This window comes from Streptomyces sp. NPDC051684 (genome assembly GCF_044453445.1).
Lineage (GTDB): Bacteria > Actinomycetota > Actinomycetes > Streptomycetales > Streptomycetaceae > Streptomyces.
In genome coordinates this window covers 112,571-168,978 of record NZ_JBITCS010000015.1, presented here as the reverse complement: position 1 = coordinate 168,978, position 56,408 = coordinate 112,571, and the positions used below count along the sequence as shown (strand labels likewise).

The following is a 56,408-nucleotide window of genomic DNA, read 5'->3' as shown; positions in this document are numbered from 1 at the left end:
GTTGCTGGGATCGCCCTTGCCGCCCTCGACGGACGGGAAGTTCATGAAGCCCAGGCCGCCGCTGGAGACGAAGTCACCGCCGTCGTTCTTCAGGATGCCGTACGACCAGGAGCCGTGCAGCATCATCGCGGCCTTCCCGGTGTACAGGAGTGCCTGGTCGGCGTTGGAGTCCGCGGTGATCGACGAGAAGCCCTTGACGAACCCCTTGGCCTTGACCAGATCCTGCACCATACCCAGAGCCTTGATGGCGGCGGGGTTGGACCAGGCGTTCTTCTCGCCGTCGAAGACGGCCTGGAACACCTCGGGACCGCCGATGCGGTCGAAGAGGAACTCCAGCCACATCATGTTCGTCCACCGGGACTGGCCGCCCAGGGAGAACGGGGCGATGCCCTTGGCGTTGAACTTGGGCACCAGATCCATGATGTCGTCCCACGACTGCGGCGGCTTCACGCCGACCTTGTCGAAGACCTTTTTGTTGTAGTAGAGGAAGATGGGCTGCACCCGCTCGACGGGCATCGCGTAGATCTTGCCCTTGACGGTCGCCGCGGGGAACGCGGTGGGGAAGATCTTGTCCTTGATCTCGGGGTGCTGCTCGAACCACGGGGTCAGATCCTCGACCTGGCCCGCCTCCACGTAGCTGCGCAGCGTCCCGCCGCCCCAGCTCTTGATGATGGTGGGCGCCTTCCCGGCACCGATCGCGGTCTTGATCTTGGTCTTGAACGCGTCGTTCTGGAAGGAGGTTCCGGCGATCTGGCCCTTGGGGTGGGCCTTGTTGAAGGCCTTCACCGTATCGGCCCTGACGCCCTCGTCGGGCTGGCCGCTCAGGTACCAGTACGAGGCGCCCTTGCCGCCCGAACCGTTCTTGCTGGGGCCCGACGAGCCGCAGGCCGCGAGCGCCGCGGAGAGCGGAACACCGGCGGCGATACCGAGGACGGCCCGTCTTGAGACGGGGCGTCGTGAGAGGGGGATTTCCATGTCTGTGTCTCCGCACTCGAGAGCCGCCGGCGACCCGTGGGCCGACGTGAAAAGTTTTCGAAATACAGCCAAGGTTCAGCTCTGTGCATGCAAATTAGGTAGCGGCCAAAGGGCTGTCAAGACATCTGCAATAACGTTGTGGGACAAGGGACTTGTGCGTAGCGTCCCGCAGACACGAGACTCGTGAAAGCCGCGACAGATATCGAAACTGTTTCGACGTTCTGCGGCTGAGGACAGAGGAGGATGTGGATGGCCGCGGCTGATTCACGTGCCGGGACGGAGCGGGTCGCGCCACGCTGGCAGGACCCGGAACTGCCCGTGTCCGACCGGGTCGAGGCGCTGCTCGCCGAGATGACGGTGGCGGAGAAGGTTGCGCAGCTCGGCAGCCGCTGGCTCGGCAACTTCATGGGGCACGAAGCGGGCGACGACGCAGCGGCCGACGCCGGGGAGACCGGCGAGGAGCAGGTCGAGAAGCCCCAAGTAGCCCCGCTGGAGGACCTGTTCGAGGAGGCCGGGCGCGTTCCGCTCGAAGAGGCGGCGCGGGACGGGCTCGGCCACCTCACTCGGGTGTACGGCAGCCGTCCGGTGAGCGCGCGGGAGGGCGCGGACCTCCTGGTCGCGCAGCAGCACACCGTCGTCAAGAGCTCCCGGCTCGGCATCCCGGCCCTGGCCCACGAGGAGTGCCTCACCGGGGTCAACACCTACGGCGCCACCGTCCACCCGGCTCCGCTCGCGTGGGCGGCGGCCTTCGACCCGGAGCTGGTGCGCCGCCTCGGCGGGGCGATCGGGCGGGACATGCGGGCGCTCGGCGTGCACCAGGGGCTCGCTCCGGTCCTGGACGTCGTGCGGGACTACCGATGGGGCCGGGTCGAGGAGACCATGGGCGAGGACCCCTATCTGGTGTCGATGCTCGGGGCCGCGTACGTCGGCGGACTCGAGGGCGCGGGCGTCATCGCCACCCTGAAGCACTTCGCCGGGTACTCGGCCGCCCGCGGCGCCCGCAACCACGGTCCCGTGCCGATGGGCCGCCGCGAACTGATGGATGTCATCCTGCCGCCGTTCGAGACGGCGATCGCGGTGGGCGGCGCCCGGTCCGTGATGAACTCCTACTCCGACATCGACGGCGTCCCGGCCGGCGCCGACCCGTGGCTGCTGACCCAACTGCTGCGTGAGGAGTGGGGGTTCACCGGTACGGTCGTCTCCGACTACGGGGCGCTCGCGTTCCTCGCCGGGATGCACGGGATCGCGGCCGACTTCGACGAGGCGGGCGTGCTGGCGCTCGGTGCGGGCATCGACGTGGAACTGCCGGACACGCTCACCTTCGGCCGGCACCTGGAGGACCGGGTCCGGCGGGGCGAGCTTCCGGAGTCCCTGCTCGACCGGGCGGTGCGCCGGCTGCTGACCCAGAAGGTCGAACTCGGCCTCCTCGATCCCGGCTGGACGCCCGAGGGTTCGGCCGCCTCCGCCGCGTCGCGGGACCTGGACTCGCCGGGGAACCGGGAACTGGCCCGCGAGTTGGCCGAGCGGTCCGTCGTACTGCTCGACGCGGGCAGCGCGCTGCCGCTCGTCGACACGGACGCGGGGCGCAGGGCGCCGGGCCGCATCGCCGTGGTGGGGCCGTGCGCGGCCGACTCGCGCACCCTCATGGGCTGTTACGCCTTCCCGAACCACGTGCTGCCGCGCCATCCCGGCCTGCCGCTCGGCATCTCGGCGCCGACCGTCGTGGAGGCGCTGCGCGGCGAACTCCCGGACACCGAGATCGTCTTCGAGCCGGGCTGCGATGTGCGCGAGGAGGACCGCTCCGGCTTCGCCGCGGCGGCGGCAGCGGCGCGCGGGGCGGAGCTGTGCGTCGCGGTGGTGGGCGATCGTGCCGGCCTGTTCGGCAACGGCACGTCGGGCGAGGGCTGCGACGTGGACGACCTGCGACTGCCGGGCGTACAGGCGGAGTTGCTCACGGAGCTGTTCGCCACCGGGACGCCCGTGGTCGTGGTCGTGCTCTCCGGCCGCCCCTACGCCCTCGGCGAGGTGCATCCGCGCGCCGCCGGCCTCGTCCAGGCGTTCATGCCGGGTCAGGAGGGCGCGGCGGCCATCACGGGTGTGCTGACCGGACGCGTCCAGCCGGCGGGCAGGCTGCCGGTACAGATTCCGCGCCGCCCCGGCGGCCAGCCCGGCACCTATCTGCAGCCGCCGCTCGGCGCGCACACACAGGGCATCAGCAGCGTCGACCCGACTCCGCTGTTCCCGTTCGGACACGGCAGGTCGTACACGACGTTCGAGATCGGGGAGCTGCGCGTGAGCGCGGGAGACGTGCCCACCGACGGCGAGTTCACGGTGTCGGCGCGGGTGCGCAACACCGGTGCCAGGCCGGGGCGCGAGACCGTCCAGCTGTATCTGCGCGACCCCGTCGCACAAGTCACACGTCCGGTACGGCAGTTGACCGGCTTCCAGCAGGTCGAACTCGCTCCCGGGGCGAGCGCACGGGTGAGCTTCCGGGTGCACGCCGACCGGACCGCTTTCACCGGCCGCGATCTCACCCGGATCGTCGAACCCGGCGACGTCGAGGTGCAGGTCGGCGCCTCGTCGCAGGAGTTGCCGTGCCGGGCTGTCGTACGATTGACGGGCCCCACGCGGGTGGTCGGCCACGACCGGCGGCTCACCACACCGGTGGACGTGACCCTGGAAGAAGCAGATGCCACCGCACGCTAGACGCACCACCCTGTCGACCATCGCCCGCGAGGCGGGGGTCTCCGTGGCCACCGTGTCGAAGGTGGTCAACGACCGCAGTGACGTGGCACCACGGACCCGCGCCCGGGTACAGGAGCTGCTGCTGGAGCACGACTACCTGGCCCCTGTGTTCCGGCACACCGAGGCCGTGAAGAACCTTACGATCGAGGTGCAGTTCAACGGCGACCTGAAGACGTATTCGGCCGAGGCGCTGGAGGGCATCATCGACGCCGCGGCCGAACTGGGCGCCTCCGTCGTGATCAGCAAGTCCTCGCCCGCCCCGCACTGGGCGCGGGACCTCGCGTCCGCCGGGCGGCGCGCCCTCATCGCGGTCACCAGCATGTACACGGCCGCGCATGTGAAGGAGCTGACCCGGGCCGGGCTTCCGCTCGTCGTCCTCGACCCGCTGCATCTGCCGCACAACCGGGTGCACAGCGTCGGGGCGACGAACTTCGCCGGCGGACTGGCCGCGACCGAGCATCTGCTCGGCCTCGGCCACCGCCGGGTCGGCTACCTCGGCGGACCGACCATGGCCGTGTGCAACCAGGCCCGTATGCACGGCTACCGCGCCGCCCTGGAGGCGGCGGGCGCCTCCACGCCTGCCGACTACGTCCGGCACGGAGCGTTCACGCACGAGGCCGGCCGACTCGGCGCCGCCGCACTGCTCGACCTGGACGAACCACCGACGGCGATCTTCGCCGGCAACGACGAGATCGCCCTCGGCGTCATCGAGGCCGCCCGCGCCCGCGGCCTGCGCATCCCCGAGGATCTGAGCGTGGTCGGCTTCGACGACACGCTCCTGGCCAGGATGGCGGCACCACCCCTGACCACCGTGCGCCAGCCACTGCGCGAGATGGGCGGCATCGCCCTGCGCACCGCGCTGCGCCTCGCGGGCGGCGAACGGGTCGAGTCCCACCACATCGAACTCGCCACGGAACTGGTCGTACGGGCATCCACGGCCCCACCGCAGGAAGCGCCCGCGGCGCAGTAGGGAGTGCGGGATCCACTCGCCCCCCCGGTCACGCGTCGTGTTCCCGCGCCTCCGCCGCGAGCCGGGGCGGCCACTCCCCCGCCACCAGCACTCCCTCCGCGTACGCCCGCGCGACCAGTTCCGTGCGGTTCGACGCACCCCAGCGGCGCGAGAGTTGGCGCAGGTGGTACGTGACACCGTCGGTCGTCAGGCCGGTCTCGCGGGCCGCGCGGGCCGTCGTGGCGCCCGCCGCCAGCAGGGCCAGGATGCGCGCCTCCTGCGGGTGCGGCTGCGAGGCCGTGGACGCGGTTCGCTCGGGCGCGGCCGCCGCGTCCAGCACTCGCACCGTCACCAGCAGGTCGGGCACCCGGTGCGCGGTCTCGCTCACCGTGTCGACGATCAACTCGCCGCGCCGCCCCGTGCCTTCGCCGCCGCGCCAGGCCACCGCGACCGTGTAGCGCGAGCGGCGTCGCGCCCTCAGCGCCTGCGCGATCCGGTCGACCTGCGCGGCGTCGACCGGCACGAACAGGTCGAGGATCGCGCGCCCTTTCAGGCGGCCCGCGGTGGTGCCCCACTCCAGGGCGAACGCGGCGTTGACCAGCCGTACGTTTCCGTACGGGTCGCACACCGCGACCGGCATCGGGATCCGGTCGAACAGCACCATCGCGCGATTGCGCCACAGCACCGCGTCCCCGGTGTCCATTCGCTGATCGCCTCCATGAGGGTCGTCCGTGCCACGGACGGCGCCAGGGCACAAGTCCGATACACCGTCAGCCACTACACAATCATGTAGTGGCGAGGGGCTGACCAGCAGGGGAAGCGGATCAAGCTGGAAGCCGCAGTTCCCCACTCCGCGACAGCAGGTCCCCCTCCGCGAAAGGCACCGCCCCACCATGCCGGACTCCGCGCCCGCCCCTTCCCCCACGCCCGACGACAGCGCCTACGCCGCCGCCGGGGTCCCCGTCGTCGACGTCACAGCCTCCGGTCTCGGCCCCGGACCGCTGCAGCAGATCATGGGCCTGATGCGCGAGCACGGTCCGCAGTTGGTGCGGCGGGTGCACGGGCGGGACGCCCTGTTCGTCTCCGACCTCGACCTCGTCACCGAGCTCGCCGACGAGTCCCGCTTCGCCAAGAGCATCGGGCCCGCGCTGCGCAACGTCCGCGAGTTCGCCGCCGACGGCCTGTTCACCGCCTACAACGACGAGCCGAACTGGGCGCGCGCCCACGACATCCTGATGCCCGCCTTCGCGCTCGGCTCCATGCGCACGTACCACCCGGTGATGTACCGGGTCGCGCGCCGCCTCGTCGACTCCTGGGACCAATCCGCCGCCGACGGCAGCCCGGTCGACGTGCCCGGTGACATGACCCGGATGACGCTCGACACCATCGGACTGGCCGGGTTCGGCTACGACTTCGCCTCCTTCGACAGCAGCGAGCCGCACCCGTTCGTCGAGGCGATGGTGCGCTGCCTGGAGTGGAGCATGAAGCGCCTGGCGCGGGTGCCCGGTGGCGACTACGAGGCGGCCGACGCGGCGTTCCGTGCCGACGCCGACTATCTCGCCCAGGTCGTCGACGACGTGATCAGCGCGCGCGTCGAGAGCGGCGAGCGGCACACCGACGACCTGCTCGGCCTGATGCTGACGGCCGAGCACCCGCAGGACGGCTCCACGCTCGACACCGCCAACATCCGCAACCAGGTCATCACATTCCTGATCGCCGGGCACGAGACGACGTCGGGCGCGATGTCCTTCGCCCTGTACTACCTCGCCAAGAACCCGCCGTCCTCGATCTCGCACGCCGCGAAGTGGATGCCCTATGGGGTGACACCACGGACCCGGAGCCGGACTTCGACGAGGTCGGCCGGCTCACGTACACCCGCCAGGTCCTCAACGAGGCGCTGCGCCTGTGGCCGACGGCCGCCGCGTTCAGCCGGGAGGCGCGCGAGGACACGCTGCTCGGCGGCCGCATTCCGCTGCGCGCGGGGCAGGGTGTGACGGTGCTGGCGCCGATGCTGCACCGGGAACCGGTGTGGGGCGACAACCCGGAGCGCTTCGACCCCAACCGGTTCACGCCCGAGGCGGAGGCGGAGCGGTCCCCGCACGCGTTCAAACCCTTCGGCACCGGCGAACGGGCCTGCATCGGGCGGCAGTTCGCGCTGCACGAGGCGACGATGCTGCTCGCGATGCTCGTGCACCGCTACCGCCTGGTCGACCACGCCGACTACCAACTGACGGTGAAGGAGACCCTCACCCTCAAGCCGGACGGCTTCACCCTCACGCTCGCGCCGCGCACCCCGGCCGACCGCCGGCACACTCCCCTGCCGGGCGCCGCCAAGGCCGAGGCGGACCTGGTGAGCGACACACTTCCGGCCCGCGTACTGCCCGGCACCCGCGCCCTGTTCCTGCACGGCAGCAACTACGGCACCTGCACCGGACTCGCCGCCCAGCTCGCCGACGAGGCCGCCACGCTCGGCTGCGAGGCGGAGGTCGCGCCGCTCGACGCGTACGCGGAGGGCCTTCCGACCGACCGTCCCGTGGTGATCGTCGCCGCGTCCTACAACGGCCGGCCGACGGACGACGCCGGTCGGTTCGCCGCCGAGCTGCTCGACGCCTCCGCATCGACGGAGGGTGTCACGTACGCCGTGCTCGGCGTCGGCGACCGCAACTGGGCCGCCACCTACCAGCACTTCCCCACCCGCATCGACGCGCGCCTGGCCGCGCTCGGCGCCGAGCGGCTGTGCGCGCGGGCCGCCGCCGACGCCTCCGGCGACCTGGGCGGCACCGTCCGCACCTTCACCGCCGACCTGCGCGCCGCCCTCCTGGAGCGGTACGGGGACCCGGAGGCCACCGCAGCGAACACCCCCGCCGGGCCCACCGCCCCGTACGAGGTCCGCGAGATCACCGGCGGTCCGCTGGACACGGCGGCGGCCCTGCACGGGCTCGTGCCGTTCACGGTCACCGAGGCACGCGATCTGACGGCGCCCGGCCACCCCCGCGTGAAGCGGTTCGTGCGGCTCGCGCTGCCCGAGGGTGTGTCGTACCGGACCGGCGACCACCTTGCGGTCCTGCCCGCACACGAGGACGGGCTGGTCGACCGCGCACTGAAGGTCCTCGACCTCGACCCGGACACAGTGCTCGACATCCGTGACGCCCGCCCGCGCCGCGACGCCCTGCCCCTCGACAGGCCCGTGACCGTCCGCGAACTCCTCACATACCACGTCGAGTTGCAGCATCGCCCGAGCCCCGACGAGGTGGCAGCGCTCGCCGCCGCCAACCCCTGCCCGCCGGAGGCCGCCGCGCTGCGGGAGCTGTCCGCCGACGACCCGCGCACCTTCCTGGAGCTCGTCGAGGACCACCCGGCGCTGCGCGACGTCCTGACCTGGAGCGTGCTGCTCGGGCTGCTGCCGCCGCTGCGCCCGCGCCACTACTCCGTCTCGTCCAGTCCGGCCGAACTCCCGGGCCACGTCGACCTGATGGTGTCCGTGCTCGACGCGCCCGCCGCCTCCGGCACCGGCCGCTACCGGGGCACGGGCTCCCACCACCTGGCCTCGCTGCGTCCCGGCAACACCGTCCTGGGCCGCGTCCAGCCCTGCCGCGACGTCTTCCGCATCGCGCCCGACACCACCGAGCCGGTCATCATGATCGCCGCGGGGACGGGCCTCGCCCCTTTCCGCGGAGTGGTCGCCGAGCGCACGGCGCGGAACGCCCAACTGCCGCCCGCGCTTCTCTACTTCGGCTGCGACCACCCCGAGCGCGACTTCATGCACGCCGACGAGCTGCGCGCCGCCGACGCGGCGGGTACGGTCTCGCTGCGGCCCGTCTTCAGCGACGCCCCGGTCGAAGGACACGCCTTCGTCCAGCACCGCATCGCCGCCGAGAGCACCGAGCTCGGCCGTCTCCTCGACGCGGGGGCACGGGTGTACGTGTGCGGGGACGGCGCCCGGATGGCGCCCGGGGTGCGCGCCGCGTTCCGTGCGCTGCACCGCGAGCGCACCCCCGGCGCCGACGAGGCCGCAGCCGAGCAGTGGCTCACCGGGCTGATGGCGGAGGGGCGTTACGTGGAGGACGTGTACGGCGGCTGATCGCATACATCCGCGCAGGGCGGCCGGTGAGCTGGCCTCGTCGGTGAATTCGGTCGTGTACGACCCTCGCCGCCCTGCGCGTAGTCGCTCGGCATCTTGGCCGCGATCTCCTTGGCGCTGTGCGAGGACATCAACTTGGGGGTGCGCACGAACACCGCTTGACGGCCCAGCGCTATCTCCGTTACCTCCAGGACAAGGGGGTCGTCCAACTGTCGCTGCGCTACGGGGACGCGGGCCGGCCGGAGCACCGGTACACGTGCGCGCCCAGCGCACGCTGACGCTCCGCCGCCCGGCGCCGCGGGGCCCGGACAGGGTGACCACGTGTTCTCACGAATAGGCCCCCTCGAACTCCTGATCATGGCGATCCTGGCGCTGCTCCTCCTCTGCGTGCCGTCGTTCATCGCCCACCGCCGGAGGGTCCGGCGCATGGGTTGGGTCGTCGCGGCCAGCGTGCTCGGCGTCTTCACCGGGGTGTTCTGGTTCGTCGCCCTGTTCATGGCCTTGTCGATGACCACCCACGAACCCGGGTCCGGGCAGCTGCCGGGCGACCGGCCCGCCGACTGACGACCGACGGCTCCTGGGCGTGGGACGGCCCGTGGGTGCTGCTCGCGCTCGACTTCTGCGGCCGTCTCGTACGGGACCGGGCCCGCTGGGAACACGAGGCGGACAGCCCGCCCGCGCTGACGGCCGTCGCCGCGACGACGGTGCTCGGCACCCGGTACGCGCTCGCGGGCCTGGAAGGGCTCGCCGCCGCATTGCTGGTGGTCGCCGTGACGGTGTGGCGATCCTGCTGTACGCCGTCGTACGTCACTGGAAGCGGCGGATGCCGGGCGTGGTCTTCCTGAGCTGTGTGGCGACGCAGGGCCTGGCCGTGCTCGCGGCGACGCTCTGCGCCGAACTGACGGTGGCATGGCTCGGCTACGCGGCGATGGTGGCGTTCTGGGGCGGCCTCGTCGCCTACGTCGCCGCCCTGCGCCACTTCGACCTCCCGCAGGTCGTGACGAGCGCCGGGGACCACTGGGTGGCCGGCGGGGCGCTGGCCATCTCCGCACTCGCCGCGGCGAAGCTGGTGCTCGCGGGGGCCCTCAGAAGCGGAAGCGCGCGCTGAGGACGGCGCCCTCTGCACCCACGGTGGGAGTCAATCGCCCGCCGGCACCAGCGCCGCCGCCGCATCGCGCGCCGCCGCCAGCGCCCGGGGCCGTTCGGCGCCCGGCTGCCCCAGGACGACCCGGGTACTCAACCCGTCCAGCAGCGCGAGGAGTTGGGCCGCGCGGCCGGGGATGTCGGTGATGGTGAAGGCGCCTCGGTCCACACCCTTGGCGAGGATCGCCTCCAGGTCGCGCTGCCAGCCGTCGTCCAACTCCTGTTGCGCGGCACGCAGTTCGTCGTCGGAGCCGGAGCGGGCCCACAGTTCGACCCAGAGCATCCAGCGCGGGTCACGGGGACCGGCCGGCAGGTACAGGTCCAGGTAGAGGTCGAGCCTGCGGGCCGGGGTCACCCGGCGGGCAAGGAGCGCCGCCCGCTCCTCGGTGAGCGCGGCCTCGCTGTAGCGCAGGGCCTCGACGAGCAGCAGGTTCTTGGAGCCGAAGTAGTAGAGCAGGTGCCCGCCGCTGGTGCCGAGCCGCTTGGCGAGCGAGGCCATGGTCAGCGACGCGAGGCCCTGCTCGGCGACGACGGCCGTCGCCTCCTGGAGCGTACGGGTCCGCAGGTCGCCGCCCGACGACCGCCCCGGTCGTGCCGCTGTCGCCCCGGCCATGCGCACCGCCCCTCACCACTGTTCGTGCCGATCGCAGCCTACCTCTTGACGTGGGGCGGCACCGCGCCGCATCTTGAATGCCATTCAAGTTTCTTGAATGGCATTCAAGCCGTTCCCTCTGAGACGAACGACAGACGAGAGACGAGAGGCGACGCCATGACGGCAGACCAGGTCGCGCGGGACGCGCCCCCGCAGCCGGCCAGGGACGAGGTGTTCCAGGTCGAGGAGCACGGCATCGACCCGATCCCGGAGTCCGAGCGGCACGGCGGGGCCCGGGACCTGTTCTGGCTCTGGTTCGGCTCGAACCTGACGTTCACCTACGTCATCAACGGCGCCCTTGCCGTCTCCTTCGGCCTGTCCTTCTGGGAGGCGGTGCTCGCGGTCGTCCTCGGGGGCCTGACGTTCTTCGCCATCAGCGCGGCCGGCATGAGCGGCGTCCGCACGGGCACGGCGACACTGGTGATCTCCCGCGCCGCGTTCGGCGTGCGCGGCAACTGGCCCGCGGGCCTGCTGAACTGGATCGTCAGCATCGGCTACACCATCGTGAACACGGTCGTCGGCGTCCTCGCGCTCCAGGCGATTTGCGCCGAACTCGGCTGGCACGGCACCACCGCCCGCGCCGCGAGCCTCGCCGCGACCCTGGCCCTGACGTTCGCCATCGCCCTGTGGGGCCACGCCACCGTGCAGTGGGCCGAGCGCTGGATGGCGTACGCGCTGACCATCGGGTTCGCGGCGATGCTGCTGTTCCTGCTGCCGGGCACGGACACCGGCGCCGCGCCCGCGCCGGGCGGCGCCGCCGCCTGGTCCCTCGCGTTCGTCGTGGTGCTCGCCGGGCCGATCAGCTACGTGCCGATGCCGGCCGACTACACCCGCTACCTCCCGGCGACCACCACGATGCGCGCGCTCACCTGGAACGGGGCGCTCGGCGGCCTCATCTCCTCCGTAGCCCTCGGGATCGCCGGCGCGGCCGCCGCGACACAGGCCGATCTCACGGACGCGGTGGCGGGGACGCAGGGGCTGCTGCCGGGCTGGTTCCAGCCGCTGTTCCTCGCCCTGGTGCTCGGCGGCTCGGTCACCAACTCGATCATCACGCTGTACTCGTCGAGCCTCAACCTCCAGGTCCTCGGCATCCCGTGGAGCCGCGCGAAGGCGATCCTCATCAGCGCGGCGGTGACGGCCGCCGGTTCGCTCGCCGCGCTGTTCCTGGTCGACTTCACGGAGTCGCTGCTGTCGTTCCTGTCGCTGCTCGTCATCGTGTTCGCGCCGTGGGGCGGCGTCTTCCTCACCGACATGGTGCTGCGCCGCTGCCGCTACGACGCCGAGTCCCTGCACACCGGACGTGCGGGCCGCTACTGGTTCCGCGCCGGATACAGCCCCGCCGGCCTCACCGCCCTGCTCGCCGGCATGGTGTTCGCCGCGCTCACCTGCGACAGCGCGCTGTGGCGCGGCCCGCTCGTGGCCCCGCTCGGCGGCATGGACCTCAGCGCGCTCGGCGCCGTCGTCGCGGCCGTCGTGTACGCGGCGCTGGCCCGCGGCAGCGCCCGCCCCCACACCCCATAGCCACCCATCCCCTTCCCCGAGCACCCCTCGTACGAGAAAGAGCCCCACCCCATGGCACCCGCACAGCACCACTCCTCCCCCGCAGATCTCGTGCTCCGCCGCGCCCGCATCCACACCGTCGACCCCGAACTGCCCGAGGCCGAGGCGCTCGCCGTGCGCGACGGGCGGATCGTGTGGCTCGGCGCCGACGCGGACGCCGACCGCTGGACGGGCCCGGACACCCGGGTCATCGACGCGGGCGGGCGGCTCGTGCTGCCCGGGTTCATCGACGCCCACAACCACGTGCGGCTCGGCTCGGACGACGCCTGCGTCCAACTCGCGGGCGCCGTGAGCCTGTCGGAGATCCACGACCGCATCGCCGCCTGGCGCGAGCGCAACCCCGAGGCCGCCTGGATCGAGGCCGAGGCGTTCGACTACTCGGCGCTGCCGGACGGCCGAATGCCCACGGCCGCCGACCTCGACCCGGTCACCGGCGACACCCCGGCCATGGTCCTGAGCTACGACGTGCACACGGCCTGGCTCAACACGGCGGCCATGGACCGGCTCGGGGTGCGCGCCGACCGCACGGAACTCCCCTTCGGCACCGCGCAGATCGACCCGACGACGGGCGAACCCACCGGATTCGTACGGGACTTCGCCGTACGCGGACTGTCCCGCGACGGCCACCGGGCACTGCGCGAACTTGGTGTGCCGTGGGCGTCCCCCGAGCGGCAGTACGGGCGGCTCGTGAAGTCCCTCGACGACGCGATCCGGTTCGGCATCACCACGGTGGTGGAGCCGCAGAACTCCCTGGACGACCTGACCCTGTTCGAGCGGGCCAGGACCGAGGGGCGGCTTCGCTCGCGCCTCGTCGCCGCCCTGTTCCACCCGCGCGGCACCTCGGACGCGGACCTCGACGAATTCGAGGCCGCCACGCACGCGTACCGCGACGAGCACATGCGGCTCGGCCCGCTCAAGCTCTACATCGACGACGTCGTGGAGCCCCGCACGGCCGCGCTCCTGGAGCCGTACTCGACGGGCTGCGGGGGCCACCGGGGCGAGACGTTCTACCCGGCCGAGGAGTTCGCCGACCTGCTCACGAAGCTGGACGCGCGCGGCTTCCAGTGCTTCGTGCACGCCACGGGCGACCGGGGCATCCGCACGGTCCTGGACGCGGTCGAGGCGGCTCGCACCGTCAACGGGCCGCGCGACGCCCGCCACCAGGTCGTGCACGTCGAGTGCCTGGACCCGGCGGACGCGCCGCGCTTCGCCGAACTCGGCGTCGTGGCCTGCATGCAGCCGCGGCACTGCGCACCGGAGATCGCGGGCCCCGGCCAGGACTGGGCGGCGAACGTCGGCGCGGACCGCTGGCACAAGGCGTGGCCGATGCGCACCCTCGACGCGGCCGGTGCGACGCTCGCGTTCTCCAGCGACTGGAACGTCGCGGAGATGGACCCGATGATCGGCATCTACACCGCCCTCACGCGCAAGCCACTGACCGGCGGCCCGGCCTGGATGCCCGAGGAAACGGTCGACGTGACGACGGCAGTGCACGCGTACACGATGGGTTCTGCGTACGCCAACTTCCTTGAGAACGAACGGGGTTCACTGTCCGTCGGCAAGGTCGCGGACTTCTCCATCCTCTCCCGCGACATCCTCCGTGCCGCCCCGGAGGACATCCCCGGCACCGTCGCGGAGGTCGTGGTGGTGGCAGGGAACGTGGTTCACGAGGCGAGGGCCTGAGACACCGTCAGCCAGTCGCCCGGAACCGCCACCCATGGTCGACCGGCCCGATCCCGGACCCCAGCGCGAACCCCGCCGCGATGGCACCGGTGACGTACTCCTTCGCCCGTCGCACCGCCTCCGGCACCTCGTGCCCCTGGGCAAGGCCCGCCGCGACGGCCGATGCGAGGGTGCAGCCGGTGCCGTGGGTGTGGGCGTTGTCGTGGCGCGGTGAGCGCAGCCAGTGCTCGTCCGTGCCGTCGGTGAGCAGGTCGACGGCCTCGCCGGGCAGGTGGCCGCCCTTGATGAGCGCCCAACGGGGTCCGTAGGCGAGCAGGCGCTCGGCGGCGCGCCGCATGTCGGTCTCCGCGGTGTCGGCCTCTACCGCGACGCCGGTGATCTCGGCGACCTCGTCGAGATTCGGTGTCACCACCGTCGCCACCGGCAGCAACCGGTCCCGCACGGCGTCGATGGCGTCGTTCGCGAGCAGCCGGTCGCCGTGCTTGGAGACGCTGACGGGGTCGACGACGACGGGGGCCGGCGCCTCGGACAGCAGCTCTGCGACCGTGACGACCATGTCGGGGTCGGCGAGCATCCCGGTCTTGAGCGCCTGCACACCGATGTCGTCGACGACGCTGCGGTACTGGGCGCGCACCGCCTCCAGCGGCAGGCTCCAGGCGCCTTGCACACCAAGGGAGTTCTGGGCCGTCACCGCGGTGAGGACACTCATGCCGTGCGCGCCGAGGGCCAGCATGGTCTTGAGGTCGGCCTGGATCCCGGCGCCTCCGCCGGAGTCGGATCCGGCGATGGTGAGCACGCGGGGCGGCGCGACCGCGGGCGGTGTCCCAGTCATGCGGAGACGTCCTTTCGGATACGAGTGTGAGGGCTGCTCGACCACGCTTCGGTGTACGAGCGGGCCGCGGCACGCGGGTCCTCTGCGGCGCAGATGCCGGAGACGATCGCGCCGCCCGCCGCGCCCACGGCCCGCAGGTGCGGCAGGTCGTCGGGGACGACACCGCCGATGGCCACGGTGGGCAGCTCGCTCAGTGCGACCAGTGCGGCGAAGCCCTCGTGGCCGAGCGGCTCGGGGGCATCGGCCTTGGTGCGTGTGGTGTGCAGCGCTCCGATGCCGACGTGGTCTACGTGTGCCGTCGATGTCGCGGCGGCGTGCAGTTCGCCGGGCGTGGCCGCGCTCAGCCCCAACACGGCTTCGTCGCCGATGAGTTGGCGTACGGAGGCAGCTGGCAGGTCCGACTGGCCGACGTGGACTCCGGTGACGCGCGCGCCGTGCGCCCGCGCCGCCAGGAACACGTCGACCCGGTCGTTGACGATCAGCGCGACCCGCTCGGGGAGGATCGCGGCGACGTCCAGGACGGTCCGCAGAAACTCCCGGCCGCTCGCGTGCTTCTCCCGGATCTGTACGGCGGTGACACCTCCGGCCGCGGCCTGCGCGACGGTTTCGGCCACGGTGCGGCCGCGGGCCGCGCACTGGTCCGGGTCGGTGACCAGGTACACCGACAGGTCGACACCCGCGTGCACGGGTCGCGTACGTGCCGTCATGACACCTCCGCCCGCTTCGCCAGATCCTCCGGGGTGAGCGCGGCGAGCGCGTCCAGGAAGCCGGCGGCGAAGCTGCCGGGACCGGCCGCGGTCCGCGCCGCGGACTCGGCGGCAACGGTGTACGCGGTGGCGGCCCCCACCGTCGTCGCGAACCGGTCCTCGTCCACCGAGGCGAACGCGGCCATCACCGCGCCCAGCGCACAGCCACCGCCGGTCACCCGGGTCAGCAGCGCGTCCCCGTTCGCGATCCGGGCGGTGCGCGTGCCGTCGGTGACGTGGTCCACGGGGCCGGACACCGCGACGACGCTGCCCGCCGTGCGCGCGAGTTCGGCGGCCGCGTCCTCGGCGGCCTCGACGCCGTGCGAGGCGTCCACGCCCCGGCCGCCACCGCCCGCGCCCGCGAGCGCGATGATCTCGGAGGCGTTGCCGCGGATCACGGTCGGCCGCAGTGCGAGCAGCTCGGCCGCGAGCGCCGTGCGCACCGGCAGCGCGCCGATGGCCACCGGGTCGAGCACCCAGGGCGTCCCGGCTTCATTCGCGGCGCGCGCGGCCTCGGGCATCGCGGCGCGCTGTTCGGCGCGCGGGGTGCCGAGGTTGACCAGCACGCCCGAGGCCACCCGGGCGAAGGGCCCAGCCTCGTCCGGGATGTCGACCATGGCGGGCGCCGCGCCCACCGCGAGCAGCACGTTGGCGGTGAACCCGGTGACCACCGCGTTGGTCAGGCACTGCACCAGCGGTGACTCGCGCTGTACGCGCCCGAGCGCCTGCGCCGCGAAGGCGGCGAGGTCGGGTCCTGCGGTGGGTGTCGTGGGCATGAGGTCGCTCCAAACAGACGAGGTGCCGTGGTTGGTACGTACGGAAGAGGGCAGGTCAGCCGCGTCGCCGCAGCCGCAGCGGTGCGTACACGATCGCCGCCACGAGGAACGCCACGTAGTACGACACATCCGCACCGTGCAACGCTTCGGCCACCGGCCCCACGTACAGGCTGGTGTCCATGAACGGGACCGCCGCGGCGAAGGCCGCCGCGAAGGCCAGCAGCGCCGGCCACGCGGGCTGCCGTCGCCCGCGCTCGACGGCGAGGTCGAGCGGCGCCCCGGCACGTTCCCTGGCCCGGGCGCCCCAGTCGACGAGGACGATCGCGACGAAGCCGGGGATCCAGTACCCGACGAACAGCAGCACATTCTGGAAGCGCGCCGTGGTGTCCGCGGCGTGCATCCACAGCACGAGCGGGAAGCCGAGGACGGCGGCGAGGGCGGCGGCCACCGGCCTCGGTATGCGCACGCCGATGGTCTGGAGGGCGAGGGAGCCGCTGTAGTCGTTCATGGCGTTGCTGCACAGCGCGGCCAGCGCCACGGCGAGCAGTCCGAACCCGCCGAGCACTCCCCCGCCGAGTATCTCGTCGACCCCGGCCGCCGTCTGGTCGGTGAGCACGGAGGCGCCCCACAGGCCGAGCGCCTGCACGGCCACGAAGGACACCAGCAGGCCGAGCAGGGTGTACCAGAACATGCGGGTACGGGAGGTGGCGGCGGGCAGGTAGCGGCTGAAGTCGCTGGCGTACGGCGCCCAGGACAGGCTGAGGCTCAGCGCGATGGTGCTGGTCAGGACGAACGCGCCGACGCGGTCGGCGCCGTGCACGGAGCCGTGGGCCGCCGGGTGCACGCCGTCGAGCATCCGCCAGGCGATGAGCGCGAAGGCGGCGCCGAGCACGAAGGTCATGACGATCTGAAGCCGGTGGATGGCCTCGTAGCCGAGGACGCCGAGCAGTCCCTGGGCGCACAGCATGACGAGGACGCCGGCCCAGAACGGCCAGCCCAGCAGCCGGGCCAGCGCGTCGCCGCCGAACAGGCCGATCAGCGCGTCCCACGCGATGGACGACAGCCACTGCAGCACTCCGGGCAGCGCGACGCCGCGCCCGAACGCGAGCCCGGCCAGCGGGAGTTGCCCCGCGCCGGTCCGGCTCCCCCACGTCCCCAGGTATGCGGTCGGCACCGCTCCGATCAGGGTGCCCAGCACGACGGCGGCGAGCGCGGTGGCGAAGTCGAGTCCGAGGGCGATGCCGACGGTGCCGGTGAAGACACCGGTCATCGTCAGGTTCGGGGCGAACCACACGGTGAACAGGCGTCCGGCCCCGCCGTAGCGGTTGCCTTCGGGGACCGGTTCGATGCCGCGCCCCTCGATGCCGAGGTCGCCGGGTGCGGCGGGCATGCGCCCATCGAAGGCGCCGCTGTCGTGGTCGGCAGGCAGGCCGCTGGAAACATGCGTCACAGGCATGAGACATCCCTCCGCCAGTGCGAACTGGTTCAGGTTCGACGGGTGTGTTCTCAGCCCTCTGTGCGGGGCACCCCGTGTCCGGTTATCGCCGCCAGCCTAACGCGGTGGCGTGCGGTGACGCACGGGTGGGTTCCGCTTGCACCGCGGTCCCCTACCCCGACCGGCGCGGTGTCCGCAATGAGGACCTCTGTGACCGCTGGCCGACTTCCATCGGTTTCGCGGGGCCGCGGCGCCCGCCCGCCGCGTGACATCGGGGTCGGTGGCCGCTCGGACACGGCGGGCAAACGGGCCGAGATCCGTCGGTCGCCGGGCAAACACCGGCCGGGCTTGATCATCGCATCGAGTTAATGTCGCCGGCTTTCCTTGGCCGGGCGGGTGAGAGGGCCCTTACGGTGATTCTGGTTCTGGACGTATTCCCACCGAATTGCTCACCTTTCCTACTTCTGCCCCGTCACAACGGGCATGCGTGCTTTCGCCCGACCAAGGAGAGCTCATCCGATGACCGTTGACTCGACCGACTCGACCACCCCGGACACCGTGTCGGTGCCGCCGCAGCAGACCAGCCTCGGCACGGCGGCCGCCCGCAATCTCGCCACCACCACCAAGTCCGCCCCGCAGATGCAGGAGATCACCTCGCGGTGGCTGCTGCGGATGCTGCCCTGGGTGGAGACCAAGGGCGGCGTCTACCGGGTCAACCGCCGCCTGACCTACACCGTCGGCGACGGCACCATCGAGTTCATCCAGGACGGCGGCGACGTCCGTGTGATCCCCCGCGAACTCGGTGAACTGGCCCTGCTGCGCGGCTTCGACGACGTCGAGGTGCTGACCGCCATCGCCGACCGGTGCGTACAGCGCGACTTCCGGGCCGGCGAGACGCTGGTCGAGCGCGGGGCACCGGCGGACAAGCTCCACCTGATCGCCCACGGCCGCATCAACCAGTTCTCCGAGGGCGAGTACGGCGACGAGGTCGCGCTCGACGTCCTGGCCGACGGCGACCGCTTCGGCGACTACGCGCTCCTCGACGAGGACGCCCGCTGGGAGCAGACCGTGGTCGCCGAGACCTCGGGCACCCTGCTCACCCTCTCGCGCGCCGACTTCGCGTCCGTGGTGTCCTCGGCGCCGCCCCTTCAGGAGCACATCGAGGAGTTCAAGTCACTCGCCGGCCGAGGCCAGAACCACCGCGGCGAGGCGGAGATCCCGATGTCGGCGGGGCACGTGGGCGAGCACGAACTGCCCGGCGCGTTCGTCGACTACGAGGCGAAGCCGCGCGAGTACGAGCTCTCGGCGGCCCAGACGATCCTGCGGGTGCACACCAGGGTCGCCGACCTCTACAACGAGCCGATGAACCAGACGAAGGAGCAACTGCGGCTCACCGTCGAGGCGTTGCGCGAGCGTCAGGAGCACGAGCTCGTCAACAACCGGGAGTTCGGCCTGCTCCACAACGCCGACTTCAAGCAGCGCATCCAGACACACTCCGGCCCGCCCACGCCCGACGACCTCGACGAGCTGCTCTGTCGCCGCCGCGGCTCGAAGTTCTTCCTGGCGCACCCGCGCACCATCGCGGCGATGGGGCGCGAGTTCAACGCGCGCGGCCTGTACCCCGACCACGTCGACCTCGGCGGCCAGCAGGTCCCCGCCTGGCGCGGGGTGCCGATCCTGCCCTGCAACAAGATCCCGGTCACCAAGGAGCGGACCAGCTCGATCCTCTGCATGCGTACCGGCGAGGACAACCAGGGTGTCATCGGCCTGCACCAGACCGGTCTGCCGGACGAGTACGAGCCGGGGCTCTCGGTCCGTTTCATGGGCGTCGACGAGCAGGCCATCACCAAGTACCTCGTCAGCACCTACTACTCCGCCGCGATCCTCGTGCCGGACGCGGTCGGTGTGCTGGAGAACGTGCAGATCGGCCGCTGGCCCAGCAGGTAACGGGCCGGGACCCCGGCCGCTCACCCCACCAAGGAGCCCTCAAGGAGACATGGATGCCCCCGCCTGAGCCGACACCTCTGCAGTCGAGCCTGCCGGAAGCGGTCTCCCGCTTCGGGGCGCAGGTCCTGGCCGACGCCGCGGCCCGCGCCCGCGACATCGGCGCCGTCACGGGCGGCCCGCCGCGCGTGCCCTCGCAGGCCGCCGAGGCACCGGCTGTCGAGGCCCGCGTTGTCGAAGCTCCGGCAATCGAGGTTCCGGCAGTCGAGGTTCCGGCGGCCCGAGCACCGGCCGCGGGCGCCGATGTGGAGCGGCTGCTGCGCGGGCCCAGCGGCCTGGGCACGGCGGGCCTGCGCCTGACCCCGGCGGCGCTGTCGGAGCCGTCCGCACCGGACTCGGCTCCGGCGCCGGGCGCCGCCAAGGGCCGGCCCGTTCCGGGCCTGTACCACCATCCGGCGCCGGAGCCCGATCCCGTACGGGTCGCGGAGGTCAGCCGCCGGATCAAGGCCTGGGCGCTGGACGAGGTCGACCTGTACCCCGACGACTGGGAGGAGGAGTTCGACGGGTTCTCCGTGGGCAGCTACATGGTCGGCTGCCACCCCGACGCGCCCACCGTCGACCACGTCATGATCGCCACCCGCCTGATGATGGCGGAGAACGCGCTGGACGACTGCTACTGCGAGGACCACGGCGGCTCGCCCGTCGGTCTCGGCTCGCGCCTCCTGCTGGCGCACACCACCCTCGACCCGCTGTACACGACGCAGGAGTACCAGCCGCAGTGGGCCGAGTCGCTGTACGCGGACGCCCCGCGGCGGGCCTACCGCTCCGCCATGGAGTACTTCGTCAAGGCGAGCAGCCCGTCCCAGGCCGACCGGTACCGGCACGACATGGCGCGCCTGCACATGGGCTACCTCGCCGAGGCCGCCTGGTCCGAGCACGACCACGTACCGGAGGTGTGGGAATACCTGGCGATGCGCCAGTTCAACAACTTCCGCCCCTGCCCGACCATCACCGACACCGTCGGCGGCTACGAACTGCCGGCGGATCTGCACGCCCTGCCGGACATGCAGAAGGTCATCGCGCTCGCCGGCAACGCGACGACCATCGTCAACGACCTGTACTCGTACACGAAGGAACTCGACGCCCCCGGACGGCACTTGAACCTGCCGGTCGTGATCGCCGAGCGCGAGGACCTGTCCGACAAGGAGGCCTACCTCAAGTCGGTCGAGGTCCACAACGAACTCATGCACGCCTTCGAGGCAGAGGCCGCGGCCCTGGCCGCCGCCTGCCCGCTCCCGAACGTCCAGCGATTCCTGCGGGGCGTCGCGGCGTGGGTCGACGGCAACCACCAATGGCACCAGAACAACACCTACCGCTACAGCCTGCCCGACTTCTGGTAAGAGATAGGACACATCAGTGACCAGCACCGAACTCACCGCCACGGCCCACGGCACCACCCCGTTCATCCCCGAGCCGGCCACCCCCTACCAGGGGGACATCGCCCGCTACTGGGACGGCGAGGCCCGGCCGGTCAACCTGCGGCTCGGCGATGTCGACGGTCTGTACCACCACCACTACGGCATCGGCGAGGTCGACCATGCCGCGCTCGGCGACCCGGCGGGCGACGCGAGCGAGCAGAAGCTCATCGCCGAGCTGCACCGGCTCGAATCCGCGCAAGCCGCGTACCTGCTCGGGCACTTGGGCGACATCGGGCGCGACGACACGCTGGTGGACGCCGGCTGCGGGCGCGGCGGCTCGATGGTGATGGCGCACCAGCACTTCGGGAGCAAGGTCGAGGGGGTCACGCTCTCGGCCAAGCAGGCCGACTTCGCCAACGGCCGGGCCGAGGAACTCGGCATCCAGGACCACGTCAGGGCCCGTGTCTGCAACATGCTGGACATGCCGTTCGAGACCGGGCAGATCTCGGCGTCGTGGAACAACGAGTCGACCATGTACGTCGATCTGCACGACCTGTTCGCCGAGCACTCCCGCGTCCTGGAGGTCGGCGGCCGCTATGTGACCATCACCGGCTGCTGGAACCCGCGTTACGGCCAGCCGTCGAAGTGGGTGTCCCAGATCAACGCGCACTTCGAGTGCAACATCCACTCGCGCCGCGAGTACCTGCGCGCGATGGCCGACAACCGTCTCGTGCCGCAGACCGTCATCGACCTGACGCCGGACACGCTGCCCTACTGGGAGCTGCGCGCCACGTCGTCGCTGGTCACGGGGATCGAGGACGCGTTCATCAACTCGTACAGGGACGGTTCGTTCCAGTACGTGCTGATCGCGGCGGACCGCGTGTGACCGTTCGCTGAGCAACTGCCGGTGGCAGGAGGGGCCGTTCGCCGACGGTCCCTCCTGCCGTCTGTTTTCCCTGTGCAATGATCCTGCGACGGCGGGCCGCCCTGGGGAGGGGCGCACCGCCACGCATACCGCACGGCACAAGGGGAGTTCACAGTGAATTCGGGTGGGGACCACGGCGGTTCGTCGCTGTCGGACGAGGATTGGGAGCGCTTCCTCCAGGAGTCCGAGGACGGCGTGCGGGACGCGCCCAAGGAACCGTCGGCGCGGGCCCGCATGGTGACGCGCCGCCTGCGCGAGGAGGATGCCCGGGTTGAGCCGTGGCGTGCGCACCGGCCGCCTCAGCGGCGCGGACGCAAGGTCTTGTACGCGCTCGGTGTGCTGGCGGCGGTGGCCGTGGCGGTCGTGGCGCTCAACCCGGGGCGGGTGGCGGGGTGGTTCACGGACGGCTCCGGCACCGACGCGACGCCACTCGCCGTGGAGAGCGTCCGGCCGACGGCGCCACCGGGCGGGGCGACCGGACGCCCCACACGCTCGGAGCCGTTCGCCGACTCCCCCGCCGCACACTGGGCCGACGGGACGGCCGGAATCGACGTACCGCCGGCGCGGGCCACGGGCTGGATGACCAGGACTCAGGTCGCCGAGTCCCTGAACCGCTCCCGCGACTTCCTGGCCGCATCGAGCCTGGACAAGGCAGTACTCCACGGCGAACGCCCCACCGAGGCCATCGCCCTCATCAACCCCCACCAGCCCAAGGAAGCCACCTTCCTCACCACCTCACTGACCGCGCCGAGCAAGAAGTACAACCCGCTCGTCCTGTTCAGCCGCTTCGATCCGGCGCAGGTGAACCTGGTCGGCGACGTGGTGAAGACGCGCGGCCGCATCACGTACGCCGAGGGCAACAAGGGGGCGCTGAAGGTCACCACGGACGTCACGTACGTGTACCCGGTCGCGAGCCTCGCCGACGACGGCCGCGTCACGCGTGTCATCGTCCGCCGCGAAGTGGTCATGAACTGGCCCGACCCGTCGAGGATCGTCAGCGAGCCGGGCACCTTCTCGGTCGTCTCGAACCGCGTGTCCACCACCAACGCGGGCTGCGAGACGTACAACGGCTACCTGACACCGGACTTCACCGACGACGGCGCCTCCGGCGACGGCCCGGCGGTGGACCCCTACGACCGCAGCACCGCGATGGACGAGCGGATGGGCGGCGCCGGGGACGAGAGGTGCGGGACGGCTACGCGGTCGTGAACCGGGGGCCGCGCGCATGAGCGGCGGTCACCGGCGGCCGGGTCACTCCGCGGCGTCGCGCACCAGCAGTGCGATCTGCACCCGGTTCTCGACCGCCAGCTTCGTGAACAGGCTGCCGATGTGGGCCTTGACGGTGGCGACGCTGATGTGGAGGCGTTCGGCGATCTCCGGGTTGCCGAGGCCGTCCGCGATGGCCCGGGCGGTGTCGAGTTCGCGTTCGGTCAGGGCCGACAGGCGCTTGCGCGCGGCTTCGCGGGACGCGGCGCGGATGTCGGACGATCCCGGGCCCGTGGCCGCGGCGATGACCCGCGCGGTGGCCTCCGGGGACAGGACGGGATGGCCGTCCGCGACGGTGCGCACCGCGTCGGCGATCCGCGGCGGCGGCGTGTCCTTGAGGACGAAGCCGAGCGCTCCGGCGCGCAGCGCGCCGAGCACCAGGTCGTCCGAGTCGAACGTGGTGAGCACGAGCACTCGGGGAGGTGACTGGCCGGTGAGGACCTCCCGGGTCGCGCTGAGGCCGTCGCGGCCAGGCATCCGTACGTCCATCAGGACGACGTCGGGCCGGTGTTCGGCCACCACGCCGGTCGCGGCCTCCCCGTCGGCCGCCTCGGCGACGACGGTCAGGTCCGGTTCACCGTCGATGATCAGGCGCAGCGCCATCCGCACCAACCGGTCGTCGTCGACGATGGCGACACGCACGACACGTCCCGGTTCCCGCTCGCTGTTCACGTGCGCTCATTTCTCGTAAGGGGCGTACGGCCACGGTAGTTGGGCGGTGAGGACGTATCCGTCGTCCGGCGTCGGGCGGTGGTCGAGTCGTCCGCCGGCGAGGGTGACCCGCTCGCCGAGGCCGAGCAGGCCGAACCCGGAGGACGGGGACCGGACCGGGCGCGCCGAGCCCGGGGAGTTGCGGATGGTGACCTGCAGTTCGCCGCCTTCCGTTCCCTCGATGGTGATGTGCACGTCGGCGCCGGGGGCGTGCTTGGCCGCGTTGGTGAGCCCTTCCTGGACGACGCGGTAGCAGGTACGCCCGGCGGTCTCGGACGGTGTGCCCGTCACGGTGGTGGTGAGTGTGACATCGAGTCCCGACGTGCGGGCGTCGTCGACCAGTGCGGGGACACCGTCCAGGGAGGGCTGCGGCGCCTCCGGGGCATCCGGTCCTGCGCGGAGCACACCGAGGACGTCGCGCAGTTCCTCCAGGGCGTGGTGGGAGCCGTCGGCGATGCCGCGGACCAGCATGCGGTGTTCCTCGGGCTCGAGGTCGGCCCGGTGGTCGAGGACTCCGGCCTGCATGGCGACCAGGGAGATCCGGTGGGCCAGCACGTCGTGCATTTCGCGGGCGATGCGGTTGCGCTCCTGGGCCCGCACCTGCGCCGCGCGCGCCGTCTGTTCCCGCTCCAGGCTCGCCGCCCGTTCACGCAGGGACCGCACCTCGGCACGGCGCGCCCCGACGGCGGTGCCGACGGCCACCGCGATGCCCGCGGTCAGCGCAGGGAGCAGCAGTTGGAGCCATACCGGGCCGACCGCACCGTCGACCGGGTAGAACCGGGCGGCGAACGTGGACGCCGCCACGTAGAGCACGATGGCGGCTGCGATCTCCACCCGGCGGCGGCGCGTGGCGAGCGAGGCCAGTGCCAGGAGCGCGGCGCCGGTGGCGAGCCCCGAGGTGGCCGAGGCGGCCACGACGGTGAACGCCACCGTGCGCGGAAACCGTCGCCGCCACGACACCAGCACCAGACAGGCGAGCGCCAGCAGCGGATCCCCCGTACTGAACCAGGAACCCGTCACGGCCGCCTGCCCGGGCTGCATCAGCACACCCACGGAAAGCCATACGGGAACGCCCACCGCCACCGCGGCCGCCAGCCGCCAGGCGTGCTCCCACCATGCGAGCGGCGGCGCCGCGTCCGTGTTCATGCCGCCATTGTCGCGACACCGTACGGGCCGACGCAGCCGACCAAAGTATGGAACGTCCCCTACTCAGGTCGAACCACCGTCCGACCTTGGTCGAGGTCGGGTCGGGACGCCGGGCCGATGTGCCGACGGCGCCCGCTGAACACACTCGTTCACATGCGGCCCGACAGCTGCCGCAGCACCTCGGAGGAGACATCACATGCACAGGAAGAAGAGCCTGTCCCTCGGCATCGCCGCCACCGCGGTGGCGGCCGCCACCATCGCGGGGGTGTCGCTGGCGGCGACGCCGGACACCGCCGAGGCGACGTCGGCGGACACCCTGCGGTGGGGCCCGTGCTCCAAGAAGCCGAAGGAGTCGACGAGGTCGCAGGAGTCCGGCCAGGACCCCGCCTCCCGGCTCGAGTGCGCGACGCTCCAGGTCCCCCTGGATTACCAGGATCCGGACGGCCGGCAGATCGACATCGCCGTCTCCCGGCTGGCGAGCGAGAAGCCCTCGAAGCGGCGCGGCGTGCTGCTGGTGAACCCGGGCGGCCCCGGCATCACGGGGCTCGGCTACCCGTACGCCCTCGCCACCTCAGGGCTGCCGCAGTCCGTGCAGGACTCCTACGACCTGATCGGCTTCGACCCGCGCGGTGTCGGCCGCAGCACCCGGGTGACCTGCGACCTCACGCAGAAGCAGCAGGCGCACGGCAACATCCCGCCGTACACGCACAACGCGGCCGACGTCGCCAAGGAGGTGCCTTACGCGCGGACCGTCGCCCAACAGTGCGCCACGTCGAAGTCGTCCTGGATGCTGCCGCATGTCACCACCGCGAACTCCGCGCGCGACATGGACCGGATCAGGGCGGCGCTGGGCGAGTCGAGCATCTCCTACCTGGGCGGCTCCTACGGCACCCAGCTCGGTTCGGTGTACGCGACGCTGTTCCCCCGGCGCGAGGACCGGATCGTACTCGACAGCAACCTGGGCCCCGGCGGCTACGACGTCACGGCCACGCGGATGCTCGCGCGCGGCATGGAGGACCGCTTCCCGGACTTCGCGGCGTACGCCGCCGCACACCCCGAGTACGGCCTCGGCAGCACACCTCAGCAGGTGACGGCGAAGTTCTACGACCTGGCACAGCGGCTCGACGAGAAGCCGGTCCAGGGCTACGACGGCACGGTGTTCCGCGGGAAGACGCTCGACCACCTCTACACCGATGCGGGCATGGCCACGCTGGCCAGGACCTGGCAGGCCCTCGACACGAACAAGCCGCTGCCCGACGACCCGCCCATGGCGGACTTCGAGAACTTCATGGCCGCCCGCTTCCACACGATCTGCAACGACAGCCGCTGGCCGCGGTCGATCGCCTCGTATCAGCGCAACGCCGAGGTGGACCGCATCCGGTACCCGAAGCTGGGCGGCTCCACGGCCGGCATCGGCCCGTGCGCCTTCTGGCCGACCGAGCGGACCGAGCCGCCGGTCCGCATCGGCGCCAAGGGCCCGTCGAACGTCCTCATGGTGCAGAACGAACGGGACCCCGGAACGCCGCTGGCCGGCGCCAAGAACCTGCGCCACGCCTTCGGACACCGGGCCGTCATGGTGACGGCCGACCAGGGAGGTCACGGTGTCTACCCGACCGGCACCAACACGTGCGCGAACGACGCGGTGACGACGTACCTGACCACCGGGAAGCGCCCCTCGCAGGACGTGAACTGCCCGAGGGAGCAATCGAGCAAGTAGCGCAGCCACTTTTCAACGCGAGCAGGAACAACGGCGGCACAGGAACAACGGCGGGCACGGGGAACGGGAGTTACGGACATGCTCAAGGAATGGCGACGGAACCGGGCGGTACAGCGAGTGAAGCCCGGCGACGGGCGGGTCCTGAAACGCTTCCGCTGGTGGCAGCACCTCTCCCGAGCCCTGTTCCACCTCCGCCTGACGGACGTCGACACCGGCCGGCCGGTCCGCTACTCCGTGGACGTTCGGCACGGCCGGAACCAGAGCTCCGGCAACGTCAAGGCGCGGCTCTACCTCGACGGCAAACAACTCGCCGTATCCAAACTCCCCGCCGCCTTCCCCGTCCCCGGGGGCACAGTCGAGGTGTCGATGAGCGCCTTCGGCCTCAAGCGCTGCCACTACGTCACGACCGAGGGGGGACGAGCAGCAGCTCACGCCCGACCCGGCCTCCACCGAGGGCCACCGCGCGAACCTCGACCACAGGCACCCGGCGCTGAGCCGCACGCTCGGCGTACTCTCGGCGGTGGCACTGGCCGCGGCCCTGGCCCTGCTCCTCTCCCAGCTCGCCGAGAAGCTGACAAGGCCACCCGAAATCGCCCAGCACATCGGGGCGTTCACGTCGCCGGTGCACCTGTCAGGATGGATGAACGTCGCGGCCGCCCTCGTCACGGCGACGGCAAGCACGGAACGGGCCCTGCGACTGCGCTACAGCCGCCTTTGGGACGGCGGGGCGGGCTGACATTCCCACGCCCCGCCCGCCCACCTCACACGGTTCTCCCACCCTGCTGCGGCAAGGTCGGAGTTTCGGGAGCCGTTCCGATGCACCGCCGAGGAGGAGAGCCATTGAACATCGCAGGCATTCGCAGAAAGGTCCTCGTGTGGCTGGGTGTCGTCGCCCTTGCGGCCGGCCTGGTCGCGTGCCGCGGCGGAGACAGCCGGGCGGGCGAGGCCGGGGAGAGCGCGAGTGCGCACGGCAGCGCCTCGCCTCAGCGTCCCAACATCGTGTGGGTACTCACGGACGACCTCTCCTCGGACCTGGTGAACTACATGCCGCACGTGAAGGACATGCAGAAGAACGGCCTGTCCTTCTCCAACTACACGGTGACGGACTCGCTGTGCTGCCCCTCGCGTTCGTCCATCTTCACGGGCAAGTTCCCGCACAACACAGGGGTGTTCACCAATGTGGCGCCCGACGGCGGTTTCCAGACCTTCCACGACAAGGGCAACGAGTCCCATACCTTCGCCACCGCCCTTCAGGGTCAGGGCTACCGCACGGCGATGATGGGCAAGTACCTCAACGGCTACCAGCCGGACATGACCGTCAACGGCGAGAAGAACTACGTGCCGCCGGGCTGGGACGAGTGGGCCGTGGCCGGAAACGGCTACAAGGAATACGACTACACCCTCAACCAGAACGGCAGCACGGTCGACCACGGGCACGAGCCGAAGGACTACCTGACCGATGTCGTGAGCGGAAAGGGCCAGGAGTTCATCGAGAAGTCCGCGCGGGACAAGAAGCCCTTCATGCTCGACATCTCCACGTTCGCCCCGCACGGCCCGGCCACCCCGGCGCCGCAGGACGAGGGCACGTTCAAGGATCTGGAACTGCCGAGGCCGCCCGCCTTCGACAAGACGCCGGAGGACGCCCCGCAGTGGCTGCAGAGCAAGAAGTCCTTCACGCCGCAGCAGGTCAAGAAGATCACCCAGACGTACCGCAAGCGCGTGCGCGCGGTGCAAGCCGTCGACCGCATGATCGGTGACCTCCAGGAGAAGTTGAAGAAGGAGGGCGTGTACGACGACACCGTCTTCGCCTTCGCCTCCGACAACGGCTTCCACATGGGCCAGTACCGGCTGATGCCGGGCAAGCAGACCGCCTTCGACACGGACGTGAACGTGCCCCTGGTCGTCACCGGGCCGGGTGTCGAGCGCGGCGCGAGCACCGACGCCGTCGCCTCCAACATCGACATCTGCCCCACGTTCACCGAACTGGGCGGCGGCGAGCCCGACCCGCGGACCGACGGGCGCAGCCTGGTGCCCCTGCTGAAGGGCGAGACACCCAAGGACTGGCCGCGGACCGCGCTGGTGGAACACCACGGCCCCAACACCTCGCCCGACGACCCCGACAAACCCCGTAAGGGCAGCGGCAATCCACCCTCCTACGAGGCGCTGCGCACCGGCCGGTACACATACGTCGAGTACCGGAACGGATCCCACGAGTACTACGACCGTGCCAAGGACCCGGACATGCTGCACAACACGTACGCGCGGCTGCCGTCGGACGCGAAGGCACAACTCACTTCGAGGCTCAAGAAGTTGCAGGACTGCAAGGGGTCGAAGGAGTGCGGTGCCGCTGCCGCGTCCGGTTGATCCGCATCACGAACCGGGCGCCATGGGGAGCCGGACGGTGATCCTGGTCCCCTCCCCCGGCCCACTGGCCACGTCGACGGTGCCGCCGTGCGCGTGGGCGATCGCCGCGACGATGGCGAGGCCCAGGCCGCTGCCGTCGCCGCTGTGGGCCGGGTCACCCCGGTAAAAACGGTCGAAGACCCGCGGCAGCGCCTCCTCGGGGATGCCCGGGCCTTCGTCTGCGACGGCGAGTGTCACCTGCGCGGGGACCGGGCCACCGGTGTGCAGACGCACCCGCGCGGGAATTCCGGACGGGGTGTGCTCGCGTATGTTGGCCAGCAAGTTGTCGACCACGCGCCGCAGTTGCTCGGCGTCGCCGCGCACGCGCGCGCCGTCCTCGGTGTGCACGGAAACGGAGAGATGCGGGTCGACGACGCGGGCGGCCGACACGGCGTCGCGCACGACCCCGGACAGGTCGACGCGGGAGCGTTCGCGGACCGGTGCGCTGTCGAGCCGGGCGAGCAACAGCAGGTCGTCGACGAGCCGTTGCATGCGCAGCGCCTCGGTGGTGATGCCGTTCATGACGCGCTCGCGCTGGGCGGGGGTGGTGACGGCCCCCTGGTGGTGCAGGTCCGCGTAGCCGAGCACCGCGGTGACCGGGGTGCGCAGTTCGTGCGAGGCGTCGGCGACGAAGCGGCGCAGCCGGTCCTGGGTGGTGCGCTCGACGGCCAGCATGGTGTTCAGGGCCAGGCCGAGCCGCCCGACCTCGGTGTCCTCGTCGGCCGGTGCGACCTGACCGCCGTGGTCGCCCGACGCGATGGCGTCGGCGTCGCGCGCCATCGACTCCAGGGGGCGCAGGCCGCGGCGCAGCACGCACAGGCCCGCGCCCGCGAGCAGCACCAGCACGCCGCCGGTCGCCGCGGCCTCGACGATCAACACCTGGCGCAGGGTTCCCTGCACCTGATCCAGGGGCGTTGCCGCGACCAGCGTGCCGCGTCCCGGCACCCGCTGCACCAGCAGCCGGTAGTCGGGGCCACCGGACTCCGCGGGCCCCACCGTGAGCGCGCCCGCGCCGCGGACCTCGGACAGCGGGTTCGGCACACGCGGCGCGGCGTCCTCCGGGTCCCGCAACTGGGTCACCAGATCCCGAACGGTGCCGTCGGGCCGTCGCAGTTGGAGGTAGAACTCCGAAGCGCCGAGCAGTCGGACATCGTTGCCGAGCTTCCCGTCGGGCCCCGCCTGTTGCAACTGCTGCGCCGTGCGCTGCCGCACGGCGCGCAGGGTGGTGTCGGTGCGGTGCATGAGATCGCTGCTGAGCGCCGTGTACACGACGGCGTCCAGGGCGATCAGGGCGACGGCGGCCAGGGTGAGCAGCGCGAGCAGGAGGCGGCCGCGCAGCGACCGGGGCCGGAGCCGTAGCCGAACGGAGCGGCGCCGGGGCTCGTCCCGCTTCATGCGGTGCCCTGGTCGCGCAGGATGTACCCGACGCCTCGCCGAGTCTCGATCAGGCCGGGCCCGAGGGCGTCGAGCTTGCGGCGCAGGTAGGAGACGTACGTCTTCAGCACCCCGTGGTCGCCCTCGCCGAAGTCCCATACATGTTCCAGCAGTTGCTCGTGGGTCAGGACCCGGTTGCGGTTGAGCAGCAGGTGGCGCAGGAGCTTGTACTCGGTGGGCGAGAGTTCCACCAGCACGCCGGCCCGGCGCACCTCGTACGTATCGGTGTTCATCTCCACGTCCCCGCAGACGACGAGGCTGGACTCGGCGCGACTGTCACCGCGGCGCAGAACGGCGCGCACCCGGGCGGCGACCTCGGCCAGCCGGAACGGCTTGGTGATGTAGTCGTCGGCGCCCAGGTCGAGGCCGCCCACGATGTCCCGCCCACTCTCGCGCGCGGTCAGGAAGATCACGGGCGTCGTGGCGCCGGCCCGCCGCAGTCGCCGCACCACCTCGAACCCGTCGATGTCGGGCAGCATGACGTCGAGCAGCACCAGATGAGGGTCATGGTCACGGACGGCCGCGAGCGCGGCCCGGCCGGTCGCCGCCTGGTCCACCTCGTATCCGAGGAACTCCAGTGAGGTGACCAGGACGTCGAGGATGGCCGGCTCGTCGTCGACAACGAGTAGCCGGGTGCCGGGCGGGACCTCTGGTGCGCTCATTCCGGCATGGTGACATTGCTTCCTGAGCGACTTCGCCGTATGCACGGGCCCGAGCGGCCGTCATGGATCCGGCCCGTCTCACAGTTTGCCGGTCACGACTCCCCGCCAGGTCCACCCGGCGGCCAGCACGGCCTTCTGCAGGGGTTCCTTCAGGTCCGCCGCGTCGAAGCTGAACGTCTCCGTGGACTCAACGCCGCCGGCCAGCGTCCAGCATTTCGACGTCGTCCGCACCCGGCCGCGTCGGCTCTCGGCCGAGATCGCCAGCGTGGGGACACCTCCGGACCACGTGACCTCGTACTGCTGGTCGAGGGACCGGATTTCGCCCTTCGCCGGGACCAACCGCATGCGCACCTGAAAGACCCGGCTCACCTCGCTGCGTACGAAGAAGGTCCGCCAGACCGGGTCTGTCAGACGCCATTCGGCGACCAGATCCGCGCCCTCGTCACGGCCGCCGCGAATGACATAAGGGACGTCGGGACGGTTCAGGCCGAGCAGTGCCTCGCGCACCTCGGTCGTGGACCGTGGAGCCACGCCCACGTCGGGGCGCCTGGTTCCGGTCAGCCGGTCGAAAAGTCCCATGACGTCAACCTATGGGGCCTCAGATCGACGGCTCAAGACGACCGCAAACAAAAAGGCCGTCCCTGCACAACGGCAGAAACGTCCTCCGACCTGCAAGAGCTGGTCGGGACGACAGGAATTGAACCTGCGACCCCTGGCCCCAGGCGAACTACACGTCCAGGGTTCGCAGTTCAGCGCTTCCGTCCGGCCGACCCCACCGGCGTTCCGGGCGGTGGACTACAGGAAATTGCTGGCAACTTCCGTCCGGCCCCAGGGGCATGTGGCCGTGTCCCGCCTCACCGAGCCCCTGCGGAAAACCCCACCCAACTCGACGGTAATCCGCATACCGGCGCTGATCCACGGTTTCTAGCGTTGCCGGCACATCTCGGCGCCTGTACGGCAGCCGCCGCCCCGCCAGCTTGGAGAAGCCTCATGGATCTCGTGACTCTTGCTCTGCCCCAGGAACCCGCAGGTGGCATCGCGGGCTGGGCAGCGGACCTCGTGGACACGATGGGAGGCCCGGGAGCCGGCCTTGCCATCGCCCTGGAGAACCTCTTCCCGCCGCTGCCCAGCGAGGTGATCCTGCCCCTGACCGGCTTCGCCGCCGGTCAGGGCGTCATCAATCTGGCATCTGCGCTGTTCTGGACCACGCTCGGCTCAGTGGTCGGCGCCGCCGCCCTCTACTGGACCGGCGCACTGTTCGGCCGTGAGCGCCTGCACGCCATCTGGGCCCGGTTTCCGCTGGTCAAGGGATCCGACGTGGAGCGAACCGAGTTGTGGTTCTCCAAGCACGGCACGAAGGCCGTCCTCCTGGGCCGCATGGTGCCCATCTTCCGCAGCCTCATCTCGGTCCCGGCCGGTGTGGAGCGCATGCCGCTGCCGATCTTCCTGTCCCTGACCGCTCTCGGCAGCCTCGTCTGGAACTCGGTCCTCGTGATGGCGGGTTACTGGCTGGGGGAGCAATGGGACGCCGTAGAGACCTACGTCGGACTGCTTTCCAAGGCCGTCCTCGTGCTGGTCCTCGTCGCCATCGTCATCTACGTGACAATGCGCATCCGGTACAGGAAGCAGCCACAGGCTCGACACCAGGCCCGCATCGCCGCCCGTCCCGACTCGCGACGATGACCGGCAGAGCTACCAGCCCCCGTCGCTTGCCCGCCCAGTCCGGGCGACCTTGCTCCGGTCGTGCAGCGTCACTAGTGTCGGCAGGTGTGAAGGGGGATCCGGCAGACGCGGACAGCCATCGTCCTCCGCCCGACGCCCGGTCCGCGTCCGGAGGCAGCTGCGGCCCTCACACCTGCGGTGGAGTCGGCGCCGCGCCCTCTCCGCGCCGCCGGTGTCCTACTCAGCTGCTTCACGGCTGTGCTCGGGCTGCTGTATTTCGTCCTGGCCGGTACCGTGCTCGGCGCCTTCCTCCTGTGGCCGCGCACTCGGGACCGGCCCGCGCCATGCTGGCTACGGGGGCCCGCAGGCTCACGGATGTCGAGCGCTCGCGGCGCTCCGTGTTCTTCCATGACAGGTTCCCCGAGCACCATGCCACCGACCCGCAGGTGCTGCGCTATCTCGCGGCCCGTACCGGGTCTGGCTCGTCGTACGGCCCGGTCAAGCTGTCCATCCGTACGGTCGTCGAGAACACGGCCGGCGGACGCTCCGTGCGGCGCGGGAACGACGGCCGCTTGTCATTGGTCGGCGGCGCCGCCCCCGCCCTCGCCGTCCGGGGCACCACCCATCATGCGCAGCATCCCGATCCCGCCGGTGCGCACGAACCGCACCACCAGCGCCGCGGCCAGAACAAGGAAGGCCATGTTGAGCCAGGTCGTGTAGTTCCACACGATGCCGCCCTCGGGCAGCCGCGCGTTGGACCGGTCCGGTACGGCGCCGAGTCCGCCGAAGACAAGCTCGACCACGTAGCCGGCCGAGACCATGGACACGTAGAAGACCAGGAGCAGAAATGCTGCGGTGCGACGGCCGTAGTACTTCCGGTAGATGTTGAGGATCGGAAGGATCAGCAGGTCGGCGAAGAGGAAGGCGATCACGCCTCCGAAGCTGATGCCGCCCTGCCACAGCACCACCGCGAGCGGTACGTTGCCGACGGAACAGACGAACGAGGCGATGGCGACCAGCGGACCGATCACCGGGCCCCACAGCTTGGCGGCGAGCGGGTGACCGTCGAAGAACAGGGCCTGCCAGAACGAGTCCGGCACCCAGGCCGCGACCGCACCCGCGATCAGCAGTCCGACCACGAGGTCGCGCAGGATCGCGGCCCACTCCATGACGAAGACGTGGGCCACGGCGGTGAACCCGTCGGCTGAGATCAGGCGCCGCATGAAGGTGCCGTCCTTCTGCACGGACATGTCCATCGCTGCATGTCCCTCCATGGCCCCTGCCAGGCCCCGCCCGGCCTGCGCCCGGGCCTGGTTCAGGAGCCGCTCACGCAGGAACAGCCGGAACAGCACCGCCAGAAACACGATCATGAGGGGGCCGCCGACGAACTCGGCCGCTGTGAACTGCCAGCCCAACAACAGGGCCAGGATCACGCCCATTTCGAGGACGAGATTGGTCGAGGCGATCTCGAAGGCCATCGCCGCGGTGAAGTGAGCGCCCTTGCGGAACAGTGACCGCGCAAGGGCCACGGCGGCGTACGAGCAGGAAGAGGAGGCCGCGCCGAGTCCGGCCGCCAGAGCCAGGGTGCGCGGTTTGTCGTCGCCGAGATGGCGCGCGATCGACGAACGGCGGACCACCGCCTGCACGACGGCCGACAGCGTGAAGCCGAGCACCAGGGCCCAGGCGATCTCCCAGGCCATGGAGCCGGCTCGGGACAGCGCGTGCAGCACCGCATCCACGTGCAAACCTTTCGGTCGGGGCGTGAGTTCAAGTCCGCCGGAGGGCGGCCGTCGACCATGTACCCGGCGAGGCGGGAGAACGTCACCTCATTCACCCATCTTTGCACGGTGCAATAATGGGTAGAGCGACCCCGTAGGACACGACACCGTCGGGAGGTCGCCATGAACACGAGGCACATACAGCGCAGCTTCTCCTTCGCCTGCCTGGCCTGCGGGCACGGCTGGGAGAACGCCTACGACATCGACGTGACCCTCGACGAGCACGGCCGCATCAAGGCCGACTATCACCTCATGGGCCGCCCCGTGCCGTCGCCGCTCCAATCGCCGCAGTGCCCCGCCTGCGAGGGCCGTAAGATCCGCATCATGCGGCCCGGGCGTGTCAGCGCCGCCCGCTCGCACGAGCTCTGACCCGGCACCCCGGCGGCAGCCGCAGCGATACCGGGCGCCCCGCCCCCCTTCCCTTTGACGTCAATTGCATAACGCAAAAGTAGGGAAGGGGACATAGTGAACGGCATACGCAGTGAGGGATCGGCCAGACGTCCGGTCCTGGGCACCCGGGGTTCGATGATGGTGATGGCCGTGCTCGTCGGCGCGCGGGCGGGGGCGGTTCGATCGTCTTCCGCTGGTGCATCCAGACCTTCACCCGGCTCCTGTCCGGACATGACGACTACGCGGCAGCGCCCGGAAGCGACCCGGCGTTCGAACCGGAGCAGAAGAAGTGCCGCCGGGCGGTGGAAGACGGCCGAGTAGGTGGGGAACTGGCGGGCCTCGTGCGTCGGCTGGACCTTCGTGAACTTCGCGGTCCTCGGGTCGAACTCATAGGCGTCGTGGATGCCTTGGAAGTGCTTCTTGTCCAGGCCCAGCTCTCAACTCACGGCACATCTGGCGGTCTTACGCCGGGAATCCGGCAGAGCATCGGCCTACCGGCGGCCATCACGGAAGCGGACAGGAACTTCTCCACCCCAAGGAAACGAAGCCGGCACATGCCTGCCGCAGCGGAACAGCAGGACGGCCACGTCGCCCTCCGGACCGGCCCGGTCACCGGGCGAAGGCGCTACGGCTACGAGCGCCGAGCCTGGCGGGATGTGCGCTCAACTGGGGACGGGGAGCCCATGCTTGCGAGCGTAGGCCGCACGGCAGCTCTTCGCACAGAACCCCAGCGTCCGGCCCTCGTGCTCAAGAGTGACGGCCCCCCGCCCCAGGCGCACGTGCATGCCGCACATCGGGTCGACCGACATGCCTTCGGGAAGATTCGCATTCGCGGCATCACCCTGCGCCCGAAACTCCGCGGTCATGTGGCCGATGACGTCGTGAGCGGTGCCGGCCTTGCCGTCCATCCCGATGCTTCCGTCGGCGATGCCGACGACATTGATCCACAGATGCCCCTCAGGTCGCTGCCACCCGTGCGACCGATCGAGGCGTCGCACCCCTCGACGCACCATGCCGATGGTGGTCCGCGACATCTCGGCGCGCCATGCCTCCGGCACCGTGAGCGTGACCCAAAGCGGCGGCACGCACCCGGGCTCCCACGGGCCGTCGCCGGTGGTCCAGCCGTCAAGTTCGCGGAAGCCGACGTGCGTCATCGCGCGCGCACGGCGCATGGTCTCCTCCGCGACTCCCTCTTCGGCGCCGACCAACACCCGGCACAATTCGCCGGCGAGTCCCCTCCGATCGACATCGGTCAACGCACCACGCGGACTCGCGATCTCGATGAGAAACATCCGACTCCTCCATGGGTCGGCGACTCCGGCTCAATATACCCCCAGTCGGTATACATGGCCATGTCTGCTCCTGTGAGCATCCACGTTGCCGGGGCCAGGCAGTCCGCGGCCCGCCTGGGCGCCCGTCAAGGTCCTGTCAATGCCGCGTAAGGAACGTGTAGGGTCTCCTGCGGTGTGCCGGGAAGCCTGGTCGGCGTCTTGCCAGAAGTGTCTTCAGACGCGGATTTCAGACGATCGGGGTTGTCTGCCATGGTGCTCATCGCGGTATTCGGAGTGGCTCTGCTGATCTCGGTGCTGCTGTCCGGCCTCGCGGCCCGCACCGTACTGTCCACCTCTTTCCTCTTCCTCGTCGGCGGCGCACTCGTCAGCGACGGTTTCCTGGGCCTCATTCACATCACGCCGGACAGCGAGATCGTGACCGTGACGGCCGATCTCGCGCTCTTCGCCGTGCTGTTCACCGACGGCATGCACGTCTCCTTTCCGAAGCTCCGCGAGAACTGGAAGAACCCGGCCCGCGCCCTCGGCCTGGGCATGCCGCTCGCCTTCGTCGGCATGGCCCTGGTCACGCACTATCTGGTGGGCCTGGACTGGACGACGTCCTTCCTGGTGGGTGCGGTACTCGCGCCGACCGACCCGGTGTTCGCCTCAGCGATCGTGGGTCGCAAGGAAGTCCCGGCGAAGCTGCGGCAGCTGCTGAACGTGGAAAGCGGCATCAACGACGGCCTCGCCCTCCCCATCGTGCTGATTTTCATCGCGGCGGCCGGGCCCACGTCGGGTCACGCCGAATCGGATCTCGGAAAGATCGCCCTGGAACTGGTCAGCGGTCTGGCTTTCGGCATCGTCCTGCCGATCGCGGTCATCGCCCTGGTCCGCTTCCGCCACCTGGGCGCCGAACCCAAACTGCAGCCCCTGCTGCCGCTCGCGATCGGTGTGATCCTGTACGCCGCCTGCCACCTGACACACGCCAACCCGTACCTCGCCGCGTTCTCCGCGGGCGCCGTCCTCACCGCCCGCTCGACAGAGGCGAAAGAGGCATTCGAACCGCTGGGCGAGGCACTCGCCGAACTGGCCAAGTTCGCCGCCCTGTTGGTGTTCGGTGCCCTGCTCACGCCGCACCTATTCGGAGAACTGTCCTTGGGCGGATACGTCGCCGTGGTCCTGTCCATCGTGTTGATCCGTCCCGCATCGCTCCTGCTGTCCCTGTACGGCACCGGCTTCGAGCGCAAGGAGAAGCTGGTGGCAGCCTGGTTCGGCCCGAAGGGCTTCGCATCCGTGGTCTACGGACTGCTCGTGCTGCAGGCCGGGATCCCACAGGGCGAGCAGGCGTACACGCTGATCGCGATCTGCATCGCGTTCTCGATCATCGCGCACAGCAGTACGGACGTCCCCATCGCCCGGCTCTTCGACGTGGAGGAGCTGGTCGGCGTTCCGGAGCAGCACACGGACCGAACGCGCAAGGGGGCGGCCTCGACCGACCGCACCAACACCCCGAGCGGGCCGTAGGGGCGGCGGCAGTGATCGGACACCGGAATTTCCAAGAACACGGAGCATCGTGAACGACTGGCACAGCTGGGCGGCCATCGCCGTCTTCGTCGGCGCCTACGCCCTCATCATCAGCGAGAAGGTGCACCGCGTCGCCGCCGCACTCGGCGGCGCCGGGCTGATGCTGGCCATCGGCGCCACGGACGACAGCGCCGCCTTCTACTCCGAAGAGTCCGGCATCGACTGGAACGTCATCTTCCTGCTCACCGGCATGATGATGATCGTCGGCGTACTCAAGAAGACCGGCATGTTCGAGTATCTGGCGATCTGGGCCGTCAAGAAGGCGCGGGCGAAACCGTTCCGCGTGATGGTGATGCTCGTCGTCATCACGGCCGTGGCCTCCGCCCTGCTCGACAACGTGACGACGGTGCTGCTCATCGCGCCGGTCACGCTGCTGATCTGCGAGCGCCTCGCCCTGCCCGCCGCCCCGTTCCTCATCGCCGAGGTCTTCGCCTCCAACATCGGCGGCACGGCGACGCTCGTGGGCGACCCGCCCAACATCATCATCGCCAGTCGCGCGGGCCTGACCTTCAACGACTTCCTCGTCCACCTGGCCCCACTGTCCGCCCTGTTGACCGTGGTGCTCGTGCTGCTGTGCCGGATCATGTTCCGCAAGGCATTCGAGTACGACGAGGAGCGGGCGGCCGAGATCATGGCGCTCGAGGAGCGCGAGGCCATCAAGGACCCGCGACTTCTCATCCAGGGCCTCGCCGTCCTCGCACTGGTGGTCGCCGGTTTCGTGCTGCACCCGGTCCTGCACTACGAGCCCAGCGTCGTCGCGCTGCTCGGCGCGGGTGTCCTCGTCGCCGTCTCCACCGTCGAGACCGGCGAGGTCCTCTCCGAGGTCGAGTGGCCCACGCTCGCCTTCTTCGCGGGCCTGTTCGTAATGATCGGCGGCCTCATCGAGACCGGTGTGATCGGCGAGATCTCCAAAGCTCTCGCCGGCGTGATCGGCGGCAGCGAACTGGGCGGCTCGATGGTGTTGTTGGGCGCCTCGGCGGTGCTGTCCGGCATCGTCGACAACATCCCCTATGTCGCCACCATGGCCCCCATCACCGCCGACCTCGTCCACAACATGGGCGGCGCCGGCGGCCACGTCATGTGGTGGGCCCTCGCCCTCGGCGCCGACCTCGGCGGCAACGCCACCGCCATCGGCGCCAGCGCCAACGTCGTCGTCCTCGGCATCGCCGAACGCAATCGGCAGCCCATCTCCTTCTGGCAGTTCACCAAGTACGGCCTCGTCGTCACGGTCGTCACGGTGGGCGTCTCGGCCCTGTACGTGTGGCTGCGCTACTTCGCCCTTACTGGTTGAGGGGCGGCGTCAAGCAGCACGCTCGCTCCGGTGGGTCTCCTGGTGCCGCTGGAAGAGCAGGCCGTAGCGGTCGATGCGCCACAACTGGGCGAGGACGACCATCATGGTGCCCAGGACCAACGGCCAGGCCTGTAGGGCAGCGAGGCCCCAGGCGATCAGAGCGAAGCCGACGAGTCCGGTTGCCATCAGGTAGTTGAGGACGGCCTTGTGCTCTGCCGGGGCCTGTCCGGTGACGTGCAGCTGCTCACCGTAGATGCCGCGAGCGGACCAGCAGACGGGCTCTACCGGCCCGAACATCCGCACGTTCAGCGAGAAGAGCCAGACGAGCACGACGGCGACGCCGACAAGGCTCCACCAGCCGATCCAGGTCCGGCTCCAGATCGCCAGCTCGAAGGCCGGGACGGCGGCGAAGCGGGTCCAGACGCTCCAGGGGTTGGCGTGCCTCTTCCATGCTTCGTCGGTCATGCCATGCGCCCTGGCGACTGCACTCTTGATGTCTCCCACAATGTTTGGCGCCATGAGCGACGACAAGCAGCGGCTCCGGGACACCGCCGAGAGGCTGGCGTTGATCCTTGCGCAGGGCGGGATGCAGAAGACCAACGCGCGTGTGATGACGGCACTGCTGTTTTCACAGCAGGAGACCTTGACCGCTGCGGAGTTGTGCGAGGAGCTGCGGATCAGTTCCGGGGCGGTGTCCGGGGCCGTGAAGCAGCTGACGCCGATCGGGCTCCTGGAGCGAGTGCCGACGCCGGGCAGCCGCCTGGATCATTACCGCTTCACGGACGGAGCCTGGGCGAAGTTGATGGGCCAGCAGAACCAGCTCCTGGCCACCATGAGTTCCGTGGCGCAGGAAGGGATGACGGCATCCGGCGGGCCGGACACCGCCGCAGGACGTCGGATGCGGGAGATGGAGGACTTCTACGGCTTCATACAGCGCGAGGTGGGTCCGCTGATCGACCGCTGGCGCACCGAGTTCGCCGCGAAGGGTGACACTGCCTCTGGGCTTGCTCCGAGGTGAACGTCCAGCGCTCCGTCATCCCGCGCCGGATGACTCCCGGCGATGAGCTGGCCAGTTCGCGCCCGACGTACGACCCTGGCCTCAGAAGGCCTTCCAGCTAACTGAGGAGCAGGCAGTGCGCGCACGGGATCTGGCAGTGGCTTACCAAGCGGTGGCCGTCGACAGCGACGCCACGGAGGCGGCCCGCCTGATGGCCGAGAACAAGCTGCCCGGCCTGCTGGTGGTCGATGAACAGGGCGAACCCCGAGCCATCCTGCCCGCTTCGCAGCTGGTGAAAGTGCTCGTGCCCGCGTACGTCATCGAAGACCCGGCCCTCGCCGCGGTGATTGACGAAAAGCACGCCGACCTTCTCTGCCGGGCACTGCACGGTCGCTCCGTCGGCGACTGTCTCTCCGAGAAGGCCCCGCCTCCGCCGATCGCCGCACCCGACGACACTGCGGTCGAAGTCGCCGCATTGATGGCCCAGGTCCGCAGCCCGCTGGTAGCGGTGGTCGAGCGCGCCAAGGACGGAGCGCACCTGTTGGGCGTCATCACGGCATCGCACCTGCTGCACGAACTCCTCGGCGCGGAAGGAACATCGCACCTTCCGCCGAGCTGACACAGTCGCGCTCCGGAACACCGCCGCGGCGTAGAGCCCTGAAGTCAGCCGGAGTGATTGCGCTGGGCGTCGGCTGCCCGTGCGGACGCTTCCGAAGCTTCGGTCTGCGCGGGGACCTCCTGGCCGCCCGGTGCCCCGTGCGGCCGTTGAGCATGCAGCGACACCACCTGGGCGCGCAGCGACCTGACTTCCTCGGTCAGCGCCTCGATCGCCGCTGTCTGCCGCTGCTCCTGGGCATCGTCCTTCTCGAAGTTCGCGATGAACCAGGCCGCGATGTTCGCTGTGACCACACCGAGCAGAGCGATGCCGGAGAGCATCAGCCCAATGGCCAGCGCCCGTCCGGCACCGGTGGTCGGCGCCATGTCCCCGTAGCCGACCGTGGTCATGGTCGTGAAGGCCCACCAGAAGGAGTCGCCCAGCGTGTGGATCGATGCGCCCGGCCTGCCTCGTTCCACTTCCAGTACCGCCAGCGCGCCGAATACCAGCAGCCCCGCGCAACAGCCCGCGACATACGTCGTGACGCGCACCTGGGTCGCCATCCTTGCCCGCTGACCGACCAGCAGGAGCAAGGACACGAGCTTGAGCAGCCTCAGTGGCTGGAGCATCGGCAGTGCCACGGCGAGCAGCGCCAGTGGATTGGCTCGTACAAAGCGCAGCCGGTCGTCGGCCAGTCCGAAGCGGACCGCGTAGTCGACGGCGAAGGCGCCCCACACTCCCCAGCTCGTGATGTGACACGTGGTCATCACCGCCTCGGCGGCGTCCGGGGCCACGATCGGCAGGGCGTACGCGACGGAGAAGGCCACGGCCAGCAGCAGGAGCGGCCCCTGAGTACGTCGCTCCCAGCGGGCTCGTGCGTGGTCGGTTGTCATGGGCAGCATCGTAGGCGCTGCTCAGGAGGGCTTTGCGTACCGATGTCGGCGGCCCGGACCCTGCCGGGCTGCCGGACTCCGGCCATATGAGCCAGGGGCTCCGGTGCGATGCGGAGCGGCGGTTTTCGACTCGTCGAGCTGTCTGTAGTGCCTGTTCCGCAGCCTCAGCAGCACGCAGGCGACGACCGCCGCGATCAACGATCCGAGAAGTACTGCGGATTTGATGTGCTCCTGCTGCGCCGGTTCCGGGTAGGCGAGTTCACCGATGAGCAGGGAGACCGTGAATCCGATCCCGGCCAGCACGGCCAGAGCGAACACATCTGCAAGTACGAGGCGGGGGCCCAGCCGGGCACGGGTGAAGCGGAGGGCCAGGTACGTGCCGCCGAACACCCCCAGCACCTTGCCCGCGGCGAGGCCGAGCGCCACACCAAGCGGCTCCGGCTTCGTGAGCACGGCTCCAAGAGTGTCGCCGGTGACGCTCACTCCGGCTGCGAACAGGGCGAACAGTGGAACAGCCATACCGGCGGAGAGCGGACGGATCTGGTGGACGATGCGCTCGACCGGACGCTGCCCGGTCCGCTTGTCCTTCGCCACCCGCAGCAACAGCCCCATGGCGACGCCGGCCACGGTGGCGTGGATGCCGCTGGCGTAAGTGAGGCACCAGATCAGCAGGGCCAACGGGACGTACCAGTACCAGCCGTGCACCTGCCGGTGATGCAGGAAGGCAAGGAGGGCAAGCCCGAGTGCGGCTGCCCCGAGCGTGGGCAGATGGATCGTCGAGGTGTAGAAGAGCGCGATGACGAGGATGGCACCGAGGTCGTCGACGATCGCGAGGGTGAGCAGAAAGGCGCGCAGCGCGGACGGCAGGTGGGTGTTGATCACGGCCAGCGCACCGAGGGCGAAGGCGACATCGGTGGCCATGGGGACGGCCCACCCGTTCCAGGTTCCTCCGCCGGCGGTCACGACGACGCCGTAGACGAGGGCCGGAACCACCATGCCGCTCAGTGCCGCGATCATGGGCACGGCCGCGGCCTTCGGATCCCGCAGCTCACCGACGACCAGTTCGCGTTTCAGCTCGGCGCCCGCGATGAAGAAGAAGATCGTGAGCAGTCCGTCGGCCGTCCAATGGGCCACGGAGAGGTCCAGGCCCAGCGCCCCGCTGCCGAAATGGAAGTCCCGCACCGCCTCGTACGAGCCACTCAGCGGCGAGTTGGCCCACGCCAGTGCCAGCACGGCTGCCACGAGCAGCACGATGCCGCCGACTGTCTCCGTCCGCAGAGCGTTGCCTATGAAGGCGCGCTGCGGCAAGGGGAGTCGGCCGAGGAAGGTGCGGGACCCCGGAGTGCGGTGGTTCATGTGGCCGGCCGCCCCTGCCGGCTGGAGCCCGGTGCGTCCCCCGGCCGGTCGCGGCCCCGCCGATGATCCCGCCGGGGCCGGCGCCGGATCACGCGTACTCGGCCACGGCCCGCGCATACGCAGCACCGCAGTCGTGCTGCGCGAGCCCGATGCCGGTCGACCCGGACGGCCCTCGATCTGTGTGGACGCGGCGAGGAACCGCTGGCACGACCGTCTCGCGGGCGGGAAGGACCACGGCCAGGGCCAGGCGCCCGTCGGCGCGGCCGTTTTCTCGGCCCGCGGCGGTCCGTCTGAGAGGACAGCGTGGCGGGGCCCCGTACCGGGTCGGTGTCCTGCTCGTCCGGGGCGGTGCCGCCGCCGTTGAGGATGGCGGTGAGAAGGATTCCCAGGAAGGCGACGACCACGTAGATCGTGGCGGCCTTCACCCACCGCGGGCGCCGCTTCTGCGTTGCCTCGTGACGGTCACTGGACTGCGCCGCGGGCTCATCGGCAAACTGCCGGTTCAACGCCTCCATGATCGAAACCAGTGCGGGGTCCTGCTCCGCCAGCTGCCGTTCGAGCAGCGCGAGGATGCGCCGGTCGTCCATCTCAGGATTCATGACAACCACCTGGGACCATGAGCGTCAGGAACGGTCGGACGAATACGCGAGTGATCGTCACAGCGCACGCTGCACCATCGCAACGCCGGTCAGCGGAGCGGCCCTTGGCGCAGCGATGCCAGCAGGCGCGCGGCCGTCACGGCGCCCACCGGCCGGGCATCGCCGTCGGCACCGGGCTCCGTCACGACCACCAGCGGAGCGTCCGTACGCGCCATCACCTCGGCCAGCTCCATGACCGTACGGTCCACGGCGATGGACGGCGGGCGGGCCCGGCCCGCCGCACGGCAGTCGGCGACCACTCGCCCGGGCACCACACGCAGCTGGTCGGCGTGCGCCTCGTCGACGACGCGGGCGAGCAACGGGTCCAGTGCGACGTAGGAAGGCAGACACGCTCCGATCAGCTGGCCCGCACTCAGCATGCCGGTCGGACGTCCTCGCGCACCCTGGATGAGGAGTGCCGGAAGTCGCTGATCCGCCAGCAGGTCGGCAGCGGCGGTGAGGGGCTCGCGCGGGTCGATGAATGTGCAGGGCTCGGCAAGTTCACGTACGCGCATGGCGACTCCCGGGCAGTCGGTGCTCGTCCATGGATCGGTCCAGGGCGCCTGGCGGAGGACGGAGCGGTTCATGCGCCGCCCTGTGCGGTGCCTCGGAAGGTCTGGCAACGGAGACCTACCCGGCCCAGGTACGGAAACCCTTGCCGGACCTGTGCACCTGCTGACAACTGAAGGTGTTCTTCCTTGCCGACCCATGGCAAAGTAAAAGCAAAGTAGTGGCCGGTCGCAGGCAAAGCGTATGACCCGGCGAACGTGACGAGGTGGTTCCGGTGAACGCACTCGATGACGACGACCGTGCCCGTCTTCACGAGCTCGCGGCACGTGCGGCCGAGAACGGCACGCCCTTGCGCACACTTGTGGAGGCCCATCTGAGGGTCGACGACCACGACATCGCACATCCGGCACTCCCAGGGACCGCACCGATCCCCGCGCACGTCCTGCGCCTCGTGCGCGACACGACGATCGCTCTCACCGAGGGCTATGAATCCGGGCACCGCGCGGCGATCCGCCACGAGGAAGAGATGCGCCATGTGTTCCTGGACGGCCTCCTGCGCGGCACCGAGGACCTGGGCCGTCAGGCGGAGCGCGCGCACAGCATCGGCTTCCAGCTCACCGGGCCGCACCGAGTCGCCGTGGCCCGGGCCGAGGCACCCTTTGCCGCGACCGACGCAGCCACACGCTACGTGGAGGAGGCGATGACCTCCTGCCGCAGCAAGGGCCGCTCTGCCTGCCTGGTCGCGGCCAGGGACGAGCTTCTTGTCTGTGTGTCAGCGGGATCCGACGCGGACATCTGCGAGCGGTTCGGGCGGCGGGTCCATGGCTCGGCGGCCTCGCACCCGCAGGTGGCCATCAGCCGGCCTCGTCCGGGGGCGAGCGGCGTCGCGCTCGCCTACCGCGAAGCACGGGAGACCCTGGACATCGCCGCGCGCCTGGCCATGCCGGCGCCCGTGATCCACGCTTCCGAACTCCTGGTCTTTCAGGTCCTGGGCCGGGACCGTGCGGCCATCACGGACCTGGTCGCCACCGTCCTGGGCGGACTGGAGCAGGCCCGCGGCGGCGCGGGGACGCTTCTGCGCACGCTCAGCGCCTACTTCGAAAGCAGTTGCGCGCACACCGTCACTGCCCGCCGACTCGGGCTCAGTGTCCGGGCTGTCGCCTACCGCATGGCCCGGGTCCGGACCCTGACGGGCTACGACCCCGCGGTCCCGGATCAGCGGTACGCCCTGCAGACCGCCGTGTTGGGGGCCCGTCTGCTCAACTGGCCGGCGCACCCCTTGCAGCCCCCGGACTGAGTGGGGCGGCCCGCGCGACCCAGATGCGACATGGGACCGGCAGCAGATCTCCAACCAGCTCAGGTCCCTGCTGCGTGAGCACGATGACGTCCCGATGGGTGAAGAACAACCGCCTCAACCACGCCGGCTACCTCTGGGCCTTCTCTGCCATTACCGCCTCACCGGGCGCCAAAGCCCACTACCGCAGGCGCTGCGACGGCCACGGCGACTGGCACGCTGCAACACAGAGGAACCTCTCCAACCGCATGCTTGGCCGCTCTACCACTGCCTTAAGCACGGCCAGCCATTCGAGGAGGCCGTCGCCTCCCCACCGTCGCAACTGCGGCTCTCGCAGCATGAGACCCTCAGCCACCGATTGACAGGGACCAGCGCTCTTGGATGACGGCCTGCTTCCGCTCAAGTTCCGCATCCATTACGCGGTTGGTGAGGGTCCCCGGAATCGTGAGCGAGCGTCCATGGGTCCTGATGGCACGAAGGTCCGACCAGGTTCCGCTCCGTGAAACCCGCTGCCGTTTTTCGATGCGCGCGACCTCGCTCCAGGGAACCACTCGCCTGCGGACGAAGGTGCGGAACTGCATCCCTGTCGTGGTCAGAAAGGTCTGGCCATAGATCGAGTTGATCGTGCTCAACACCGCGACTGCGGAGAAGGCCCCTAGGCCACCGACCCACCACCACTTGCCCGGCTCATGCATGGTCAGGCTCATTGCCACGATCACAACACCGAGCGCCAGCGTCAGGATGCCGGCCCGCCACCAGTATCGCTTCCGATCACGAGAGTTGAAGCCGATCCACGCCTCGGGCATGTCCATAACGCTACCGGCGCATGCTCGAACAACGACCACCCTGGCTTGACGAGTTACGTGCCTGAGGGGCTTCCTGGCGGGCGCATTCCTGTTGGTGCTGTCAAGCGTGCTCGGGCCGGTCGTCTCCGACATCCCCATGGCCGCCCTGGTCGACGTGATGATCCTGGTCTTCGCCGGCACGATCGACGGGCACTCCATCAAGCCGAACACACTGAAGCGGACGCCACCGGGCGAGACCGTCGCCATGAGAACGACCCCGACGACGTCGTCATCGCCCTGTCCGGCACCCACGCCTGACACGCCTCATTCAGCAGGAGCGGCCCCACACGCACGAACCTCCCCCGCGCCATTCGATCAGCGGCGTCCTGTCGACTTCCCCCGGCTCGAGAACGATCCCGAAGTTCCGGATCAGTCGCAGCACGTCCGGGACGTCATGCACTGTCGCGATGACCAGGCCCTGAACAGAGACCTGACGGCCGTCGGGGGCCGAGGGCTCGTGCACGACCACCGTCGCCTGTCGCCCGAAGGGTCGGCCGGGCGGCACGGGGCAGGTCCAGGGGCGGCGGCCGGAGGGTCGGCGGTTGCGTATCGGTGGCAACGTCATCGGTATGAACTCCGGGGTGACACGGTGAGGTGGCGGTCGTGCGGTGGCACGGGGCAAGCGGCTCGCGCAGGGTCAGGTGTTCCGAACGGCCGGTCGAGAGGGTGTTTGCAGCTCCGCGGACGTCGGGCCGGGCCTCGCTCGGGACGGCTTCGTATTCGCCGTCGGGTGCTCGCTCGGGATGTCCTCGGACTGCTGCAGCATGACGCCGCCCGGCCGATCGGTGTCGGCCGATGAACCGGCGGGCGCGCGGCACATGATGGCCAGAATCACCAGCAGTACGGTGGCGGCGCCACCGACGCGGGCGGCGTGACGGCGACGCGCCCGGCCCCCGATGTGAGCCCATGCCTCTGAAGCCGTACGTTCTTTGGGCTGCCACGGTTCGCCCACGAAGCCGGTCCGCCCGGGGGCGCCCAGTGGGTCCGCGCACGGTCGCACCGCACTGGACGCGCGGTCGTGCGCGGCCGGCTCCCGAGGGGCGGTGCGTCGTATCGCGTGCTCGTCGTCCTCCAGGAATCGCTGCCAGACTTCCTCGGGAAGGGAGCCGGGCGAGGACGGTTCGTCTCGGTTCACCGTCTCCCCCACTCCGCCGACTCCAGGCGTACGAACGGTATCTGCCGCCCTGCACGACGGTAGGAGTCCGCGGTGCCGTCGACCTCGATTCCCATGAAAGCGCACAGCCGGCGGGCGGCCCGTGGATGCCGGGGCGCGTACCGCGCCATGATGTCGCTTCCTTCCTCCGGGGTCAGGAAGTGGGCAGTGACGGCGTAGTGGCGGTTGCCGACCTGGATTTCGGTCTTCGGGGTTGCGCGCAGGTTTTGGAACCAGGCGGCTTTGGGACCGAAGCCGGAGGCGAGAATCCAGGTTCCGTCGACGGAATCGTGGGCGACGACCTCCAGGACGACCCGACGGTCGAGGCCGCTGACCCGCCCGGTGTGGTGCAACAGCAGGAGCCGCCTGCCGAACAGGGGGCCAAGGCCCATCCGATAGAGGCCGATGGGAAGCCGGGCGAGGCGACGCGTCCACCCCCGTGGCAGTTCAGGGCGGTTCGGTGTGGTGCGTTCGGGTGTCGTCATGCCATCGCCTTCCCCAAGACGGTGCTGCGGACAGCGGACTCGATTGGGTAACGGCTCCCCGTCCGTTCCCGTGAGGCGAGGCAATCTTTGCATAGTCTAAAGCTCGGGGGGAGGGTCGCTCGGCGAAGGCGGCTCGCACGCCGAAGCAACACCGCCGGGAGCACCATGGCCACCATCGTCGAGGGACAGGACCGACAGCTGGTTCTGTCCTGGCTGCCCGTCGCGGCAATGGCGGTTGTGGCCGGGGTGGACCTCACAGCCGGTCCTGAAGTGGGGTTTCTTCCGCTGGTGTCACTCGGGCCCGCCTTCGCCGGGCTGATCGGCACATGGCGGCGCACCATGCTGACCGGCGTGGTCGCGCTGGTGCTCTGTGCGAGCCTGGGGCTGTACGACGGGCTGTTCGAAACCCGACGGGGGTACACGGCGATGTTGTCGGTGGCCGGCGTCACCGCGACCGGGGTCGCAGCCGCCGTCATGCGACGGCGGCGCGAAGCGGAGTTGGCCAGCGTCAGATCGATCGCGGAGGTCGCACAGCGAGTCCTGCTGCGGCCGGTCCCCCGCAGCGCGGGACCACTCAGAGTCGCGGTGTCGTACACCTCCGCCCTGGCCGAGGCCCGCATCGGCGGCGACCTGTACGAGGTGGTCGCCTCGCCGCACGGAATCCGGGTCATCGTCGGTGACGTGCAGGGCAAGGGACTTGCCGCCGTCGAAACCGCGGCTGTCGTCCTGGGTACCTTTCGGGAGGCCGCGCACGAGGAGCCGGACCTGTCGGCCATCGGCGCCCGACTCGAGCGCAGCATGGCGCGCGAGGCCAATGGAGAGAAGTTCGTCACCGCGATCCTGGCCGAGGTACGGCCGCAGACGGAGCAGGTCGTGTTCCTCAATCACGGCCATCCGCCACCGCTTCTCCTTCGCGAGGACGGCACGGTCGACCTGCCGGAACCGCCCGCGTTCGCGCTTCCGCTCGGCCTGGGGATGCACGGCGGCGACTCCCCGGCCCCGTACCCGGTCGAATTCCGGCCCGGCCAGCAACTCCTGCTGTACACGGACGGGGTGACCGAGGCCCGTGACGCCACCGGGGCCTTCTATCCACTCCCCGAACGTGCGCCGGCTCTGCTCGCCTGTGAGGACGCACAGGGTGCTTTGGAGATCCTGCGCGAGGACGTGGTCCGCCATGCGGCGGGTCCCCTGCATGACGACGCCGCGATGCTCCTGCTGCGCTATCACCGGCCTGAGGACGCAAAGGGCGGGCAATGAGTTGCGGCAGAGGCGGAACAGATGATTGCGCATCCGCGCAGGCGCGATAGAAAGAGGACATGGCGAAGCACAGCGCCCCGCTCGGGGTCATGGACGATGTCGATGCGGTGACCCGCGCCGTGCTGACGGCGTCGCGGCTGCTCGTCGCGGTCTCGGCGAGGTCGCTCGCGGAGGTCGAGGACCGCGTCACGCTTCCACAGTTCCGCATGCTGGTGGTTCTCTCGACCCGGGGCGCGACCAAACTCGTGGCGCTCGCCGAGCTGTTGCACGTGGCGCCCTCGACCGCGATGCGCATGGTGGACCGGTTGATCGCCGCCGGGCTCGCGGACCGGCAGATCAATCCGGACAACCGGCGCGAGACCCTGTTGCAGCTGACCGACGAAGGTCGACTGACCGTGGAGAACGTGACCATGCGACGCTGTCAGGAGATCGCCGGGATCGTGGAACGCCTCGCACCGGAGCACCGGGCCTCGCTGGTCGATGCCCTGACCGCGTTCAACGAAGCCGGTGGTGAACCTCCCGCCCCGGACGGCACTGATACCGATCCGCACCCGCTGGGCTGGGCCAACCTGCCGTCGGGACACAGCACCTGACCCGCCTTCACCACACCGCCTTCACACAAGCTGCCCTCATTTTGCATAATGCAAGGGTGATGGCCGGTCGTTTTGAGGGAGGGGCTCATGCGAGGTGAACAGGATCGCCGCTGGCGCCCCCATCCGGGCAGAACCTTGTCGACCATCTCCGGACCACACTGTGGGGTCCCGCCGAGTTCATCGGCCTGCCGGGCCGCCCGCCCGCACTGGGCAGCGGCGAGGTCGGGCTCTTCGTCCTCGGCGTGGTGCTCGTCCACCTGGCCACGGTTCGCGCCGGTCGCGCGCTGATCGGCGTCGTCGCCGCACTTGGCGTATGCCTCGCGCTCACGACACCGCAGATCGCCGCCGGCGTGGCGCTGAAGACACGGGGACGAGTGGAGTCCTTGCATGTCACGGCGGTGGAGAGGGCCGAAGAGGCGGCTCACTCCGCGGCGCGTCGCCTCTGTTCGGTCTCGGGCGGCACGGCGACCGAACCGCTCACCACACAGGTATGGCGCGGATGCACCGCCGCGAAACAGCCGGGCGAGCAGCTCGCGGTGGTCTACGACCCCAAGCAGCGGGCACCGACACGCGGTCTCGCCGCACCCGGCGAACTGCGCACGGCCGGACTCCGACTGGCCGCGCTCGCCTCCCTGTTCGCCGCCGTGACAGCAGTGACGACCGTGCGCTCCTTCCGGCTCACCGTGTGAGGGTGCCGGGCACGGGCACCGGCCCGTGCGACGGCTGCGCCATCAGCCGTCCGCCACGTTTCGCTCGTCCGCGGCCGCAATGCCCGCGAGGCGGCGCATGGGGCCCAGCAGCGGGACCGCCCCCAGCCCGGGGTCGATGATCCGGTGCAGCACCAGGCCGTCGAGGACCGCCAGCAGCAGCACGGCCGTGGCCTCCGCGTCGCCCGTCCCGTTCTGCCTGGCCACCCACCGGGTCAGCGCGGATCGGCACTCGCCGAGAATCTCGCCCAGCTCCGCGCGCAGTCGCTCGTGCCGGGTCGCGGCCAGGAGTGTCTCGCTGAACAGCGTGGTGTTCTCACCGCCCGCCGCATAGCGGGCGACCTCCGCCAGGAAGAACTCGAGGCTCACTCCGCCGTCGACCCCCTCCTGGATTCCGGCCAGGAGTGCGCCGACCTCCTCGCGCAACGCGCCGAGGGCGGCCTCGATCAGCAGATTGTCCACGGAACGGAAGTGGTAGTGCACCAGAGCAGGGCGCACCTTGGCCCGGTCGGCGACCCGGCGGGTGGACACCGCACCCCAGCCGTCCTCGACGATCAGCTCGGCCGCGGCACGCAGTAGCCGCGCGCGCGTCTCGCGACCGGCTTCCTGCGAGGTCGGCGCCATGCTGTCCCCTCTCCGCGCTCATGCGACTTAGGCGTTCGACCAAAGCGTATGGTCGGCCACGTGAGCCGGGCAAACCACGGCCTGCCGACTCTCCGGGTCACTGGGCCCGTTCCCGCACCACCCGCGCGATGTCGAGCCGGCGCACCGCCCGCACGGCGGGCAGCTGCGACACGGCGGCGGCCCCGACGACGCCGACCGCGGCCAAGAGCAGCGTGGGCCATCCGAGGTCGAGCCGCATCGTGAACAGGTCACTGCTGAACGACCGCATGAACGCCCACGCCACCACCGTGCCCACGGCCAGGCCGACCGGCACCGCGAGGACCGTGGCCGTCAGATTCTCGGCGGCCAGCGCCCCGGCCACCCGACGCAGCGGCACGCCGGAGGCGCGCAGAGTGGCCAGTTCGCCGGTGCGTTCGGCGATGTTGACCGTCATCGTCACGTAGATCACCGCGAAAGCGAGGATGCCGCCGAGGATCAGCATCATGCCGGTGAAGATCCAGAACAGGCCCAGATAGCCGTCCACCTGCGCGCGCAGCGCCTGGGAGTCGGTGTAGGCGACCACACCGCCGAGGCCGGAGATCTGGGTCCGCAGCCGGTCGCGGTCGGCGTCGTCCGTGAAGCGAAGCAGCAAGCTGTCGGCCGGGGCGCCGGTCGCCGCGCGGACCGTGTCCAGGGATCCGTAGAGCGAGGTGCCCATGGGTTCCTCGACGAATCCGGCGAGGGCCACCCGGTGCGCCTTCCCTCCGGCGGTGGTGATCGTGAGCCGGTTCCCTGCCGTGACGTGCAGCCGGTCGGCGAGCGCCGAGCCCGCGAGCACTCCCTCGGCGGGCAGGCCGCGTGGGCGCCCGTCCCGACCCGGGAAGCCGTGCATGTCGGTGTCGGGCCGGTACCCGGTCAGGGAGGTGCCGTACGAGTCCCCGTGTGCATCGCCGCCTACTGCGTCTGCCGCGGCGACGGTCACAGGCGCCTGCATCGACGGCTCCACGGCCGTGACGCCGTCCAGGGCGCCCAGCCGGTCCGCCGTGTGGGAGGAAGCGGCCTGCGCGGTGACGGTCACGGTGGCATCCTGCCGCTGGACCTCGTCGAACTGGGTGCGCACCATCGTGCGCATGGTGGTGAGCATGCCGACGGAGGTCAGGACGAGTACCAGTGCGAGCACGGCTCCACTCATGGTGGCCAGGGTGCGGCGCTTGCTGCGGCCCAGGTCGCGCAGCGCCATCCGCCTGCTCGCCGGGAGGCGCCGGGCACGGGCGAGAGCCGCACCGAACCGGCCGGGCCGCCGCGAGCGCCGGCGCGCCCCGCCACCAGGCCCACGACGAGCTCGAACGCCACACCCAGCAGGGCTGTTGCCGGGTGCCGTCCCACAACCGTGTCCGGGATGCCGAGTTCTGAGGTGTAGGCGCGGGTCATGGCGTCGGTGGCCACGGCGCCGGCCCCGACGCCGGGGACGGCCCCGGCGGTGCAGGTGATGACGGAGTGGCTCAGGTAGTGGCGTACGACGGCGCCGCGCGCCGCCCCGGCGGCGAGCAGCGTACCGATGACGCGGCGCTCGGCCAGTACAAGCCGGGTGAGCAGGACGTATGACGCGACCCCGGCGGCAGACAGGAACAGCAGCGGGAAGGCGACGGCGATCTCGTTGAAGCCCTTGAGGTCCTCTGCGAGTGTGGCGTTGGAGGGCTGGTCCTGCTGTGGCTCGACATGGACGGCACCCGCGTCCCGGAACGCGCCGGTGGCCCGGTCCTCGGTCGCGGATCCGGTGTGCGCGGTGAACTCGACGAGCACTTGGTTCGGGGCCTTCCGGCCGGCCAGTGCGCGGGCGGTCGGCTCGGGCACGTACAGCGCGGCGAAGGAGTGCGGGTCGGTGAGCGCCTCCTGGCGGCTGGACGCGGGCCACAGGTACTCGGGCGACTCGGCGACGCCGCGCACGGTGAGGGTGCGCCAGGCGCTGCCGTCGTAGGCGCGCACCCGGTCGCCGGGTTGGAGGCCGAACGTGTCGGCGGCGTACCGCTCGACGACGGCGCCGTCTTCGTCCCCGGCGGCGGGTGCACGCCCTTCGGTGAGGTCGAACCGGTTCACTGCGGGAGCGCCGCCGTCGTCGGGCAGCCCGATGACGCGCCCGGTCAGCTTCTGCCCGGTGATGGTCAGCGGCAGGTCGGCCTGTGTGCGCGTGGCCACCGCGCCGACCCCGTCCGCGTCGGCCGCCTGCGCGGCGAGCGGCCGGGCGTCCGGCGCGGTGGCGGTCAGATCAGCCAAGTGCAGTCGGCCATAGGTGCGTTCGTAGGACGCGCTGAGGTTGAGGAAGGCGTCGTAGCTGGCGACGAAGAGCGTGACGCCGAGCAGCACGGTGACGGTCACGGCGGCGAACTGGCCGAGCCTGCGCCGCAGATCGCGCCGGGTCTTGGTGAGCAGCACCCGTCGCATGGCGCGCCTCACCAGGTCACGGAGGCGATGTCGGCGGGGTTCGCCTGCCGTTCGACGGACTCGACCCGCCCGTCCCGCATCCGTACGACCCGGTGGGCCATGGCGGCGATGCCGGAATTGTGGGTGACCATGACCACGGTGCACCCCTCGCGATTGCAGCGCTGCATCAGCTCCAGGATCCGGCAGCCGGTCCCGGTGTCGAGAGCCCCGGTCGGCTCGTCGGCGAGCAGCAGGTCCGGGTCGGTGACCAGGGCGCGGGCGATGGCCACCCGCTGCTGACCGCCGGAGAGCTGGGCGGGGAAGTGGTCCATGCGCTCGTCGAGGCCGACGTCGGCAAGGAGTTCGGCGGCCCGTGCGCGCGCACCGCGCCCCGTGAGTTCGACGATGACCTCGATGTTCTCCCGGGCGGTCAGTGTCGGCACCAGATTGAAGAACGGGAACACGAAGCCGATGTGCGCCCGCCGGAACCCGGTGAGCCCTGTCGGCTTGCGCCCGGCCAGTTCCTGGCCGGCGACGGTCAGGCGGCCTCGTCGGCGGCCTCGATCCCTCCGATGGGGTTGAGCAGTGTGGTCTTGCCCGAACCACTGGGCCCGAGTACGACGACGAGCTCGCCCGGCTCAATGTCCAGATCGATGCCGCACAGCGCCCGGACCGAAGCTTCGGCGCTGCCATAGGTCTTGCTCACGCCACGGAACCGGACGCCGCCGCCCTGACGGCCCTGGGGCTTCGTCTCACTCACCCTGCACCTCTCGCCTTGGTCGACTGACCAAAGCGTACGCCTTGGCCGAACGACCAATCAATGGACACGAGGCTCCGCCGTTGCGGCACCTTGCCGGTCAGGTCGTCGCCTCGACCCGGACCCAGTCCGCCTTCGAGGGGGTGCCGTTCCGGTCGGAGCCGAAGACCATGTACCAGCCGGACGGGACGAGTGAGGAGCTCCGAGGCACGGACGCGGTGAGTGTTCCGTCGCCGCGCCGTTCGACGTCCAGGGCGATGGAACGCTGGTCGAAGTCCGTCACGTGGGTGGCCGAACCCGGGCGGATCAGCCGCACCTTGGCGATCCGGTCGGCGTCCCGCGTCTTCAGGGCGAGCCGGCCGCCGCGATGCACCGATGCCTGCCGGACCTTGAGGGCCGGACGGTCGCCGTGGTGCAGGTACGGCGGCTCGAACACCTCGACGCGCTGCTCGAAGCGGCCTGGACGACTGTTGGCCTTGTCTCCGAAGAGTGGGTCGGAGCCGAAGACCGCGACCCGGCCGTCGGGCAGCAGGAGTGCCTCGGTGTGGTAGTTGCGTCCGACGGTGGGGGCGGCGGCCTCGGTAAAGGCGTTCTTCTCCGGGTCGTAGATCTGCGAGCGCAGGACGTCGCTGGCACCGCGCCCGCGGTAGTCGTTGCTGCCACCGGTGGTGAAGACGGTGTCGTCGGGCATCAGGACGCTGTTCAAGTAGCGCGTCTGCTGCGGGAGTTCGGGACCGCGTGTGAACGCGGGCTTCTTGTCGTCGAGGTCCACGATCGCCGTGCGGGCCGTGGCCTTCTTCGACTCTCCGACACCGCCCCCGCCGAGCACCATGACCTTGTTGTCCTGCGCGGGCGGCAGCAATACGGACGAGGAGGTCTCCAGGATGTCCGGGTCCTCGATGCCGGGCACGGGGATGAAGGAATTGTCACTCAGATCCCACAGCCCCGGGGCGCGCCCCTTGTCGGCGGGCCCGTAGCCCGCGTTGGAGCCCGAGTAGAAGACGCGGCTCTTGCCGGTGACGAAGAAGGAGGGATACGTCGGGAAGTAGCGCGAGGGCGCCTTCGACCACGTCTTGGTGGCCGGGTCGTACAGCTCGTTCTTGCCCGGGACGACCTGCCCGATGTCGTCGAGGCCGGACACGGCGAGCACCTTGCCGTCCGACAGGGTGGTCAGCGTGGGATACCAACGGGCCTCGCTCATCGAGTCGACCTTGGTGTACTTCTCCGTCACCGGGTCGAACTCGTAGGCGTCGCGGACGCCTTGGAAGTCTTTCTTGTCAAGGCCCAGCTTGTTGGCGATGCCGTAGAAGTTGTCCGCATCCTCGCCCTTGAGGCCCTCGATCGCGTACTGCGTGGTGGTGTTGGTGATGCCGCGGCGCCCGTCGATGTCCGACTCGACGTACACGCGGGCCTCGCTGGCCGTCACCCTCGCCGTGCCGGTGGCGCTCACGGCCTTCTTCGCCGCCGGGACCCGCACTTCGAACTGCGAGCGGTACTCCGCCCCGTCGGGCGAGCGGAAGACGGTGCCCTTGGGGAAGGTGCGGGACCGGTCCGGGTCCTCGTTCTTGACGAGCATCGCGCCGCCCGCGCGCTTCACGTCACCCTTGAGCATTTCGTAGCGGGCCGTGCCGCCCGCGACCAGGACCTTCCCGTCGGGGAGTTGGGCGTGCCCGGCACAGAACAGGTCCTCGGGCGTATCGATCTTCTGGAAGGTGTCCGCGGCCGGGTCCCACAGCGTGGACTTGAAGACTCCGCCGTTGAACTGCTTCACGTCGTTGCCGGATCCGGCGATCAGCAGCACCTTCCCGGTGCGCAGCAGGATCGCGTGGATCGAGTTGAGGTCGTGCCCGTCGGGCAGGTCGGCCAGCGACCAGTGACCCCGCTTCGCCTTGTACGACGGCTGGTCGATCTTCCACGCGTGGTACTTGCCGCCGGCCACGTCGAGCACGGCGGGCGCGTTCACCGCGGCGAGGACGACCACGGCGGCCGCCCCGAACCACGCTTTTCGCGAGGTGAGCCGGGAACGGACGGAGCGGGGAGCCATCGGGCCTCCAGGGGCGTTCTGCGAACTTGAACGCCACGACGACTACCGCGCCCGTTCATCACTCCTGCGGCGACACGCTCA

49 protein-coding genes, 4 pseudogenes and 1 riboswitch (1 of these 54 cut by a window edge) are annotated in these 56,408 nt (G+C 70.4%); of the genes and pseudogenes, 27 read left to right on the top strand and 26 right to left on the bottom strand.

Features of this window, described 5'->3' with window-relative positions; translation table 11 throughout:
- Positions 1-975, bottom strand: partial view of an extracellular solute-binding protein gene (locus ACIA8D_RS19960; RefSeq protein WP_399233852.1) — the 5' portion only. Its footprint begins 366 nt before the window's first position; only the first 975 of its 1,341 coding nucleotides appear in the window; its start codon is at positions 973-975; the stop codon falls past the left edge of the window.
- A gap of 249 nt (positions 976-1,224) precedes the next feature.
- Here ACIA8D_RS19960 and ACIA8D_RS19955 point away from each other — a divergent pair, with 249 nt between their 5' ends.
- A complete protein-coding gene (locus ACIA8D_RS19955) occupies positions 1,225-3,681 on the top strand; it encodes a glycoside hydrolase family 3 N-terminal domain-containing protein (protein WP_399233850.1) in 2,457 nt (818 codons plus the stop codon).
- On the top strand, positions 3,665-4,690 hold the full coding sequence (locus ACIA8D_RS19950; RefSeq protein WP_399233847.1) for a LacI family DNA-binding transcriptional regulator: 1,026 nt from the start codon (positions 3,665-3,667) through the stop codon (positions 4,688-4,690). The genes ACIA8D_RS19955 and ACIA8D_RS19950 overlap by 17 nt, the downstream gene beginning before the upstream one ends.
- 28 nt (positions 4,691-4,718) lie before the next feature.
- On the opposite strand, the gene ACIA8D_RS19945 is transcribed toward ACIA8D_RS19950, so the two are convergent.
- Positions 4,719-5,372: a PAS domain-containing protein gene (locus tag ACIA8D_RS19945; RefSeq protein WP_399233845.1), complete on the bottom strand. Its 654-nt coding sequence runs from the start codon at positions 5,370-5,372 to the stop codon at positions 4,719-4,721.
- A 190-nt stretch (positions 5,373-5,562) separates the two neighbouring features.
- On the opposite strand from ACIA8D_RS19945, the pseudogene ACIA8D_RS19940 reads away from it, so the two are divergent.
- Positions 5,563-8,750: pseudogene (locus tag ACIA8D_RS19940) on the top strand (cytochrome P450).
- Between the two features lie 65 nt (positions 8,751-8,815).
- Here the strand turns inward: ACIA8D_RS19940 and ACIA8D_RS19935 are convergent.
- Positions 8,816-8,902: pseudogene (locus ACIA8D_RS19935) on the bottom strand (ABC transporter substrate-binding protein); the annotation flags it as partial.
- 169 nt (positions 8,903-9,071) lie between these two features.
- Between ACIA8D_RS19935 and ACIA8D_RS19930 the strand changes: the two are divergent.
- Genes ACIA8D_RS19930 through ACIA8D_RS19920 form a run of 3 tightly spaced genes read left to right on the top strand, consistent with a single transcriptional unit; the run spans position 9,072 to position 9,858 of the window.
- A complete protein-coding gene (locus ACIA8D_RS19930) occupies positions 9,072-9,314 on the top strand; it encodes a superinfection immunity protein (protein WP_399233842.1) in 243 nt (80 codons plus the stop codon).
- A gap of 35 nt (positions 9,315-9,349) precedes the next feature.
- Positions 9,350-9,595 (top strand): hypothetical protein, encoded by a 246-nt coding sequence (locus tag ACIA8D_RS19925; RefSeq protein ID WP_399233841.1) that lies wholly within the window; start codon positions 9,350-9,352, stop codon positions 9,593-9,595.
- Complete coding sequence (locus tag ACIA8D_RS19920; protein ID WP_399233838.1) at positions 9,529-9,858, top strand: hypothetical protein; 330 nt, start codon at positions 9,529-9,531, stop codon at positions 9,856-9,858. The genes ACIA8D_RS19925 and ACIA8D_RS19920 overlap by 67 nt, the downstream gene beginning before the upstream one ends.
- A gap of 30 nt (positions 9,859-9,888) precedes the next feature.
- Here the strand turns inward: ACIA8D_RS19920 and ACIA8D_RS19915 are convergent, their stop codons facing one another.
- Positions 9,889-10,506, bottom strand: a complete 618-nt coding sequence (locus tag ACIA8D_RS19915) for a TetR family transcriptional regulator C-terminal domain-containing protein (protein ID WP_399233836.1) — start codon at positions 10,504-10,506, stop codon at positions 9,889-9,891.
- A gap of 156 nt (positions 10,507-10,662) precedes the next feature.
- Between ACIA8D_RS19915 and ACIA8D_RS19910 the strand changes: the two genes are divergently transcribed.
- Both ACIA8D_RS19910 and ACIA8D_RS19905 read left to right on the top strand, forming a co-directional pair.
- Complete coding sequence (locus ACIA8D_RS19910; protein WP_399233833.1) at positions 10,663-12,066, top strand: purine-cytosine permease family protein; 1,404 nt, start codon at positions 10,663-10,665, stop codon at positions 12,064-12,066.
- A gap of 51 nt (positions 12,067-12,117) precedes the next feature.
- Positions 12,118-13,788, top strand: a complete 1,671-nt coding sequence (locus ACIA8D_RS19905; protein WP_399233831.1) for an amidohydrolase — start codon at positions 12,118-12,120, stop codon at positions 13,786-13,788.
- Positions 13,789-13,795: 7 nt separating this feature from the next.
- Here ACIA8D_RS19905 and thiD read toward each other — a convergent pair whose 3' ends face one another.
- From thiD to ACIA8D_RS19885, 4 genes are all read right to left on the bottom strand, one after another.
- Positions 13,796-14,620 carry a bifunctional hydroxymethylpyrimidine kinase/phosphomethylpyrimidine kinase gene (thiD, locus tag ACIA8D_RS19900; protein ID WP_399233830.1) on the bottom strand — a complete coding sequence of 275 codons (825 nt, stop codon included), beginning with the start codon at positions 14,618-14,620 and terminating at the stop codon, positions 13,796-13,798.
- Positions 14,617-15,327, bottom strand: a complete 711-nt coding sequence (gene thiE / locus ACIA8D_RS19895; protein ID WP_399233828.1) for a thiamine phosphate synthase — start codon at positions 15,325-15,327, stop codon at positions 14,617-14,619. The genes thiD and thiE overlap by 4 nt, the downstream gene beginning before the upstream one ends.
- Positions 15,324-16,142 (bottom strand): hydroxyethylthiazole kinase, encoded by an 819-nt coding sequence (thiM, locus tag ACIA8D_RS19890; protein WP_399233826.1) that lies wholly within the window; start codon positions 16,140-16,142, stop codon positions 15,324-15,326. Before thiM ends, thiE begins: the two co-directional genes overlap by 4 nt.
- Positions 16,143-16,197: 55 nt before the next feature.
- Positions 16,198-17,598, bottom strand: a complete 1,401-nt coding sequence (locus ACIA8D_RS19885; RefSeq protein WP_399233825.1) for a purine-cytosine permease family protein — start codon at positions 17,596-17,598, stop codon at positions 16,198-16,200.
- Positions 17,588-17,683, bottom strand: a riboswitch (TPP riboswitch). Its footprint overlaps the gene before it by 11 nt.
- A gap of 413 nt (positions 17,684-18,096) precedes the next feature.
- Here ACIA8D_RS19885 and ACIA8D_RS19880 point away from each other — a divergent pair.
- The 4 genes from ACIA8D_RS19880 to ACIA8D_RS19865 all read left to right on the top strand — a co-directional run bounded on the left by ACIA8D_RS19880 (position 18,097) and on the right by ACIA8D_RS19865 (position 23,073).
- Complete coding sequence (locus tag ACIA8D_RS19880; RefSeq protein WP_399233823.1) at positions 18,097-19,524, top strand: family 2B encapsulin nanocompartment shell protein; 1,428 nt, start codon at positions 18,097-18,099, stop codon at positions 19,522-19,524.
- 53 nt (positions 19,525-19,577) lie between these two features.
- Positions 19,578-20,921, top strand: coding sequence for a family 2 encapsulin nanocompartment cargo protein terpene cyclase (locus ACIA8D_RS19875; protein WP_399233821.1), 1,344 nt, complete (start codon positions 19,578-19,580; stop codon positions 20,919-20,921).
- A 16-nt stretch (positions 20,922-20,937) separates the two neighbouring features.
- A complete protein-coding gene (locus ACIA8D_RS19870) occupies positions 20,938-21,825 on the top strand; it encodes a geranyl diphosphate 2-C-methyltransferase (RefSeq protein WP_399233819.1) in 888 nt (295 codons plus the stop codon).
- Positions 21,826-21,978: 153 nt separating this feature from the next.
- Complete coding sequence (locus ACIA8D_RS19865) at positions 21,979-23,073, top strand: hypothetical protein (RefSeq protein WP_399233817.1); 1,095 nt, start codon at positions 21,979-21,981, stop codon at positions 23,071-23,073.
- A 42-nt stretch (positions 23,074-23,115) separates the two neighbouring features.
- On the opposite strand, the gene ACIA8D_RS19860 is transcribed toward ACIA8D_RS19865, so the two are convergent.
- Positions 23,116-23,802, bottom strand: coding sequence for a response regulator (locus tag ACIA8D_RS19860; RefSeq protein WP_399233815.1), 687 nt, complete (start codon positions 23,800-23,802; stop codon positions 23,116-23,118).
- A 6-nt stretch (positions 23,803-23,808) separates the two neighbouring features.
- Entirely contained in the window at positions 23,809-24,987 is a 1,179-nt protein-coding gene (locus ACIA8D_RS19855; protein ID WP_399233813.1) for a sensor histidine kinase, read from the bottom strand.
- Positions 24,988-25,183: 196 nt separating this feature from the next.
- Here ACIA8D_RS19855 and ACIA8D_RS19850 point away from each other — a divergent pair, with 196 nt between their 5' ends.
- The 3 genes from ACIA8D_RS19850 (at position 25,184) to ACIA8D_RS19840 (ending at position 29,068) form a co-directional block, all read left to right on the top strand.
- The gene (locus ACIA8D_RS19850) at positions 25,184-26,704 is read left to right on the top strand and encodes an alpha/beta hydrolase (RefSeq protein ID WP_399233811.1); all 1,521 of its coding nucleotides are present in this window, start codon (positions 25,184-25,186) and stop codon (positions 26,702-26,704) included.
- A gap of 520 nt (positions 26,705-27,224) precedes the next feature.
- Positions 27,225-27,440 (top strand): hypothetical protein, encoded by a 216-nt coding sequence (locus tag ACIA8D_RS19845; RefSeq protein WP_399233809.1) that lies wholly within the window; start codon positions 27,225-27,227, stop codon positions 27,438-27,440.
- 104 nt (positions 27,441-27,544) lie between these two features.
- The gene (locus ACIA8D_RS19840; protein ID WP_399233807.1) at positions 27,545-29,068 is read left to right on the top strand and encodes a sulfatase-like hydrolase/transferase; all 1,524 of its coding nucleotides are present in this window, start codon (positions 27,545-27,547) and stop codon (positions 29,066-29,068) included.
- 6 nt (positions 29,069-29,074) lie between these two features.
- Here ACIA8D_RS19840 and ACIA8D_RS19835 read toward each other — a convergent pair whose 3' ends face one another.
- The 3 genes from ACIA8D_RS19835 to ACIA8D_RS19825 all read right to left on the bottom strand — a co-directional run bounded on the left by ACIA8D_RS19835 (position 29,075) and on the right by ACIA8D_RS19825 (position 31,782).
- Positions 29,075-30,502, bottom strand: a complete 1,428-nt coding sequence (locus tag ACIA8D_RS19835; protein ID WP_399233805.1) for an ATP-binding protein — start codon at positions 30,500-30,502, stop codon at positions 29,075-29,077.
- Positions 30,499-31,203, bottom strand: a complete 705-nt coding sequence (locus ACIA8D_RS19830) for a response regulator transcription factor (RefSeq protein WP_399233803.1) — start codon at positions 31,201-31,203, stop codon at positions 30,499-30,501. Before ACIA8D_RS19830 ends, ACIA8D_RS19835 begins: the two co-directional genes overlap by 4 nt.
- Before the next feature lie 78 nt (positions 31,204-31,281).
- Positions 31,282-31,782, bottom strand: coding sequence for a hypothetical protein (locus ACIA8D_RS19825; protein ID WP_399233801.1), 501 nt, complete (start codon positions 31,780-31,782; stop codon positions 31,282-31,284).
- A gap of 411 nt (positions 31,783-32,193) precedes the next feature.
- Between ACIA8D_RS19825 and ACIA8D_RS19820 the strand changes: the two genes are divergently transcribed.
- Complete coding sequence (locus ACIA8D_RS19820; RefSeq protein ID WP_399233798.1) at positions 32,194-32,886, top strand: DedA family protein; 693 nt, start codon at positions 32,194-32,196, stop codon at positions 32,884-32,886.
- Between the two features lie 554 nt (positions 32,887-33,440).
- Here the strand turns inward: ACIA8D_RS19820 and ACIA8D_RS19815 are convergent.
- Positions 33,441-34,604 carry a permease gene (locus ACIA8D_RS19815; protein ID WP_399233796.1) on the bottom strand — a complete coding sequence of 388 codons (1,164 nt, stop codon included), beginning with the start codon at positions 34,602-34,604 and terminating at the stop codon, positions 33,441-33,443.
- Positions 34,605-34,766: 162 nt separating this feature from the next.
- On the opposite strand from ACIA8D_RS19815, the gene ACIA8D_RS19810 reads away from it, so the two are divergent.
- Complete coding sequence (locus tag ACIA8D_RS19810; protein WP_399233795.1) at positions 34,767-35,012, top strand: hypothetical protein; 246 nt, start codon at positions 34,767-34,769, stop codon at positions 35,010-35,012.
- A 683-nt stretch (positions 35,013-35,695) separates the two neighbouring features.
- Here ACIA8D_RS19810 and ACIA8D_RS19805 read toward each other — a convergent pair.
- Positions 35,696-36,325, bottom strand: a complete 630-nt coding sequence (locus ACIA8D_RS19805; RefSeq protein ID WP_399233793.1) for a hypothetical protein — start codon at positions 36,323-36,325, stop codon at positions 35,696-35,698.
- A gap of 249 nt (positions 36,326-36,574) precedes the next feature.
- On the opposite strand from ACIA8D_RS19805, the gene ACIA8D_RS19800 reads away from it, so the two are divergent.
- Entirely contained in the window at positions 36,575-37,828 is a 1,254-nt protein-coding gene (locus ACIA8D_RS19800) for a cation:proton antiporter (RefSeq protein WP_399233791.1), read from the top strand.
- Between the two features lie 49 nt (positions 37,829-37,877).
- Positions 37,878-39,179, top strand: coding sequence for an ArsB/NhaD family transporter (locus ACIA8D_RS19795; RefSeq protein ID WP_399233789.1), 1,302 nt, complete (start codon positions 37,878-37,880; stop codon positions 39,177-39,179).
- A 9-nt stretch (positions 39,180-39,188) separates the two neighbouring features.
- On the opposite strand, the gene ACIA8D_RS19790 is transcribed toward ACIA8D_RS19795, so the two are convergent.
- On the bottom strand, positions 39,189-39,698 hold the full coding sequence (locus tag ACIA8D_RS19790) for a DUF6653 family protein (protein ID WP_399233787.1): 510 nt from the start codon (positions 39,696-39,698) through the stop codon (positions 39,189-39,191).
- Between ACIA8D_RS19790 and ACIA8D_RS19785 the strand changes: the two genes are divergently transcribed.
- Both ACIA8D_RS19785 and ACIA8D_RS19780 read left to right on the top strand, forming a co-directional pair.
- Positions 39,697-40,197 carry a GbsR/MarR family transcriptional regulator gene (locus tag ACIA8D_RS19785; RefSeq protein ID WP_399233785.1) on the top strand — a complete coding sequence of 167 codons (501 nt, stop codon included), beginning with the start codon at positions 39,697-39,699 and terminating at the stop codon, positions 40,195-40,197. The genes ACIA8D_RS19790 and ACIA8D_RS19785 overlap by 2 nt on opposite strands.
- Positions 40,198-40,312: 115 nt before the next feature.
- On the top strand, positions 40,313-40,795 hold the full coding sequence (locus tag ACIA8D_RS19780) for a CBS domain-containing protein (RefSeq protein ID WP_399233783.1): 483 nt from the start codon (positions 40,313-40,315) through the stop codon (positions 40,793-40,795).
- Positions 40,796-40,839: 44 nt separating this feature from the next.
- On the opposite strand, the gene ACIA8D_RS19775 is transcribed toward ACIA8D_RS19780, so the two are convergent.
- The 3 genes from ACIA8D_RS19775 to ACIA8D_RS19765 form a co-directional block, all read right to left on the bottom strand.
- Positions 40,840-41,664, bottom strand: coding sequence for a potassium channel family protein (locus ACIA8D_RS19775; RefSeq protein ID WP_399233781.1), 825 nt, complete (start codon positions 41,662-41,664; stop codon positions 40,840-40,842).
- A 21-nt stretch (positions 41,665-41,685) separates the two neighbouring features.
- The gene (gene nhaA / locus ACIA8D_RS19770) at positions 41,686-43,020 is read right to left on the bottom strand and encodes a Na+/H+ antiporter NhaA (RefSeq protein WP_399233780.1); all 1,335 of its coding nucleotides are present in this window, start codon (positions 43,018-43,020) and stop codon (positions 41,686-41,688) included.
- 688 nt (positions 43,021-43,708) lie between these two features.
- A complete protein-coding gene (locus tag ACIA8D_RS19765; RefSeq protein ID WP_399233778.1) occupies positions 43,709-44,173 on the bottom strand; it encodes a hypothetical protein in 465 nt (154 codons plus the stop codon).
- Between the two features lie 269 nt (positions 44,174-44,442).
- Here ACIA8D_RS19765 and ACIA8D_RS19760 point away from each other — a divergent pair, with 269 nt between their 5' ends.
- The 3 genes and pseudogenes from ACIA8D_RS19760 to ACIA8D_RS19750 all read left to right on the top strand — a co-directional run.
- On the top strand, positions 44,443-45,465 hold the full coding sequence (locus tag ACIA8D_RS19760; protein WP_399233777.1) for a PucR family transcriptional regulator: 1,023 nt from the start codon (positions 44,443-44,445) through the stop codon (positions 45,463-45,465).
- 92 nt (positions 45,466-45,557) lie between these two features.
- Positions 45,558-45,847 (top strand): annotated as a pseudogene (locus ACIA8D_RS19755) (hypothetical protein); the annotation flags it as partial.
- Between the two features lie 476 nt (positions 45,848-46,323).
- Positions 46,324-46,524 (top strand): annotated as a pseudogene (locus tag ACIA8D_RS19750) (sodium-independent anion transporter); the annotation flags it as partial.
- A gap of 914 nt (positions 46,525-47,438) precedes the next feature.
- Here the strand turns inward: ACIA8D_RS19750 and ACIA8D_RS19745 are convergent.
- Entirely contained in the window at positions 47,439-47,945 is a 507-nt protein-coding gene (locus tag ACIA8D_RS19745) for a nitroreductase family deazaflavin-dependent oxidoreductase (RefSeq protein WP_399233775.1), read from the bottom strand.
- A gap of 165 nt (positions 47,946-48,110) precedes the next feature.
- Here ACIA8D_RS19745 and ACIA8D_RS19740 point away from each other — a divergent pair, with 165 nt between their 5' ends.
- The 3 genes from ACIA8D_RS19740 (at position 48,111) to ACIA8D_RS19730 (ending at position 50,484) form a co-directional block, all read left to right on the top strand.
- The gene (locus ACIA8D_RS19740) at positions 48,111-49,202 is read left to right on the top strand and encodes a PP2C family protein-serine/threonine phosphatase (protein WP_399233773.1); all 1,092 of its coding nucleotides are present in this window, start codon (positions 48,111-48,113) and stop codon (positions 49,200-49,202) included.
- An 89-nt stretch (positions 49,203-49,291) separates the two neighbouring features.
- Entirely contained in the window at positions 49,292-49,795 is a 504-nt protein-coding gene (locus ACIA8D_RS19735) for a MarR family winged helix-turn-helix transcriptional regulator (protein ID WP_399233930.1), read from the top strand.
- 242 nt (positions 49,796-50,037) lie between these two features.
- Positions 50,038-50,484 carry a hypothetical protein gene (locus tag ACIA8D_RS19730; RefSeq protein WP_399233770.1) on the top strand — a complete coding sequence of 149 codons (447 nt, stop codon included), beginning with the start codon at positions 50,038-50,040 and terminating at the stop codon, positions 50,482-50,484.
- 42 nt (positions 50,485-50,526) lie between these two features.
- Here ACIA8D_RS19730 and ACIA8D_RS19725 read toward each other — a convergent pair whose 3' ends face one another.
- The 6 genes from ACIA8D_RS19725 to ACIA8D_RS19700 form a co-directional block, all read right to left on the bottom strand.
- On the bottom strand, positions 50,527-51,126 hold the full coding sequence (locus tag ACIA8D_RS19725) for a TetR/AcrR family transcriptional regulator (RefSeq protein WP_399233768.1): 600 nt from the start codon (positions 51,124-51,126) through the stop codon (positions 50,527-50,529).
- A gap of 97 nt (positions 51,127-51,223) precedes the next feature.
- The gene (locus ACIA8D_RS19720) at positions 51,224-52,297 is read right to left on the bottom strand and encodes an ABC transporter permease (protein WP_399233766.1); all 1,074 of its coding nucleotides are present in this window, start codon (positions 52,295-52,297) and stop codon (positions 51,224-51,226) included.
- A complete protein-coding gene (locus ACIA8D_RS19715; RefSeq protein WP_399233764.1) occupies positions 52,294-53,547 on the bottom strand; it encodes an FtsX-like permease family protein in 1,254 nt (417 codons plus the stop codon). The genes ACIA8D_RS19720 and ACIA8D_RS19715 overlap by 4 nt, the downstream gene beginning before the upstream one ends.
- An 8-nt stretch (positions 53,548-53,555) precedes the next feature.
- On the bottom strand, positions 53,556-54,047 hold the full coding sequence (locus ACIA8D_RS19710; protein WP_399233928.1) for an ABC transporter ATP-binding protein: 492 nt from the start codon (positions 54,045-54,047) through the stop codon (positions 53,556-53,558).
- Between the two features lie 17 nt (positions 54,048-54,064).
- On the bottom strand, positions 54,065-54,286 hold the full coding sequence (locus tag ACIA8D_RS19705; protein ID WP_399233762.1) for an ATP-binding cassette domain-containing protein: 222 nt from the start codon (positions 54,284-54,286) through the stop codon (positions 54,065-54,067).
- Between the two features lie 97 nt (positions 54,287-54,383).
- On the bottom strand, positions 54,384-56,327 hold the full coding sequence (locus ACIA8D_RS19700) for a galactose oxidase-like domain-containing protein (RefSeq protein ID WP_399233760.1): 1,944 nt from the start codon (positions 56,325-56,327) through the stop codon (positions 54,384-54,386).
- Positions 56,328-56,408: the final 81 nt, after the last annotated feature.

What these genes read in the sequence shown, in the direction of transcription:
- ACIA8D_RS19725 (WP_399233768.1), bottom strand. Translation starts at nt 51,126, where the DNA reads ATGGCGCCGACCTCGCAGGAAGCCGGTCGCGAGACGCGCGCGCGGCTA.
- ACIA8D_RS19915 (WP_399233836.1), bottom strand. Translation starts at nt 10,506, where the DNA reads ATGGCCGGGGCGACAGCGGCACGACCGGGGCGGTCGTCGGGCGGCGAC.
- ACIA8D_RS19745 (WP_399233775.1), bottom strand. Translation starts at nt 47,945, where the DNA reads ATGACGACACCCGAACGCACCACACCGAACCGCCCTGAACTGCCACGG.
- thiD (WP_399233830.1), bottom strand. Translation starts at nt 14,620, where the DNA reads ATGACTGGGACACCGCCCGCGGTCGCGCCGCCCCGCGTGCTCACCATC.
- ACIA8D_RS19790 (WP_399233787.1), bottom strand. Translation starts at nt 39,698, where the DNA reads ATGGCGCCAAACATTGTGGGAGACATCAAGAGTGCAGTCGCCAGGGCG.
- ACIA8D_RS19720 (WP_399233766.1), bottom strand. Translation starts at nt 52,297, where the DNA reads ATGAGTGGAGCCGTGCTCGCACTGGTACTCGTCCTGACCTCCGTCGGC.
- thiE (WP_399233828.1), bottom strand. Translation starts at nt 15,327, where the DNA reads ATGACGGCACGTACGCGACCCGTGCACGCGGGTGTCGACCTGTCGGTG.
- ACIA8D_RS19735 (WP_399233930.1), top strand. Translation starts at nt 49,292, where the DNA reads ATGGACGATGTCGATGCGGTGACCCGCGCCGTGCTGACGGCGTCGCGG.
- ACIA8D_RS19800 (WP_399233791.1), top strand. Translation starts at nt 36,575, where the DNA reads ATGGTGCTCATCGCGGTATTCGGAGTGGCTCTGCTGATCTCGGTGCTG.
- ACIA8D_RS19805 (WP_399233793.1), bottom strand. Translation starts at nt 36,325, where the DNA reads ATGTTTCTCATCGAGATCGCGAGTCCGCGTGGTGCGTTGACCGATGTC.
- ACIA8D_RS19825 (WP_399233801.1), bottom strand. Translation starts at nt 31,782, where the DNA reads ATGGGACTTTTCGACCGGCTGACCGGAACCAGGCGCCCCGACGTGGGC.
- ACIA8D_RS19885 (WP_399233825.1), bottom strand. Translation starts at nt 17,598, where the DNA reads ATGCCTGTGACGCATGTTTCCAGCGGCCTGCCTGCCGACCACGACAGC.
- ACIA8D_RS19740 (WP_399233773.1), top strand. Translation starts at nt 48,111, where the DNA reads ATGGCCACCATCGTCGAGGGACAGGACCGACAGCTGGTTCTGTCCTGG.
- ACIA8D_RS19835 (WP_399233805.1), bottom strand. Translation starts at nt 30,502, where the DNA reads ATGAAGCGGGACGAGCCCCGGCGCCGCTCCGTTCGGCTACGGCTCCGG.
- ACIA8D_RS19910 (WP_399233833.1), top strand. Translation starts at nt 10,663, where the DNA reads ATGACGGCAGACCAGGTCGCGCGGGACGCGCCCCCGCAGCCGGCCAGG.
- ACIA8D_RS19715 (WP_399233764.1), bottom strand. Translation starts at nt 53,547, where the DNA reads ATGCGACGGGTGCTGCTCACCAAGACCCGGCGCGATCTGCGGCGCAGG.
- ACIA8D_RS19880 (WP_399233823.1), top strand. Translation starts at nt 18,097, where the DNA reads ATGACCGTTGACTCGACCGACTCGACCACCCCGGACACCGTGTCGGTG.
- ACIA8D_RS19855 (WP_399233813.1), bottom strand. Translation starts at nt 24,987, where the DNA reads ATGAACACGGACGCGGCGCCGCCGCTCGCATGGTGGGAGCACGCCTGG.
- ACIA8D_RS19785 (WP_399233785.1), top strand. Translation starts at nt 39,697, where the DNA reads ATGAGCGACGACAAGCAGCGGCTCCGGGACACCGCCGAGAGGCTGGCG.
- ACIA8D_RS19820 (WP_399233798.1), top strand. Translation starts at nt 32,194, where the DNA reads ATGGATCTCGTGACTCTTGCTCTGCCCCAGGAACCCGCAGGTGGCATC.
- ACIA8D_RS19810 (WP_399233795.1), top strand. Translation starts at nt 34,767, where the DNA reads ATGAACACGAGGCACATACAGCGCAGCTTCTCCTTCGCCTGCCTGGCC.
- thiM (WP_399233826.1), bottom strand. Translation starts at nt 16,142, where the DNA reads ATGCCCACGACACCCACCGCAGGACCCGACCTCGCCGCCTTCGCGGCG.
- ACIA8D_RS19700 (WP_399233760.1), bottom strand. Translation starts at nt 56,327, where the DNA reads ATGGCTCCCCGCTCCGTCCGTTCCCGGCTCACCTCGCGAAAAGCGTGG.
- ACIA8D_RS19955 (WP_399233850.1), top strand. Translation starts at nt 1,225, where the DNA reads ATGGCCGCGGCTGATTCACGTGCCGGGACGGAGCGGGTCGCGCCACGC.
- nhaA (WP_399233780.1), bottom strand. Translation starts at nt 43,020, where the DNA reads ATGAACCACCGCACTCCGGGGTCCCGCACCTTCCTCGGCCGACTCCCC.
- ACIA8D_RS19905 (WP_399233831.1), top strand. Translation starts at nt 12,118, where the DNA reads ATGGCACCCGCACAGCACCACTCCTCCCCCGCAGATCTCGTGCTCCGC.
- ACIA8D_RS19775 (WP_399233781.1), bottom strand. Translation starts at nt 41,664, where the DNA reads ATGACAACCGACCACGCACGAGCCCGCTGGGAGCGACGTACTCAGGGG.
- ACIA8D_RS19830 (WP_399233803.1), bottom strand. Translation starts at nt 31,203, where the DNA reads ATGAGCGCACCAGAGGTCCCGCCCGGCACCCGGCTACTCGTTGTCGAC.
- ACIA8D_RS19875 (WP_399233821.1), top strand. Translation starts at nt 19,578, where the DNA reads ATGCCCCCGCCTGAGCCGACACCTCTGCAGTCGAGCCTGCCGGAAGCG.
- ACIA8D_RS19765 (WP_399233778.1), bottom strand. Translation starts at nt 44,173, where the DNA reads ATGCGCGTACGTGAACTTGCCGAGCCCTGCACATTCATCGACCCGCGC.
- ACIA8D_RS19945 (WP_399233845.1), bottom strand. Translation starts at nt 5,372, where the DNA reads ATGGACACCGGGGACGCGGTGCTGTGGCGCAATCGCGCGATGGTGCTG.
- ACIA8D_RS19950 (WP_399233847.1), top strand. Translation starts at nt 3,665, where the DNA reads ATGCCACCGCACGCTAGACGCACCACCCTGTCGACCATCGCCCGCGAG.
- ACIA8D_RS19850 (WP_399233811.1), top strand. Translation starts at nt 25,184, where the DNA reads ATGCACAGGAAGAAGAGCCTGTCCCTCGGCATCGCCGCCACCGCGGTG.